Raw genomic sequence first — 56,084 nt, 5'->3', positions numbered from 1 at the left:
GATTGCGATCGAGTTCAGGCTTTGAGCTTGTGCGCCAAAGCCAAGCGCGGTGCTTCCGATCCCGGAAGCATTTGCCGAGAGGCCAAGCGCGCTGGCCCACTGGCCGGCAGTGCTGGAGAACCCGAAAACGGCCGCCCCGTTTCCAACCCCTTGGGAGTAGGTTCCGAACACCGACACCGCATCCAGACCGTTGCCACTCGTGTTGCAGCCGAGGATGTTGGACCATTGCCCGGTTCCATCAACCGGTTGAGCGTTTGTTCCGCTAACGGTCACTTGTCCGATGGTTGCCGTGGTCGTGGAGTTGCAGTTGGTCGGTGCATAGGTGGCTGCGCTGGCATCCGAGGCCGCCATCTGCAGGCCGGCAGCCAGAGTTGCGCCGACTATTGCCGACAGCCTGAAGCTGCCACGATACAAATTATTCATAACAATTGATAAAGAAAAGGAAATCTAAAAACCTGCGGCCAAAAGGCGGATTTGTGCGCGCAAAAAATTGCGATTTGATTTGCGGCATGAATTCCGGAGAGCCCGCGGCAGAGGGGCGTCTCCTGCTGCGCATGAGCGCATGCGATGTCGGCTGAATGCCGCGCCTCATGCTTCCAGGCGCAAGGCGTGCTGCCGCACTCCGCTATGACCTCTCAGGCCGCGGAATGTATCGATTGGCAATCGAATTGGACAATGACGGTTGCTGTCAATTAATGACCGCCGTCAATGGACTCAATGACTCGCGGAGGAGCGAGCTTTTATCTCGTATCGAGTAGAAATTCGCGCTTTCAAAAAGGCATTCGTCCGAAGCCTTTGCGCGCAGTTTTGTTCGTCGCCGATTAATGACAAAAATTGGCAAAGAATGTCATTCGGCGGCGCTGAAAACGTTTTCTTCTTTGAATCGAAAAGTTCACGTTTTCAGCGCAGGAGCCCCGATGTCGTGATGCTTCGGGAACTGCGGTGACTCCGAACAAGCCACCTCGGCACGCTCAAGGAATTCGTGCCGGTTTCTCGCTACCAGGGCCAGGCGATGCGTGTGCCCGTTCCCGTTTCAGCCGCGCGCGCATGCAGCAGGCGCGCAACGGTCAGGTCCTGCAGCGCGAGGCCCGTCATGTCGAAGACGGTGATGTCGTCGGCGGCTCGTTCGACAGCCGTCTTGCCGCTCAGCAGGTCGCCCAACTCGATGCATGCCGTGTCGGGCGCCCACTGCGTCTCGCCGATTTGCTGCGCCTGTGTGCGGTCGTCGACGAACAAGCGCACGCGCGGCAACAGGCCTTCGGGGAGTTCGCGCTTGCCGCGGGTGTCGGCGCCTACGCAGTTCAGGTGCGTACCGGGCTGCACGGCTTCGAGGTCGAAGAGGGCGCCGCCGCCCGGTGTGGCGGTGATCACGATGTCACTTTGGGCAACAGCGGCGTTGCGGTCGCTGGCCGGCGCGATGTCGCAGCGACCGGTGAAATGGGCCTCGAACGCCGCATTGCGCTGGCCGTTCGTACTTATATAAAGAACCTCGCGCAGCGAGGGCACGAGGCGCAGCGCGAAGTCGAGCTGGATGCGCGCCTGCACGCCGGTGCCGAAGAGGCACAGCCGCGTGCTGTTGGGCCGAGCAAGCTGCTGGAGGCCGAGCCCGCCCGCCGCGCCCGTGCGCACTGTCGTCACCGTGTTGCCGTCGATGACGCACAGTGGCCGGCCGGTCGCTGGGTCGATCAGCAGGATCGTCGCCTGGTGGGGCTCGCCGCCGCGCTGCCGGTTGGCCGGCCAGAAGCCCGCGGCCTTGAAGCCGAGCAGGCCTTGGGCCTGCACGTCGCCGGACTTGATGCCGAACACCCCGCCCGTGCGTAGCGGCTCTCGCACGACCGGGAAGACGCGGCCCTCGCGCTTGCTGTGCAGCACGAAGGCTTCGCGTACGGCCTGAAGCACGTCGTCGGGGGAGAGGAGGGCGTCGACCTGGTGCTTGTCGAGCAGCAGGAGTTGGGCGTCCGAGGGCGCGGGAGATGTTGTCATCTGGAAATATTATCTACTTCCAGACGAAAAATCAAAGGCAATGCAGGCTGGCTGCTCAGCGGCCGGTATGCACCTTGATCCGGATGGTTGCCACGTCCCATCCCCGGTTCTTGAGCCGCGTTACCAGCATCGGCGACAGCTGGCGCAGCTTGGCGGCTGCGGCGCTGCCTTTGACCAGCAGACACCAGACGTCGCCCTCGGCCGGCCCGGCCTGCACGGCGCCGCGCATGGCCGGTGGAATCAGCCCTTCCACGGCCTTGAGCCGCTCCGCGGTGTCACGCGCGCGCGCCATCAGGCTGCCCAGGGTGGGCGCGCCTTCTGCAGCTTGCTGCAGTGAAATGGCGGGGGGAAGTCGGCGATACATGGGTAATCCAGGGGTTAGAAACAAGACAGCTAAAATGCCCGGTTTGCCGGCGTTCGCGCCGGAAAAAGGCTGCTTGCTTTCATTGAAAGCGCGCCCAACTGCTTTCACCATATCTTAGGGAATCCGGTCGAAGTGCCTGCCGTATCAGGTGCCCGCCCATCTCCACCCATGGCAACCAACTTCCTGACCCAGATTTTCGGCAGTCGCAACGATCGGCTGCTCAAGCAGTATCGCAAGACGGTGGAACGCATCAATGCGCTCGAACCCGAGTTCGAGAAGCTCAGCGACGAGGCGCTGCGCGCCAAGACGCAGGAGTTCAAAGAACGCGTCACCAAGGGAGAATCGCTCGACGACCTGCTGCCGGAAGCCTTCGCCACGGTGCGCGAAGGCTCCAAGCGCATCATGAAGATGCGCCACTTCGACGTTCAGCTGCTCGGTGGCATGGCGCTGCACAACGGCAAGATCTCCGAAATGCGCACCGGCGAAGGCAAGACGCTGACCGCCACGCTGCCGGTGTACCTGAATGCGCTGTCCGGCCAGGGCGTGCACGTGGTCACAGTGAACGACTACCTGGCCAATCGCGACGCGACCTGGATGGGGCGCCTGTACAATTTCCTCGGTCTCTCGGTGGGCATCAACCTGCCGCAGATGCCGCGCGAGGAAAAGCAGGCCGCTTACCGCAGCGACATCACGTACGGCACGAACAACGAGTACGGCTTCGACTACCTGCGCGACAACATGGTCTACGAGCCCGGCGACCGGGTGCAGCGCGGCCTGAACTACGCCATCGTCGACGAAGTGGACTCGATCCTGATCGACGAGGCCCGCACCCCGCTGATCATCAGCGGCCAGGCCGAAGACCACACCGACCTCTACCTGGCCATCAACAAGGTGGTGCCGCTGCTCAAGAAGCAGGAAGGCGAAGCCGACCCGCGCACGGGCGAGGGCGTCACGGTGCCCGGCGACTTCACGGTCGACGAGAAGACGCACCAGGTGTTCCTGACCGAAGACGGCCACGAGAACGCCGAGCGCATCCTGGGCGAATTCAAGCTGCTGCCCGAGGGCGCCTCGCTTTACGACCCGGCCAACATCACGCTGATGCATCACCTGAATGCGGCGCTGCGTGCACGTCACCTGTACCACCGTGACCAGCACTACGTGGTGCAGCAGGGCGAAGTGGTGATCGTCGACGAATTCACCGGCCGCCTGATGACGGGCCGCCGCTGGAGCGATGGCCTGCACCAGGCCGTGGAAGCCAAGGAAGGCGTGGAGATCCAGGCCGAGAACCAGACGCTGGCTTCCATCACCTTCCAGAACTACTTCCGCCTGTACGGCAAGCTGGCCGGCATGACCGGCACTGCCGACACCGAGGCCTACGAATTCCAGGAAATCTACGGTCTCGAAACCACGATCATTCCGCCCAACCGCATCAGCAAGCGCGAAGACCAGCTTGACCGCGTCTACAAGACGACGCGCGAGAAGTACGAGGCGGCCATCCAGGACATCCGCGAGTGCTACGAGCGCGGCCAGCCGGTGCTGGTGGGCACCTCGTCCATCGAGAACTCCGAAATCATCGACGCGCTGCTCACCAAGGCGGACCTGCCGCACCAGGTGCTCAACGCCAAGCAGCACGCACGTGAAGCTGACATCGTGGCGCAGGCCGGCCGCACGAAGATGATCACCATCGCGACCAACATGGCCGGCCGCGGTACCGACATCGTGCTGGGCGGCAACATCGAGAAGATGATCGAGGCGGTCGAGAACGACGAAGGCCGCGACGAGGCTGCCAAGGAAGCCGACATTGCGCACATTCGCGCCGAATGGAACAAGGACCACGAGTTCGTGAAGTCGCTCGGCGGCCTGCGCATCATCGCGACCGAACGCCACGAGTCGCGCCGCATCGACAACCAGCTGCGCGGCCGTTCGGGCCGCCAGGGCGACCCGGGCTCTTCGCGCTTCTACCTGAGCCTGGACGATCCGCTGATGCGCATCTTCGCGGGCGACCGCGTGAAGGCGATCATGGACCGCCTGAAGATGCCCGACGGCGAAGCCATCGAAGCCGGCATCGTCACGCGCAGCATCGAGAGCGCGCAGCGCAAGGTCGAGGCGCGCAACTTCGACATTCGCAAGCAGCTGCTCGAATACGACGACGTGTCGAACGACCAGCGCAAGGTGATCTACCAGCAGCGCAACGACATCCTCGATGCGGGCGACCTCACGGCGCAGATCGCGGCGCTGCGCGAAGGCTGCTTCACCGACCTCGTGCGCCAGTACATCCCGAGCGAATCGGTCGAAGAGCAATGGGACCTGGACGGCCTCGAGAAGAGCCTCTTCAACGAGTGGGGCATCGACATGCCGCTCAAGAAGGAAGTCGAGGCCTCGGAAGCCATCGCCGACGAAGACATCGTCGAGAAGGTGCTCAAGAACGCCAATGAGACATTCGACGCCAAGGTCGCGCTGATCGGCCAGGAAAACTTCACCCAGTTCGAGCGCATGGTGCTGCTGCAGAGCATCGACACCCACTGGCGCGAACACCTGGCATCGCTCGACTACCTGCGCCAGGGCATTCACCTGCGCGGCTATGCGCAGAAGCAGCCCAAGCAGGAATACAAGCGCGAAGCCTTCGAGCTCTTCGGCCAGTTGCTCGACTCGGTCAAGAACGAAGTCACGCGCCAGCTGATGACGGTGCGCGTGCAGTCGGGCGAGCAGCTCGAAGAGGCCGCCGAAGCGCTCGAAAGCCGTGGCGAGAACGTCGCCAACATTACCTACAGCGCGCCGACCGAAACCGGTGAAGTCGAGGTGCGTGTCGACGAGGAAAGCCAGCGCCGCCTGGCGGCTGCCGGTCTGGGCACGCTGAGCGCCGAAGCCCTGGCCTTCGCCCGTGTCGGCCGCAACGATCCGTGCCCCTGTGGCAGTGGCAAGAAGTACAAGCAGTGCCACGGCAAGCTCAGCTGAAGTCCGCAACACATTCACCGAGAGAAACCCCATGCCCGTGAACCTGTCTGCCCCTGATCCTGCCGCCTTGTTCGCGGTGCCCGGCGTTCGCATCGGCGTGGCCGAAGCGGGCGTGCGCAAGGCCAATCGCAAGGACCTGACCGTCGTACTGATCGACGAAGGCTCGGCTGTCGGCGGGGTGTTCACCCAGAACCGTTTCTGCGCCGCGCCGGTGCAGGTCTGCCGCGACCACCTGGCCGCGAACTACGGCATCCGGGCGATGGTGATCAACACCGGCAATGCCAACGCCGGCACGGGCGAAGACGGGCTGATGCGCACGCGCTCCACCTGCATCGCGCTCGCGCGCAAGCTGGAGATCGCGCCCGAGCAAATCCTGCCGTTTTCCACTGGCGTGATCATGGAGCCGCTGCCCGTGGACCGCATCGAAGCGGGCCTGCCGGCCGCGCTGGCCGATGCCGACGCGAACCACTGGGCGCGCGCGGCCGAAGGCATCATGACCACCGACACGATTCCCAAGGCCTTCAGCCAGCAGGTTCAGATCGGTGGCGTCACTGTCACCATCACCGGCATCAGCAAGGGCGCCGGCATGATCCGCCCGAACATGGCGACCATGCTGGGCTTCATGGCCACCGACGCGAAGATCGATCCGTCGCTGATCCAGCCGCTGGCCAAGCTGCTGGCCGATGCCTCGTTCAATCGCGTGACCATCGATGGCGACACCTCGACCAACGACTCGTTCGTGGTCATTGCCACGCAGAAGGCGTCGCACGCGACCATCACCTCGCTCGATTCGGCCGACGGCCAGGCCCTTGTGGCCGCGATGCAGAACGTGGCCCGCCAGCTGGCGCAGGCCATCGTGCGCGACGGCGAAGGCGCGACCAAGTTCATCACCATCCAGGTCGAAGGCGGCCGCGATGCCGCCGAGTGCAAGCAGGTGGCGTATGCCGTGGCGCACTCGCCGCTGGTCAAGACGGCCTTCTACGCCAGCGACCCGAACCTGGGCCGCATCCTGGCGGCCGTCGGCTACGCGGGCATTGCCGACCTCGACCAGACCGGCATCGACCTGTTCCTCGACGACGTGCACGTGGCCGTCAAGGGCGGGCGCAACCCGTCGTACCGCGAGGAAGACGGTCAGCGCGTGATGAAGCAGAGCGAGATCACGGTGCGCATTGGCCTCGGCCGTGGCAATGCCAGCGAAACCGTGTGGACCTGCGACTTCAGCCACGAGTACGTGACCATCAACGCCGACTACCGGTCATGAATGAGCAGTTCCAGAAGCTGATCGAGCGCGCCGAGCAGCTCATAACCCGCATCGAATCGATTCTTCCGCAGCCGCTGGCCGCGCCCGCCGACTGGAACGCGTCCATCGCCTGGCGCTACCGCCGCCGCAACTCGGGCCACGGTGTGCTCGAGCCAGTGAAGCACGTGGCCGCGATGGCGCTCGATTCGTTGAAGGAAATCGACGTTCAGAAGGAAAAGATCGCGCGCAACACGCAGCAGTTCGTCGAAGGCAAGCCGGCCAACAACGTGCTGCTGACGGGCGCGCGTGGCACGGGCAAGTCGTCGTTGATCCGTGCTTGCCTGCAGGCCTATGCGCCGCAGGGCCTGCGCCTGATCGAAGTGGACAAGGCCGAACTCGTCGACCTGCCCGACATCGTCGAAGTTGTGTCGCAGCGGCCCGAGAAATTCATCGTGTTCAGCGACGACCTGAGCTTCGACGAGGGCGAGCCGGGCTACAAGGCGCTGAAGTCGATCCTCGACGGATCGATTGCGGCCTCGACGCCCAACGTGCTGATCTACGCGACCAGCAACCGGCGCCACTTGCTGCCCGAGTACATGAAGGAAAACCTCACGTACACGCACACCGACGATGGCGAAGTCCATCCCGGCGAGGTGATCGAGGAAAAGATCTCGCTGTCGGAGCGCTTCGGCCTCTGGGTGAGCTTCTATCCCTTCAGCCAGAACGAATATCTGACGATCGTGGCGCAGTGGCTCTCGTCGTTCGGCGTGGACGACGCCGCCATCGCGGCGGCGCGGCCCGAGGCGCTCGTGTGGGCGCTGGAGCGCGGCTCGCGCAGCGGCCGCGTGGCCTACCAGTTCGCGCGCGACTACGCAGGCCGGAGCGCAGCGTGAGCGAGCCTCGCAAGCACACGGAAGTCGCGGTCGGCGTGCTGATTCGCCTGTCCGACGACGCGCTGCTGCTCTCGAGCCGGCCCGAAGGCAAGGCCTACGCGGGCTTCTGGGAGTTTCCCGGCGGCAAGATCGAGACGGGCGAGACGGTCGAAGAGGCACTGCGGCGCGAGCTGCAGGAAGAACTCGGCATCACCATCGACGGCGCCGAGGTCTGGAAGGTCACGGAGCACGACTACCCGCATGCGTTGGTGCGCCTGCACTGGTGCAAGGTGACGGCCTGGAGCGGCGAATTCGAGATGCGCGAAGGCCAGCAGATGGCCTGGCAGCAACTGCCGCTGGACGTGACGCCGGTGCTTCCGGGCGCGTTTCCGGTGCTGCAGTGGCTGTCAGAGGAGCGCGGCCTGCCGTTCGTGCCGCCGCCGGTGATCGCGCCCGTTGTGGCGCCTGTCATTGCGCCGGCCAACTGACTGATTGATGCATCCCAAGTACCGTCCGGACATCGATGGGCTGCGCGCGATCGCGGTCGGGTCCGTGCTGGTGTATCACGCGTTCCCGACGGCGCTGATGGGCGGCTTCGTCGGGGTCGACATCTTCTTCGTGATCTCGGGCTTCCTGATCACGACCATCATTCTCCAGAGCCTCGCGGCGGGTGACTTCAGCTACCGCGACTTCTACGCGCGGCGCATCCGGCGGATTTTTCCGGCGCTGATCGTGGTGCTGCTGGCGACGCTGTGCGCCGGCTGGTACCTGCTGCTGTCCGACGAGTTCGCCGAGCTAGGCAAGCAGACCGTGGGCGGCACGGCGTTCGTCGCCAACCTGGTGTTCTGGGGCGAGTCGGGCTATTTCGACACGGCTGCTGAAACCAAGCCGCTGCTGCACCTGTGGTCGCTTGGCATCGAGGAGCAGTTCTACATTTTCTGGCCGCTGCTGCTGGGGCTCGCATGGCGCAAGGGTTGGCCGATCGTGCGCGTGGTGCTGGTGGTCGCGGTGGTTTCGTTCCTGGTGAACGTGACGACGGTGCATCCCTTGCCGGCGGCGTCGTTCTACTCGCCGGCCTCCCGTTTCTGGGAGCTGATGGTGGGCGGCATCCTGGCCTGCATGCGGCTGAAGCCGCCGGCACCGAGCGCCTGGCGCAGCCATGTGCAGTCGGTGCTGGGCGTCGGGCTGATCGTGCTCGGGCTGGTGATGATCCGCAGCAACAAGGCGTTCCCGGGCTGGTGGGCGCTGCTGCCCACGCTGGGCGCGGTGAGCTGCATTGCCGCAGGGCCGAACGGCGTGCTGAACAAGTACCTGCTGTCGAACCGGGTGATGGTGTGGCTCGGGCTCATCAGCTACCCGCTGTACCTGTGGCACTGGCCGCTGCTGGCGTTCGTGCGCATCGTGGAGGCCGACCCGCTGCATCCGTCGCCGGTCTACCGCGCCGGTGCGATGGTGGCCAGCGTGCTGCTCGCATGGGCCACGTACCGCTTCGTCGAGCGCTATGCGAGAAACCGCCCCGGCGCGGGCACGCTCAAGGCGCTGGGCGCGGGGATGGCGCTGCTGGCTGCCCTGGGCGCGGCGATCTTCTTCGGTGTGCCCGAACCCCGCAACAGCAGCGAGAGGCTGCAGGTCGTCGCCAACGCCACGCTGGACGCCGACTACTACGCGGGCTTCAAGCTCGACCAGATCGGTGAGCAGTTGGTCTACAAGGTCGGCGGCGGGCCGAAGCGCGTGCTGTTCGTGGGCGACAGCCACGTGCAGCAGTACGCGCCGCGCGTGATGGAGCTGGCCCGCACGCTGGCAATGCCGGACAAGTCGGCCTGGTTCGTGACCCAGGGCGCGTGCCCGGCGGTGCCGGGCGTCTATGCGGACAAGAACATCGGATGCGCCGAGCGCCGTGACGCCATGCTGGCCTATGCGATGGGGCCCGAGGTCGATTCGGTGGTCATCGGTGGCTGCTGGAACTGCTATTTTGTCGGTCGCGGCGCGCTGGAGTACTACTACCGCGGTGCGGACAACGTGGTCCACCCGTTCCAGGGCGGCGACGGCATCGACCGCTCGCTGGCCTCGCTGGAAGCCACGCTGCGCGAGCTGGCGCGCCACAAGAAGGTCTTTCTGCTGCTCGACAACCCCGGCGGTCCGGAGTTCACGCCGAAGCGCCTGATCGAAGGCAGCCGCCTGACGCACATGGAGGTTTCGGTCTCGACGCCGACGACGCCGTTGCCAGCCGACCAGAAGCAGCTCAATGACCGGCTGCGCGCGATTGCGGCTGCAAGCGGAGCCGAAGCCATCGACGCGATGGCGGTGCTGTGCAAGGACGACCAGTGCCTCCGCACGATGCCCGACGGTTCGCCCGCCTACAAGGACGCCGACCACCTGCGCCCGCGCTACACCCGGGAAGAGGCGAGCTACTTCGACCGTACGGTGCGCGCCATGCAGCAGCCGTCGCGCTGAGCGAGGCTTCGCGAACGATGCATCCCAAATACCGCCCGGACATCGACGGCCTGCGCGCCATTGCGGTGGGCTCGGTGCTGGCGTACCACGCCTTTCCGAGCCTGCTGCCGGGCGGCTTCATCGGGGTCGATATCTTCTTCGTGATCTCGGGCTTCCTGATCACGACGATTCTTCTGCAGAGCCTGGCCGCAGGCGATTTCAGCTATCGCGATTTCTACGCGCGGCGCATCCGGCGCATCTTTCCGGCGCTGGTGCTCGTGCTGCTCGCGACGCTGGCCTTCGGCTGGTATGTGCTGCTGCCGGGCGAGTTCTCGCAACTCGGCAAGCAGACCACGGGCGGGGCCGCCTTCTTCGCCAACCTCGTCTTCCTGGGCGAGGCCGGGTACTTCGACGCTACGGCCGAGACCAAGCCACTGCTGCACCTGTGGTCGCTGGGGATCGAGGAGCAGTTCTACATCTTCTGGCCATTGATGCTTGGGCTGGCCTGGCGCAAGCGCTGGCCCATCTTGCGCGTGACGCTGGCGGTGGCCGCGATCTCGTTCCTGGTCAATGTGCTGACGGTGCAGCCGCACCGCGCGGCGGCGTTCTATTCGCCGCTGTCGCGCGCCTGGGAGCTGATGGCGGGCGGATTGCTGGCGGCGATGCGGCTGCAGCAAGTTGCCAGCGGTTCGGCGCAGCCGCGTGCGTGGACAAAGCATTTGCAGTCCGTCGTGGGCGTGGGCCTGCTCGTGCTCGGCCTCTTCATGACGCGCAGCACGAAGGCGTTTCCGGGCTGGTGGGCGCTGCTGCCGGTGCTGGGTGCGGTGAGCTGCATCGCGGCCGGGCCGAACGGCGTGCTCAACCGGTATCTGCTGTCGAACCGTGTCATGGTGTGGATCGGGTTGATCAGCTACCCGCTCTACCTCTGGCACTGGCCGCTGCTTTCGTACGCGCGCATCGTGGTGGGCGGGGAGCCGTCGTTGCAGGTGCGCATCGCGCTGGTGGTGGCATCGGTCGTGCTGGCGTGGGCCACGTATCGTTTCCTGGAGCGCTTCGTCAAGCTCCATCTCTCGCAGGCGATGCTGCGCGGGCTGGCGGGCAGCGGCGCTGCGCTGGCGTTGGCCGGCGTGCTGGTTTTCCTGGGCACGCCGCTTCCGCGCAACGACAGCCAGGCCCTGCAGGCCGTGGCGGATGCAACGCGCGAAGACAACTACTACGACGGCTTCGAAGAGGCCGCGCTGGGCGGGCAGTTTGTCTACCGCACCGGCAGCGGCAAGCACAACGTGCTGCTGATCGGCGACAGCCACGTCGAGCAATACGCGCCGCGCGCGCTCGAACTGGTGCGCACGCAGCCCGGCAAGGCCCGCACGGTGTACTTCGCGACCAAGGGCTCGTGCCCGCCCGTGCCGGGCCTGTTCAGCGGCGCCGACACGGCGTGCGAAGAGCGGCGTACGGCAGTGCTCGACCTGGCGCTCAAGCCGGAGATCGATTCGGTCGTGCTTGGGGCGTGCTGGAGCTGCTACTTCACCGGCGCCGGGCCCACGGTGAACTACTTCGTCGACGACAAGAAGGTCGCGCACCCGTTTCTCGGTGGAGACGGTGTTGACCTGTCGCTGAAGTCGCTGGGCGAGACGCTGAAGCGCCTGTCGGCGCACAAGACGGTCTACCTGGTGCTCGGCAATCCGGTCGGCATGGATTTCGATCCGCTCAAGCAGATCCAGGGCAGCCGTCTGGGCGGCATGACGGCGGCCACCGGGCAGCTCAAGGCGCCGATACCGCAGGACCAGTCGCAGTTCAATGCGCGGCTGAAGCAGGTGGCCGAGGCCAATGGCGCAAAGGTCATCGAGCCGTTTGCCAGCCTGTGCGCCGATGGCCAGTGCATCCGCAGCATGCCGGACGACGGTTCGCCGGCCTACAAGGACATCGGGCACTTGCGGCCCCGGTATGCGCGCAGCTTCGCAACCTACATCGACCCGGCGCTGCTCGACGAGGACGCGGGCGGCAAGTAGCCAGCCTCGCGGCTGCTTTCTTACTGGATCTTGGGGTCGCCGAAAGGCTCGTCGTCAGGCGGCGCTTCGGCCGGCATGCGGAATTCTTCGCTGGCCCAGGCACCCAGGTCGACGCCCTTGCAGCGCGCGCTGCAGAAGGGCCTGTAGGCGTTGCTCGGCGCGTAGATGCTGTCGCCGCCGCACGTGGGGCAGCGGACGATCCGTTCGCCCTTGCTGTTCAACCGCGTCGTCATGCGCAGAGGGTCAGCTCGAAAGGCGCGTCGTCCGAGCTTTGGTGGAGGCGGTCGTCCGCGTCGTGGCGCATCAGGCGCACCGAGACCATGAGGCGGTTGCCGCTGATTTCAGGGATCAGGCCGAGCTTGGGGTCGATGCGCAGGCGCAGCAGCTGGAAGCTGCGGCCCTGCGGCAGGTTCTGCTGGAACTGGCCGTTGGTGGCGATCACCTTGTAGGGCACGTCGGCGTCGCGCAGCAGCTTGAGCAGCAGGTAGATCGACGAGGCCAGCGGCGAGAGGGTGTTCGACCAGCGTTCGAGATCGGCGCGGCGGCTGGCGGCGGGGCGGTGCTGCCAAGCGTAGTAGGCGGGCAGGTCGAACTCGCAGGTGCCGCCCGGAATGCCGGCGCGGCTGCGGATGCTCATGAGCCACTCGTTTTCCGTCAGCGCCTGGCCGGCCTTGCCGGCCACGCTGTTGAGGGTGGCGAAGTTGCCTTCGAGCTGGCCGACGACCTGGTCGAGCACGGCCTCGGCAATGGCCGGATTGCCCCGGTAGCTGTTGAAGACGTTCTTGTGCTTGTCCAGGTCGCGCAGCACGTCGGCCTTGAGGTCTGCGCGCGCGGCGACGTCCATGATCTCGAAGATCGTGACAAGGGCGTAGTGGTGGGACAGAGGCGATTCGGCGGGCACCAGTTCGCCGAGGCGACGAAACAGGTGCTCCAGCCGCAGGTACGTGCGGATGCGCTCGTTGAAGGGGTACTCGTAGAGGATCACGCGTATCGTTTTTTCACGTCGGGTTCGAGCTCATTGTGATTTGGCAACCGGGGTGGGCATCACCTGGCGCACAGCCTCCAGCATACGCTGCCCGAAAAGAATGTAACCCCGGGTCGAGACGTGGGTCTCGTTGGCGGGGAAAAGATCCTTCATCTTGAAGCGGTTCTCTTCTGCCAGTGCGAACAGGTCTGGCCCGATATTTTGCGGGTTGAATTCGGCCCGGAACGCATCGGCATGGTTTTGTTGCAAATACACGGTGCTCTTGTTGGGGACCACCATCCACACCACCTTGTAAGGCGCAGCGGTGCTTTCGAAGCGCTTCATGAACTGCGCGGACTCGGCCGTCAGCGCTGCGTTGACGCGGTCTTCGGCGGTCATGAGCAGCTTGTCGCAGGCGCGGTGGCTGAACTGCTTGCAGCCGTCGGGCACCACGCGCGCGTCGATCAGCGGGCCCCAGCGATCGGGCGTGTTGGTCCAGCTGTCGGAGGCCATGATGGCCTTGGTGTTTTGGTATGTGAACCAGCCACTGAGCAACTGGGCATCCCAGTTGAGCTGGAAGCCGGGGGCGGGCTTGGCCGGGTTCTCGAAGGGCGGCGGCGTGGGCTTGAAGGCGTGCTTCATCGTCTTGCAGCTCTCGGACTTCTCGATGCGGTCCTGCAGCAGGCGCTCGATGCTCTCGACGATGACCACCTTGCCCTTGAAGCCGGATTTTTCGAGCCAACCCGAGAAGTCGTCGCACAGGGTGCCGCCGAGGTTGTCCCAGTGCGTCGTGGTGACCTTGTAGCCGGCGCCCACGAGCGCCGATTGCCAGGCGTAGCGCACGGAGAAACTGTCGCCGATCACCAGGATGTCGGATTCCTGGATCGGCCATGTCTTGATGTCCGCGTCGGGAATAGGTGGTGGCGGCACGTGCCAGCCGAACTCGCGTTCCGAGATGCGCCCGATGCGGGTCAGGTCGCCGTAGGGAATGGGGGTGAAGAGGCTGGCGACCAGCAGCGCGCAGCACACCAGATAGCCCGCGACAAAGATGCGTAGCCAGGTCCTGGCCGATTTCGTGTCTTCCATGTCAGAACTGGAAATAGAGGAACGGGCTGTAGTTGCCGAACTTCGACACGCACAGGCCAAAAAGATAGATGCAGCCCAGGCCCGTGACCCAGGTGGCCAGTCGCTGGAGGCGGGGGCGGCCGGCCAGCCCCGCGACGTTCGGGATCCAGCGATCGAGCGTGATGGTGGGCGGCAGCGCCAGACAGATCACCAGGCCGACGAGGATGGTCTGGAAGAACTCGGGCTTGCGGAACGGCACGCGGAACTCGCTGAAGGCCGACACGGGCGCGCCGTGCAGGCCCAGCATGCCCTTGTAGATCTCGACGGCGGCCGTCATGCTGTCGGCCCGGAACACCACCCAGGCGATCATCACGCACAGGAAGGTGATGAACCAGCCGGCCGCGCGGCCGTACCACGTGGTCTTGGTGTTGCCGCGGCGCACCTTGGCGTTCCAGAAGTGGTTGACCATCAGGTAGGCGCCATGCAGCGCGCCCCAGATGACGAAGGTCCAGGCGGCGCCGTGCCACAGGCCGCCCAGCAGCATCGTCAGGAAAAGGTTGATGTAGCGCCGGGCCGGCCCCTTGCGGTTGCCGCCGAGCGGCACGTAGAGGTAGTCGCGCAGGAAGGTCGACAGCGAGATGTGCCAGCGGCGCCAGAACTCGATCATGTTGGTCGACTTGTAAGGCGACCTGAAATTGAGCGGCAACTGCACGCCCACGCACAGCGACAGGCCGACCGCCATGTCCGAGTAGCCCGAGAAGTCGAAGTAGATCTGCAGCGTGTAGGCCAGCACCCCGAACCAGGCCGTGTACAGCGAGGGCAGCACGCCTTCGTGCACGCCCTTGAACATCATGTCGGCGTATTGCCCTAGCGGGTCGGCGATCAGCATCTTCTTGGCCAGGCCGAATACGAAGATGCCCAGTCCGAGCGCCATGTTGTTGGCGTTGAACCGGTAGGTGGCCGGGTTGTTGAATTGCGGCATCATCTGCGCGTGATGCAGCACCGGGCCCGCGATCAGGTGCGGGAAGTAGGTGACGAACAGCGCGTAGTGCACGAAGCTGCGCTCCCGCACCTTGCCCTGCCAGCAGTCGACCAGGAAGGCGATCTGCGTGAAGGTGTAGAACGAGATGCCGATCGGCAGCACGATGTGCACCAGATCGATCTGCGCGAAGCCCGCGGCGGCCAGGCCGGCATCGATGTTTTCCAGGAAGAAGTTGGCGTACTTGAATACGGCCAGCACCCCGAGGTTGACCACCAGCGCGATGATCAGCAGGGCCTTGCGGTGCTTGTCTTCCCGGCCGGGCGAGGGCGTAAGCCGAAGTCCGAACCAGTAGTTGATGCAGATCGACCCCAGCAGCAAGGGCAGTGCCTTGACGCTCCACCATCCGTAGAAGAAGAGCGAAGCCAGTGCCAGGAAACCCGCCGCCGACCGGGGGCTGCGCGCACCGATCAGGAAGAAGCCGATCAGGACCAGCGGGAAGAAAACGAAGATGAAAGGGTACGAATTGAAAAGCATCGTGAGGGGCGCTGAGGCGTGCGCCGTTTGACGTGATCGTCGTGTAGCCGTCGCGGCGTCAACCCTAAATTATCGCGTGCCCGGCCGAACCCACCGTTCCCAGAGACCCCGTACCTGCTGAGCGAGTTCCTCCAGCGTCAAAGACTCGTTGAAAACGACCGCGTCGGCGGCGGCCCGGCGCGCCCGGCGCGTGGCCTGCTGGGCGATCACTGCCTTGACCGCTTCCGGCGTCCAGCCCGAGCGTGCGACGACGCGCTTGAGCTGCGTCTCCTCGGTGGCGTCGACCACCAGCACCCGGTCGACAGTGGCGCGCCAGCGGCCGGATTCGACGAGCAGGGGAACATCGAACACGACGACCGCATCCTCGCCCGCTGCTGCGGCCTGGCGCTGGGTTTCGGCGCCGATCAAGGGGTGGAGGATGGATTCGAGGCGAGCCTTGGCACCCGCATCCGCGAACACGATCTGTCGCATGGCGGCCCTGTCCAGGCCGCCATCCGGGGCGATGACCCCGGGGCCGAAGGCTGCCTCGAGGGCCGGCACGGCGATGCCGCCAGGGAGCGCGATGGCGCGCGCGATGGCGTCGGTGTCCACCAGTACCGCCCCTTGGGCCATCAGCAGCCCGGCGACGGTGCTCTTGCCGCTGCCGATGCCGCCCGTCAGGCCGATGCGCCGCACCATGCGGTGTGTCAATGGATCAGTGCGCCAAGGGGGAAGGCGAACGGAATCCATTGCCTCACGACTTCCGGGCCCGCCACCAGGCAGACGAGGCCCGCCCCGGCCAGGAAGGGACCGAAAGCGATGGGAATGTCCTTGTGCGCCAGTTTGCCGGCGACGCGCAGCGTCACGCCGATCACCGCGCCCACCAGCGAAGAGACGAGGATGATCGCGATGAGATAGTCGGCGCCGAGCCAGGCGCCCAGCGCGGCAAGCAGTTTGAAGTCTCCATAGCCCATGCCTTCCTTGCCCGTAACCAGGCGAAAGCCATGGTACACAAGCCAGAGGCTCAGGTAGCCGAACACCGCGCCCCAGACCGCCGAGCTCAGCGGCACGCCGGTCCAGCCCATGGCCGCGCCGATCAGGCCGAGCCAAAGCAGGGGGTAGTTGAGCGAGTCGGGCAGGAACTGGGTGTCGAAATCGATCAGGAACTGGCAGATCAGCAAGGCGCCGAATGCGGCCCAGAGCACCCCGGCCGGCGTGATGCCAAAACGCCAGGCGCAGAGGGCGAACAGGGCGCCCGTGACCAGCTCGACCAAGGGGTAGCGCAGGCTGATCGAGGTCTTGCACGACGAACAGCGCCCGCGCAGGGCGGCGTAGCTCAGCACGGGGATGTTCTCGTACCAGCGGATCTTGTGCCCGCACGTTCCGCAGCGCGACGCGGGACGGGTCAGGTCGAAAGGAGGCTGCGCTTCGATGACTGCAGCCGCCTTGTCAGCAGCTGCTTCCAGCCCCGCGGGGGGCGCGACCTTCGGGCCGAAGGCCAGCGACCACAGCGAGGGTGCATCCTTCGAGGACATGAGATTGGCGACGGCGTCGGCGAGCCAGTCGCGGTACATCATCACCGGTGTGCGGTAGATGACGACATTCATGAAGCTGCCGATCAATAGCCCCAGCACACCGGCGAAAACGGTGTCGAACTCCCGCGAAACGAGCATCAAACGACCTGGCCGAGCTTGAAGATAGGCAGGTACATCGACACCACGATGCCGCCGATGATGGTGCCGAGGAACACGATGATGATGGGTTCCATCAGGCTGGCGAGGCCTGCGACCATGTCGTCCACTTCGGATTCGTAGAAGTCGGCGGCCTTGCCCAGCATGTGGTCGATGGAGCCGGATTCTTCGCCAATGGCGGTCATCTGGATCACCATGGAAGGGAACAGGTTGGCGTTGGTCATGGCCGTGGTGAGGCTGGTGCCTGTGGAGACCTCCTGCTGGATCTTCGTCGTGGCGTCGCCGTAGACGGTGTTGCCCGAGGCGCCACCCACCGAATCGAGGGCTTCGACCAGTGGCACGCCGGCGGCGAACATGGTTGCAAGGGTGCGGGTCCAGCGGGCTACGCAGGATTTTTCGATCAGGACGCCGAAAATTGGTACCTTCAGCAGTGCCCGGTCCATGACCCTTTGAAAGCGCTCGTTGCGCCTCCAGGCCTGCATGAAGAAGTAGAGTCCGCCGCCAATGCCGCCGAAGATCAGCCACCAGTAGGACACAAAGAATTCGCTGATGCTGATCACGATCAGCGTCGGCGCGGGCAGGTCAGCGCCGAACGACGTGAACACTTCCTTGAACGCCGGAATGACGAAGATCATGATGATGGCGATGACCACGAAGGCCACCACGATCACCGAGATCGGGTACATCAATGCCGACTTGATCTTGGACTTGATCGCCTCGGTCTTTTCCATGTAGGTGGCCAGCCGGTCCAGCAGTTCTTCGAGAATACCGGCCGCTTCGCCGGCCTCCACCAGGTTGCAGTACAGGTTGTCGAAGTACTTCGGGAACTTGCGGAAGGCAGCCGACAGCGAGGTGCCGGTTTCCACGTCGCTGCGGATGTCGTTGAGCAGCTTGGCCACGCTTGCGTTCGCGTTGCCGCGCCCGACGATGTCGAAGGACTGCATCAAGGGCACGCCGGCCTTCATCATGGTCGCCAGCTGGCGCGTGAAGATGGCGATGTCCTTGGGCTTGATCGCCTTGCCGGAGCGCATGCGGCGCTTCTTGATCTTGGACGCGAGCACGCCCTGGCGACGCAGTGCGGCCTGCACCTGGTTTTCGCCGGCGGCACGAAGCTCACCGCGCACCATCTTGCCGTTGCGATCTTTGCCTTCCCATTCGAAGACAAACTCCTTGAGCCCATCACGTGAGCGGGTGGATGCCACTGTTGCCATTCGATCTCCGGTTTTCAGTGTGTTCGTTATTCGTTGGTGCAGGCCACGACTTCTTCCAGAGAAGTGAGACCTTGCATCACTTTGCGCAGACCCGACTGACGCAGCGAGCGTACGCCCTCCGCCTCGGACTGCTGTGCGATGTCGAGCGCGCTGCCGTCCCGCAGGATGATTTCCTGGATGGCCTCGGTGATCGGCATCACCTGGTAGATGCCCACGCGGCCCTTGTAGCCGCCGCTGCAAGCGGAGCAGCCGACGGGGCGGTAGGGCTTCCATGTGCCGTCCAGATCTTCCGCCCTGAACCCTGCGTCGAGTAGCGCTTCGCGCGGGACGTCGGCCGGCACGCGGCAGACGGTACACAGCCGCCGCGCGAGGCGCTGTGCCGTGATCAGGATCACGCTGGATGCGATGTTGAACGGCGCGATACCCATGTTGCGCATCCGCGTGAGCGTGGTCGGCGCGTCGTTGGTGTGCAGCGTGGAGAGCACCAGGTGGCCCGTTTGCGCGGCCTTGATCGAGATATCGGCGGTTTCGAGGTCGCGGATTTCGCCGACCATGATGATGTCGGGATCCTGGCGCAGGAAGGCGCGCAGCGCGGTCGCGAAGGTCAGGCCGGCCCGTTCGTTGACGTTGACCTGGTTGACGCCGGGCAGGTTGATTTCCGACGGATCTTCCGCCGTGGCGATGTTGACGCCCGGCTGGTTCAGCAGGTTCAGGCAGGTGTAGAGCGACACTGTCTTGCCGGAGCCAGTCGGGCCGGTGACGAGCACCATCCCGTACGGGCGGCCGATGGCATGCAGGAGCCGCGCTTTTTCATCCGCGTCGTAGCCCAGGGCATCGATACCCAGGCGCGCGCTGCTCGGGTCGAGAATACGAACGACGATCTTCTCGCCGAACAGCGTGGGCAGTGTGCTCACGCGAAAGTCGATCACGCGGTCGGGCCCGATCTTGAGCTTCATTCGGCCGTCCTGCGGCACGCGTTTCTCGGAGATGTCGAGCCGGGAAATGACCTTGATGCGCGAGGCCAGCTTGTCCTTGATGACGGTGGGCGGGCTGGCGATCTCGCGCAGTTCGCCGTCGACCCGGAAACGCACGCGGTAGTGATGCTCGTAGGGCTCGAAGTGAATGTCCGAGGCCCGCATGCCGACGGCGTCGAGCAGCATCTTGTGAAGGAAGCGCACGACCGGTGCGTCTTCGACTTCCGCGATCGCCTGCTCGTTGCTGTCGCCCGAGGTGTCGGCCGAGACATCGTCGAACTCGAACTCGCTGCCGACGATGTTGTTGATGCTCTCCGCCGCGGTCACTGCGGCGGCTTCGATCATTCGCGACAGCTTGTCGTATTCCGCGATGACCCAGTCGACACCCATCTGGGAGGCGAACTTGATCTTCTCTGCCGCCTGTTGGTCCGAGGGATCGGCTGTTGCAACAATCAGACGGTTGTTGCGTTTGCTCAGGACAACGATGCGGTACGCGTGGCACAGCTTCGCGTCGAGCAGATCCTTCGGCAGGCGCTGGGGATCGATGGCGTCGAGATCGAGCAGCGGCGCGCCGAAGGCGGTGGAAAGGGTGTGGGCGAGATCGGCGGCCGAGACGGCGCCAGAGCCGGTCAGCTCCGCGATGAAGCTGGTGCGGCCACTCAGGGACTTCTGGTAGATGTCTTCGGCGGCCCTGGCAGGAAGCTTGCCGGCCGACACCAGGGCGCGCGCGAGCCCGGGGAGGGCAATCTGCGAGGGTTCTTTAACTGGAAGTTCGGCAGCGGCCATTCAACGAATGAAAAAGATGTGAAAAAGTGCTTCACGATCATCGCTGAACAGCCCAGTGCTGTAAATCGCTACACAGCAACAGGCATGGCCATTTATTTATGCCAGCCAAAGGCTGGTCGGGGTGAGAGGATTCGAACCTCCGGCCTCTACGTCCCGAACGTAGCGCTCTACCAGGCTAAGCTACACCCCGATGGTTGCAAGAAAAAAGAAATCGTCCTAGATGCCAACTCAGGAGAGGTGTTCAGGCACGTCGCTCAAGCAACTGAGCCGCCAATTGTAGCAAACCTGAAGCGTGCGAATTGGATGGGAAGCCGCTCAGCGCATGAATTGCGCGCTGTGCTTCGGCGGCAGCCGCCGCGCGGGAGGCGTCCAGGGCTCCAGTTTCGCGAACGATCTCGACGACCTTGCCCAACTGGGCGGTGTCGCCCGCCTCGATGGCGGCGCGCACCAGGTCGCTCTGAGCCGAGGTGCCTCGCTGCATTGCGAAGATGAGCGGGAGCGTGGTTTTGCCTTCGCGTAGGTCGTCGCCGACGTTCTTTCCTGTCTCGTTGGCGTCGCCCGCGTAGTCCAGCACGTCGTCGATCACCTGGAAGGCGGTGCCGAGTGCCTGTCCGTAGGTGGCGCAGGCCTCTTCCACATCAGGTGTGGCGCCTGCCAGCACGGCCGCGAGGCGGGTGCTGGCCTCGAAGAGCTTCGCGGTCTTCGAGCGGATCACGCGCAGATATGCCGCCTCGTCCAGCGATGCGTCGTGCATGTTCATCAGCTGGAGTACCTCGCCTTCGGCGATCACGTTGGTGGCTTCGGCCAGGATCTGCATGACGCGCATGTTGCTGGCATCCAACATCATCTGGAATGCGCGCGAGTAGAGAAAGTCGCCGACCAGCACGCTGGCCGGGTTGCCGAACGATTCGTTGGCGGTCGCTCGCCCGCGCCGCAGGGTCGATTCGTCGACCACGTCGTCATGCAGCAGGGTGGCCGTATGAATGAATTCCACAACGGCGGCCAGATTGAAGCGCTGTTCGCCGGTGTAACCCAGCGCGCCCGACATCAGCAGCAGGAGCGCCGGCCGCAGGCGTTTGCCGCCAGCGGAAATGATGTACCTGGAAACCTGGCTGACCAGCGGCACGCCCGTGTCGAGGCGGCGGGCGATCACACGGTCGACTTCGACCATGTCGCCGGCAATCAGGTCCAGCACGGTGGCGGTGGGGGAGGTGTCGGCGGCGGGAACTGGCAAAGCGGAGGCGCGGAGCGCTGCTGAGGATGATGGCGACCCAAGCTGGGGAAGGGCCGGAAGGCGCAAATTATAGGGAGCCGCGGCGGTTTGCCGGGATTGCGCTGGGCTGAAAGTGGTTAGCAGGCACAAACCGCGCTATAATCTTGGGCTCTGCGGAATTCGCTGCGGAGACTCATTTCTAAGAGGTTTACATGTACGCGGTCATAAAAACCGGTGGCAAGCAGTATCGCGTTGCTTCCGGCGAGAAAATTAAAGTAGAACAGATTGCTGCGGACGTAGGCCAGGAAATCGTGATCGACCAGGTTCTGGCTGTCGGAAACGGCGCTGAAATCAAGGTTGGCACGCCCCTGGTGTCCGGCGCAACGGTGACAGTCACGGTACTGTCGCACGGCAAGCACGACAAGGTCCACATCTTCAAGATGCGCCGTCGCAAGCACTATCAGAAACGTCAAGGCCATCGCCAGCAGTTCACCGAACTGCAAATCGGCGCGATCGCCGGCTAAGGAGCAGATTCCATGGCACAGAAAAAAGGCGGCGGCTCAACGCGAAACGGGCGCGACTCCAAGCCCAAGATGCTCGGCGTGAAGGCTTTCGGCGGCGAACTGATCAGCGCAGGCTCGATCATCGTGCGCCAGCGCGGCACCCAGTTCCACCCCGGCGTGAACGTCGGCGTGGGCAAGGACCACACGCTGTTTGCCCTGGTCGACGGCCACGTGTCGTTCGGTACCAAGGGTGCACTCAACAAGCACACGGTCAACGTGACCCCCGCGGCGTAAGCCTCGAGTCACTTCGACCTGCCCGAGGCCCCGCATTGCCGGGGCTTCTTCATTTGTAAACTGGACATCCCATGAAGTTCGTCGACGAAGCCTTCATCGACATCGCCGCCGGCGATGGCGGCAACGGCTGCGTGTCGTTCCGTCATGAGAAGTACAAGGAATTCGGCGGCCCCAACGGCGGCGACGGCGGCCGCGGCGGCCACGTGTTCGCAGTGGCCGATTCGAACCTCAACACGCTGGTCGATTTCCGCTACTCGCGCCGCCACGAAGCCAAGCGCGGCGAGCACGGCATGGGCTCCGACATGTTCGGTGCCGCGGGCGACGACATCACGCTCAAGATGCCGGTCGGCACGATCATCTCCGATGTCGAAACCGGCGAGGTGCTGTTCGAGCTGTTGAAAGAGGGCGAAGTCATCACCATCGCCAAGGGCGGCGACGGTGGCTTCGGCAACATGCGCTTCAAGAGCGCCATCAACCGCGCGCCGCGTCAGAAGACGCCCGGCTGGCCTGGAGAAAAGCGCAGCGTCAAGCTGGAGCTGAAGGTGCTGGCAGACGTCGGCCTGCTCGGCATGCCGAATGCCGGCAAGTCGACGCTGATCAGTGCCATTTCCAATGCCCGCCCACGCATTGCCGACTACCCCTTCACCACGCTGCACCCGAACCTCGGTGTTGTGCGCGTCGGCCCGGAGCAGAGCTTCGTGGTGGCCGACCTTCCCGGCCTGATCGAAGGCGCATCCGAAGGTGCGGGCCTCGGCCATCTCTTCCTGCGCCACCTGCAACGCACGCGCCTGCTGCTGCATGTGATCGACATGGCGCCGTTCGACGACAACATCGACCCTGTCGCCCAGGCCAAGGCCATCGTCGGCGAGCTCAAGAAGTACGACGCTGCGCTCTACGAAAAGCCGCGCTGGCTCGTGCTCAACAAGCTCGACATGGTGCCGACCGAAGAACGCGCGGCGCGCGTCAAGGACGTCGTGAAGCGCCTGCGCTTCAAGGGGCCTGTGTTCGAAATCTCGGCGCTCACCCGCGAAGGCTGCGAACACCTGGTGCAGGCCATTTATCAGCAGGTCAAGGCACAGCAGGTGGCCGAGCACGCGCCGGTCGTCGTCGATCCGCGCTTCACGCCGTTGCCTTCCGAGGGCGCCTGAGCGGCGTTGCCGCATCGCCCCGCGGCCCTGCCAACAGATAGATAGATAGACAGCAATCCACGCAGCATTCAAGACCGTTACAACCCGAAAATGACCTCGAACTCCGGATCCACTGCCTTGCGGGATGCCCGCCGTATCGTCGTCAAGGTGGGTTCCAGCCTCGTGACCAACGAGGGGCGCGGTCTCGACGAGGCTGCCATCGGCGAGTGGTGCCGGCAACTGGCTGCACTGGTGCGCGAAGGGCGCGAGGTCGTGATGGTGTCGAGCGGGGCCATTGCCGAAGGCATGAAGCGCCTCGGCTGGCGCACCCGGCCGCACGAAATCAACGAGCTTCAGGCCGCTGCGGCCGTCGGACAGATGGGCCTGGCCCAGATGTACGAAACCAAGCTGCGCGAAAACGAAATCGGCAGCGCGCAGGTGCTGCTGACCCATGCCGACCTGGCCGATCGCGAGCGCTACCTCAATGCCCGTTCGACCCTGGTCACGCTGCTCAAGCTGGGTGTGGTGCCGGTCATCAACGAGAACGACACGGTCGTCAACGACGAGATCAAGTTCGGCGACAACGACACGCTCGGCGCACTCGTGGCCAACCTGGTAGAGGCCGATGCGCTGGTCATCCTCACAGATCAGAAGGGCCTGTACACGGCCGATCCGCGCAAGGACCCGGAAGCCAAGTTCGTGCACGAAGCCGCCGCGGGCGATCCGGCGCTCGAAGCGATGGCGGGTGGCGCAGGCTCCAGCATCGGCCGTGGCGGGATGATCACCAAAATCCTCGCGGCCAAGCGCGCCGCCGGCTCTGGCGCTTCCACGGTCATCGCCTGGGGCCGAGAGGCCGATGCCCTGCTGCGCCTGGCGCGGGGCGAGTCCATCGGCACGCTGCTGGTGGCGCAGACCGCCAAGCACCAGGCCCGCAAGCGCTGGATGGCCGACCACCTGCAACTGCGCGGCGCCGTCGTCGTCGATGCGGGTGCGGCAGCCAAGGTACGGGCCGAGGGCAAGAGCCTGCTGCCGATCGGCATGACCAGCGTTTCAGGCGAGTTTTCGCGCGGCGACGTGATCGCGGTGCGCGATGTCGACGGTGTCGAGCTGGCCCGGGGCCTTGCCAACTATTCGAGCGTGGAGGCGCGCCTGCTGTGCCGCAAGCCCTCGAGCGAGTTCGAGCGCCTGTTGGGCTATGTTGCGGAGCCCGAGATGGTCCACCGCGACAACATGGTGCTGATGCCCAGCTGATGATCCAAACAACAACGGGGCGCAAGGCCCCGTTGTTGTCTGGATTGACTACTGCACTTCCCGCACCGGGTTGCGTATGTTCTGCACCATTTCCCCGATCGAGGCGCGCGGCGCATTGCCGCGGCACAGGGCCTGGGTCGACAGCGCCCGGGTGTAGCTGGAGTTCAGGTCGTTCAGGCGTTTCCACTCCGGCTTTGCGACGTCTTGCCAGGCGCCGTTGTTGTAGCGCGCATAGCTCTTCATTTCCGCAGTGGAGCAGCGCACGCCCTCGTAGAAGGCGTTGACGGCGCTGCCAGTGCGGTTGCGCGCCACCACCACGTAGCGCACGATCCCGTCGCCAGTGATCGTGATCGTGTTCGGGTCGACGCCGAACTTCAGGCTCATGTAGGGCGGCATCTCGATCGGCAGCAGACGGCTTTCGCTGAAGGCCGGCGGCGGCGGCGTTGCCGTTTCTTCCCATTCCCTGTCCGTTTCGGACCGCTTCGGCGGCGGCGGGCTGCCGGCCTGCGCCCAATCGGGGTTGTCGGTGTCGTGCTGGCCCGAGGCGCAGCCCGCGAGGACGCCGAAGCAGATCAGAAGAAGGGCGCGTTCAGCGTTGCGTCGGAAGGAACGGCGCTTTGTTGTTGTGGACAGGAGGTTCATCGCTCGCAGAAGGAATGTCGGGATGCGGATCGAAACTGCCGCCGGGCGGCAGGTCCAGTCCGGGAGGCGCCCCGGCGTCTGGCGAATGGCGCTCGAATTCTCGGGCGCGCACGTTGCTGCGCAGGAAGCGGTTGCGGAAATCCTGCCTTGGCAGGTAGCGAGCAAGCTCGGTGAGCGCCATCTCGTAGACGCCGCGCTTGAACTCGACGACCACGTCGAGCGGCACCCAGTAGTCGTGCCAGCGCCAAGCATCGAACTCGGGATGGTCGGTGGCACGCAGGTTGAGATCCCAGTCGTGGCCGACGAGTTGCAGCAAATACCAGATTTGTTTCTGGCCCTTGTAGTGGCCCCGTGCGTCACGGCGGATGAACCGATCCGGCACCTCGTAGCGCAACCAGTCGCGGGTACGGGCCACGATGCGCACGTGCTCCGGATGGAGCCCCACTTCCTCGTGCAGTTCCCGGAACATGGCTTGCTCGGGACTTTCGCCGCGGTCGATGCCGCCTTGCGGAAACTGCCAGGAATGCGTGCGTATGCGTTTGCCCCAGAAAACCTGGTTTCTCTGGTTGAGCAGGATGATGCCGACGTTGGGCCTGAAGCCGTCCCGGTCGAGCATAATCAAACCCCAATTTTTGAACTGAGTCGATTATGCATGCCGGGTTGCCCTCGGCAAGCTGCCGATGCCAGGCTCTCAGGGTCTCTCCGGGGGAGCAGTCCCCCACTTCCCATTTTCGAATCCAGCGAATCCATCACACCGATCCCGATGAAAGCTTCCCGATTTTTTGTCTCCACCCTCAAGGAAGCGCCCGCTGACGCAGAGGTCGCGAGCCACCGGCTCATGATGCGGGCCGGCATGATCAAGAAGCTCGGCACGGGCATCTACACCTACATGCCCATGGGGCTGCGCGTGATCCGCAAGGTCGAAGCCATCGTGCGCGAAGAGATGAACCGCGCCGGCGCCGTCGAGATGACGATGCCCGTGGTGCAGCCGGCCGAGTTCTGGCAGGAGACCGGCCGCTTCGAGAAGATGGGCCCCGAGTTGCTGCGCATCAAGGACCGGCACGACCGCGACTACGTGATCCAGCCGACCAGCGAAGAGGTCGTGACCGACATCGCGCGCCAGGAAATCCGTAGCTACAAGCAGCTGCCGAAGAATTTCTACCAGATCCAGACCAAGTTCCGCGACGAGCGCCGTCCGCGCTTCGGCCTGATGCGTGGGCGCGAATTCATCATGAAGGACGCCTACAGCTTCGACCGCGACCTCGACGCGGCCAAGGCCAGCTACCAGACCATGGCGCAGGCCTACCGCAACATCTTCGACCGATTCGGCCTGCGCTACCGCGCCGTGGCGGCCGACAGCGGCGCCATCGGCGGCGACCTGAGCGAAGAATTCCAGGTGATCGCCGCGACCGGCGAAGACGCCATCGTCTACTGCCCCGACAGCGAATACGCCGCCAACATGGAAAAGGCCGAGGCGCTGGCCCCGGCCGGCCCGCGCCCCGCGGCAGCCAAGCCGCTCCAGAAAACGCCGACCCCCGGCAAGAGCACCTGCGCCGACGTGGCCGAACTGCTCGGCGTGCCGCTCTCGACCACCATCAAGTCGCTGGTGCTTGCCACCGATATCGTCGATGAGGCCGGCAATCCGAAGGGCTCGCAGGTCTGGCTGCTGCTGCTGCGCGGCGACCACGACATGAACGAGATCAAGGTCAGCAAGCTGCCCGGCCTGAACCAGGGCTTCCGCTTCGCAACCCTCGCTGAGATCGAGGACCACTTCGGCTGCAAGCCCGGCTACCTGGGCCCGCTGAACCTCAAGAAGCCCGTCAAGCTCGTGGCTGACCGCGAAGCTGCCGTCATGGCCGACTGGATCACCGGCGCCAACGAAGTCGACTTCCACATGACCGGCGTCAACTGGGGTCGCGACCTGCCCGAGCCCGACCTGATCGCCGACATCCGCAACGTGGTCGCGGGCGACGCTTCGCCCGACGGCAAGGGCGTGCTGGCCATCGAGCGCGGCATCGAAGTCGGCCACGTGTTCGTGCTGGGCACCAAGTACAGCAAGGACATGAACGCCACCTACCTCGACGAAGGCGGCAAGCCGCAATTCCTCGAAATGGGTTGCTACGGCATCGGCATCACCCGCCTGCCGGCCGCCGCCATCGAACAGAACCACGACGAGCGCGGCATCATCTGGCCCGACGCGCTGGCCCCGTTCACGGTGGTGGTCTGCCCGATCGGCATGGACCGCAGCCCCGAGGTCAAGGTGGCGGCCGAAGCGCTCTACGAAGAGCTGCTTGCCAAGGGCGTCGACGTGCTGCTCGACGACCGCGGCGAGCGCCCCGGCGCGATGTTCGCCGACTGGGAGCTGATCGGCGTGCCGCACCGCGTGGTCATCTCGGATCGCGGTCTCAAGGAAGGTCAGCTCGAATACCAGGGCCGGCGCGACACCGCGGCCACCAAGGTGCCTGCAGCCGGCATCGCCGACTTCATCACCGGCAAGCTCGCGAAATGAGCCTCGAGGGCGGCCTCTCGCGACGCCAGTGCCTGGGCGGCGCCGTGACGGCGGGGGCCCTCGCAATGCTGTCGCTGCCGCAGACCGCCCTGGCCGGTGCGCAGATCGAAGAGCCGCTGATCGACTCGGTGCGCACCGCACTGAGCTCCGCCATCCACAACAAGGCGCCGCCGGTGCCCCAGTTTGCGAACACCGAAGCCCGCCTGGCCTACCTGCGCTGGCTCGGCGAGATGAGCGAACGCCTCAAGAAGAAGATCGCCGACGCGCCCTCGCGCATCGAGTTTTTGCAGACCGCCTGGTACGAAGCCAAGCGCTCGGGGCTCGAGGTGAGCCTGGTGCTCGGGCTGGTGCAGGTCGAGAGCAATTTCCGCAAGTTCGCGGTGTCGAGTGCCGGCGCGCGCGGCTACATGCAGGTCATGCCGTTCTGGACGCGCGTGATCGGCGACAGCGATTCGGCCAAGCTCTTCCACATGCAGACCAACCTGCGCTTCGGCTGCGTGATCTTGCGCCACTACCTCGACCGCGAGAACGGCGACCTGTACATGACGCTGGGTCGCTACAACGGCAGCCGCGGCAAGTCGCCTTACCCGAACGCGGTGTTCGCCAACCAGCGGCTCTGGGTGTTCAACGACAAGGAGCGCGAGAAGGAAAAGGACAAGGACAAGGACCGGTCGGCGGCCTGAGCCCGCCAGCCAGTCCGCTCCAGTCCGGTCAGCTCGCCGGCGCCTTGGCGGTGCCCGAACCCTTCGTGACCATCACCTGGTCGATGCGGTAGCTGTCCACGTCCATCACCTCGAAGGTGTAGCCGCCCCAGGTCACGTTGTCGGTGCGCTTGGGCACCCGGCGCAGCATCACCATCAGGAAGCCCGCGAGCGTTTCGTACTCCTCGGCATGCGGCAGTTCGTCGATGTGCAGCGCGCGTTGCACGTCTTGAATGGGCGTGATGCCGTCGATGAGCCACGAGTTTTCGTCGCGCTGCACGATCTGCTCTTCGTCGGGCATCGACACCAGGTCGCCCATCACCGTGCTCATCACGTCGTTGAGCGTGATCACCCCCACCACCAGGCTGTATTCGTTGACGATGATCGCGAAGTCTTCATGCGCCTGCTGGAATTGCTCGAGCACTTCAGTGAGCGAGAGCCGGTCGGGAATGACCAGCGCCTTGTGCAGCGGCAGGCCCTGGTCGAAGGCCAGTGGCTGGCCGCTGAGCACGCGCTGGAACATGTCCTTGGCGTCCACATAGCCCAGCACGTGGTCGATGTCGCCGTCGCACACCGGGTACGCCGAGAAGGGCTCGGCCACGATGCGCGCGCGCAGCACCGACTCGGGGTCGTCGTGCAGGAACCAGGCGATGCTGTCGCGCGCGGTCATCACGCTGCTCACCAGGCGTGTTTCCAGCTCGAACACGTTGGCGATCACCTGCTGCTCGCGCACCGCGAGCACGCCGGCCCGCGCGCCGGCCTCGGTCATCGCGAGGATGTCGGCCGAGGTGATCTTGTCGTCGCGCACCATCGGCATGCCGAGCAGCTTGAACAGCAGGTCGGTGCAGCGCGTGAAGAACCACACCAGCGGCTTGAAGGTGGTGATCAGCAACTGCATGGGCCCGACCATGCGCACCGCCAGTTGCTCGGGGTTGCTCATGCCCAGCCGTTTGGGAAACAGGTCGGCGAACACCAGGAACACCGCGATGATGATGATGAACGAGCAGAGGAAGGCCGCGCTGGCCGAAGCCTCGACGCTCAGCCACTTCTCGAAGAAGACCGCGAAATACGGGCTGAGCGAGCCCTCGCCCACGACGCCGCCAAGAATCGCCACTGCGTTGAGCCCAATCTGCACCACGGTGAAGTAGTGGCCGGGCTGCTCCTGCACGCGCAGCACTTTCTCTGCCCGAGGGTCGCCTTCGTCGGCCATCTGGCGCAAACGCAGGCGGCGCGAGGCAGCCAAGGTGATTTCGGCAAGGGAGAAGAAGGCGCTCAGCGCAATCAGCAGCGCGATGATGAGCAGGCTTTGGGTCAGGGTCATGGTGGCACGTCGAAGACGGCCACCATGGTGCCATGACTCGGCACCGGAAAAACGCTCAGACCCCGCCGTGGGGGTGAGTCGGGTCGACCCAGAGCACCGATTCAGGTTTTTCCACGGGCTCGATGTCGAGGTTCACCGCCACTGCCTCGCCGTCGCTGCGGCACAGCACGCATTCGAGCGTTTCGGTCGCGCTGGCGTTGATCTCCTGGTGCGGCACGAAGGGCGGCACATAGATGAAGTCGCCCGGCCCGGCCTCGGCCGTGAACTCCAGCTTCTCGCCCCAGCGCATGCGGGCCCGGCCGCGCACGACGTAGATCACCGATTCGAGGTGCCCGTGGTGATGGGCGCCGGTCTTGGCATCGGCGTGGATGGTCACGGTGCCGGCCCAGAGCTTCTGTGCGCCCACGCGGGCGAAGTTGATGGCGGCCGCCCGGTTCATGCCGGGCGTCTGCGCGGTGTTGACGTCGAGCTGGTTGGCCCCGATCACCCGCACGCCGTCGTGCTTCCAGGCCGGGGCGCCTTCGCCTTCATCGCCGTCATGCGAATGGCCGTGATCCGCGTCGTGATCGTGGCTCATGACCGGCTTCGTTGGTTCAGGCGGCAGCGCCGTTCACCACTTGCTGCAGTTCGCCCGATTCGTACATCTCCATCATGATGTCCGAGCCGCCGATGAACTCGCCCTTCACGTAGAGCTGAGGGATCGTGGGCCAGTTGCTGTATTCCTTGATGCCCTGGCGGATGCCGTCGTCTTCGAGCACGTTGACGGTCTTGAGCGTCTTGGTGTCGACGCCGACCGCCTTCAGGATCTGGATCGCGCGGCCAGAGAAGCCGCACATCGGAAAGCTTGCATTGCCCTTCATGAAGAGCACGAGGTCGTTGGTCTTGACGAGGTCGTCGATGCGTTGCTGGGCGTCGGACATGGGGACTCCTGAAAAAATAGGCTGGGGGGATTATTTCACCGTGCGCCAGATTCCGCCGGAACAGCGCTGGATGCCGGCGAGGTCGTCGCGGCTTTGCACTTCGGCGAAACCGCGCGCGGCGAGCAGTTGGCGCACTGCGGCGGCCTGGTCATGGCCGTGTTCGAGCAGAAGCCAGCCGCCCTCCGCGAGGTGGGCGGGGGCGTTCTGCACGATCTGGCGGATGTCGTCGAGACCGTCGGCGCCTGCAACCAGCGCGGAAGAAGGCTCGTGGCGCAGCGCGGGCAGATGCGGGTCGCTGGCGGCGATGTACGGCGGATTGCTGGCGATGACCGTGTAGCCGTTGCCGGCACCGTCGAGCCAGTTTGCCTGGGCGAAGCGTACGGGCAGGTCGAGGCGTCGGGCGTTGGCCTGGGCGACCGTAAGTGCATCGGCGCTGGCGTCGACCGCGTCGACCTGTGCATCGGGGCGGGCGTGCTGCAGGGCCAGCGCAATTGCGCCGCTGCCCGTGCCGAGGTCGAGCGCGCGCGGAGCGGCATGGCCTTCGAGGCACTGCAGCGCCCATTCGACCAGCGTTTCCGTGTCGGGCCGCGGCACGAGCACGCGGGCATCGACCTGCAGGTTGAGGCCATGGAATTCCTTCTCGCCCAGCAGATAGGCGACCGGCTCGCCGGTGCGGCGCCGCGACAGCTGCGCGGCCAGCGCGGACCACGCCGAATTAGGCATCGCGTCGGTGTCGTGCGCCAGCAGCCAGGCCCGATCGTGCGGCGCGCGGCCCAGCGCGTGCAGCAGCAGCAGCTGGGCGTCGAACCGGTCGATGCCCAGGGCGACAGCCGCGGTCAGTGCTTGCGCCACGGTCGACGGCAACGGGTTCTCGGTGGTGGTCATCACGCCGGCAGGCTCGATTCGAGCTCGGCCAGCTGCTCGGCCTCGCGTGCGGCGCGCAATGCGTCGAGCACGTCGCCGAGGTCGCCTTCCATGATGGCGAGCAGCTTGTAGAGCGTGAGGTTGATGCGGTGGTCGGTCAGGCGCCCCTGTGGAAAGTTGTAGGTGCGGATGCGGTCCGAGCGGTCGCCGCTGCCGATCAGCCCCTTGCGCATTGCCGCGTCCTTGGCGGCGCGTTCGCTGCGCTCCTTTTCCTGGATGCGCGCCGACAGCACCTGCAGCGCCTTGGCCTTGTTGCGATGCTGGCTGCGGTCGTCCTGGCACTCGGCCACGATGCCGGTCGGGATGTGCGTGATGCGCACGGCCGAGTCGGTCTTGTTGATGTGCTGCCCGCCGGCGCCGCTAGCGCGGTAGGTGTCGATGCGCAGGTCGGCCGGGTTGATCTGCACGGCCACGGTCTCGTCGGGCTCGGCCAGCACGGCAACCGTGCAGGCGCTGGTGTGGATGCGGCCCTGTGTCTCGGTGGCGGGCACCCGCTGCACGCGATGGCCGCCCGATTCGAAGCGCAGGTGACCGAACACGTCGTCGCCCACGATGCGGATCACCACTTCCTTGTAGCCGCCGAGCTCGCTCTCGCTTTCGCTCACCACCTCGCAGCGCCAGCCGGCACGCTCGCAATAGCGTGTGTACATGCGCAGCAGATCGCCCGCGAACAGAGCGGATTCGTCGCCGCCCGTGCCCGCGCGGATTTCGAGGAAGGCATTGCGCGCGTCATCGGGGTCCTTGGGCAGCAGCAGGCGCTGCAGTTCTTCTTCGAGCTGCACCAGCTCGGCTTCGGCGCCTGCGATTTCTTCCTTCGCCATCTCGGCCATGTCGGGGTCGTCGAGCATCTCCCTGGCGCCTGCGATGTCGGCCTCGCGCTGGCGGTAGCGCTCGTAGCGGCCGGCGATCTGCGTGACCTCGGCATGCTCGCGAGAGATGGTGCGGTACTGCGCCATGTCGCTCATGATGTCTTCGCGCGAGAGCAGGAAGTCGAGCTCGCCCAGGCGCTGGGCGTAGCGTTCGAGTTGATGGCGCAGAAAGGATTTCACGGGGGAAAGAGGCTCGAAAAAAGGGAGGGTGCTGCCGTGCGAGGGCAGGGCGCATTAAGAAGATCGCGGCCGGTCGGGCCAGGCGATGACGAGCGTCGCTAACGCTCTTTGCGCAGGAACAGACGCGAGATCGTCTGCGCCGTCTGCTCGCGCGAGGCGGCATCGCCCGCGTGTAGCTCGGCCATGGCACCGTGCATCATCTTCTGCGTGAGCCCGCGCGACATGGCTTCGAGCACCGCATCGACCGATTCGCCCTTGGCCAGCAGCTTGCGCGCACGGGCCATTTCGGCGGCGCGCCACTCGTCGGCCTGTGCGTTGAGCTGCTGGATCAGCGGCACGGTGCCGCGTTGGCCGAGCCAGTGCATGAAGCTCTGCACGCCGGCATCGATGATCACTTCGGCCTGTGCCACCGCTGCCTGGCGGTTGGCCTGGCCCTGTTGCACGACCTGGGCGAGGTCGTCGACGGTGTAGAGATAAATATCTTCGAGCGCCTTCACTTCGGGCTCGATGTCGCGCGGCACGGCCAGGTCGACCATGAACATCGGGCGGTGCTTGCGCGCCTTGAGCGCCCGCTCGACGGCGCCCAGGCCGATGATCGGCAGCGTGCTCGCGGTGCAGCTCACCACGATGTCGAACTCGGCGAGCCGCGAGGGAAGGTCGGCCAGCCGCATTGCCTCGCCGCCGAAGCGCGAGGCCAGCTTCTCGCCGCGTTCGAGCGTGCGGTTGGCAATGGCGATCGACTTGGGCTCCTTGGCCGCGAAGTGCGTGGCCGCAAGGTCGATCATTTCGCCAGCGCCGACGAACAGCACGCGCGTTTGATGCAAATCTTCGAAGAGTTGCCCGGCCAGCCGGACCGCCGCGGCGGCCATGCTGATGGAGTGCGCGCCGATCTCGGTGGCGGTGCGGACCTCCTTGGCGACGGCAAAGGAGCGCTGGAACAGCTGGTTCAGCGTGCTGCCGAGCGCGCCGGCCGTCTCGGCTGCGCGCACGGCGTCTTTCATCTGGCCGAGGATCTGCGCTTCTCCCAGCACCATCGAATCGAGCCCGCTGGCCACGCGGAAGGCATGGCGCGCGGCTTCGTCGTCATGCAGGGTGTAGGCATGCGAGCGCAGCAGGGCGGGGGCCACGCCGCCGCTGGCCGCCAGCCAGCCGAAGGTGTGGTCGAGCGCGGCGTGTTCCGAGGCGCAATAGATCTCGGTGCGGTTGCAGGTGGAGATGATCGCGGCCTCGACCTGAGGGTGGCGGCCGGAGGCAAAGGAACTGCGCAGGCTCTGCAGCGTGGGGGCTATCTGGTCGAGCGCGAACGCGAAACGACCGCGCAGATCGAGCGGCGCGGTCGTGTGGTTCAAGCCGAGAGCCCAGACTGACATGGCCGTGATTATAAAATCAGCAGCCGCACGAGGCTTGCGGAAGGACAAATGGCTTTCCCTATGACAGCCATAACCTTCCGCGCATGTTCCGGCACGTGCGTAACCCCTCCCGATGGACCTGCTGGCCCTCCTGAACCACCTGCTTAATTTTGTAGCACCCGCGGCTTTCCTGGCCCTGGTGCTGGCCTTTGTCGGGCGGTTCCTGGGCGGAAGCTGCGCCGGCGTTCCGCGCTGGTGGGTGCAGTGGGCGCTGACCTTTGCGGCCGGCGTGGGGGTGTTGGTGGTGGGCCTTGCCGTGTTCGGGCGCGACGGAGCGATGGTGACCTATGCCGCGCTCGTGGTGGTTTGCGGCACTGTCCAGTGGCTGGCGATGCGCGGCTGGCGCCGCTGACAACCAGTCAGCCGAGCCGGCGGATCATGTAGACCGACTCGCCGGGATAGGTGGCGAGACGGGCCTGCTGCCCGGTGCCGGCGGGCTGCGTGGCCGCATAGCCTTGGCGCAGCCAGAAACCCACCGAGGATTGCACCGACACCAGCGTCGAATGTCGCCAGCCGGCCTGTGCCGCGTGGGTCCAGGCATGGCGTACCAGCAGGGGGCCCAGCCCCAGGCCCGAGGCGTCCGGATGCACCGCCAGGTCGTGCAGGTACAGCGAATCGGGCTGTTCTGCTACTTCGAACTCCCCGTGCAGCGGAGTGAGCTTGCCGGCCACTGACGGATACCCCGCCAGATAGGCCCGCACACCGCCTTTATGCTCGGCCACCCAGCCCGTACGCGGCGCGGCCGCGAGCCGCCGGGCGATCAGCGCGCCGTCCTCCACGAACCCCGCGCCATAGCAGGCGAGCTGGATCGCGAGCACAGCGTCGAGATCGGCGGCGCGCATGCCGCGCGCGAATGGGGCATCCGACACCATCAGGCCAGCAGCAGCTTGTCGTCGTCCAGCTTCTCGCCGCGTGTCTGCTCGAACATGCGCAGCAGGTCGGGCACGTCGAGTCCCGAGCGCTCCGATCCGGCCACGTCGAGGATCACCTGGCCCTCGTGCAGCATCACCGTGCGCGAACCGTAGTCCAGCGCCTGGCGCATGCTGTGCGTCACCATCATCGCGGTGAGCTGGCTGCCTTCGACGATCCTGGCGGTCAGCTCCAGCACGAAGGCGGCAGTCTTCGGGTCGAGCGCGGCCGTGTGCTCGTCCAGCAGCAGGATGCGCGAGGGCTTCAGCGATGCCATCAGCAGGCTCACCGCCTGCCGCTGCCCGCCCGAGAGCAGGCCGATGCGGTCGGCCAGCCGGTTCTCCAGCCCCAGCTTCAGGATCGACAGCTTCTCGCGGAACAGCTCGCGCAGGTTGCGGTTCAGCGCAAAGCCGAAGGCCCGGCGCTCGCCGCGCTTCCAGGCGAGCGCCATGTTCTCCTCGATGGTCAGCGCCTCGCAGGTGCCGGCCATCGGGTCCTGGAACACGCGGGCCACCATGCCCGAGCGCTGCCAGGCGTTCAGGCGGGTCACGTCCTTGCCGTCGATCTCGATGCTGCCCTTGTCGACGATCAAGTCGCCGCTCACCGCATTCAGAAAGGTCGACTTGCCCGCGCCGTTCGAGCCGATCACGGTGACGAACTGGCCGGTCGGAATCTCCAGGTTGAGCCCGCGCAGCACGCGGTTCTCGATCGGCGTGCCCGGGTTGAAGGTCATTTCGAGTTGTTGGGCGCGCAGCATCAGTTCTTCCCCTTGAAAAGCCCGCCCAGCTTGCGCTTGTAGGCTGGCACCAGCAGCGCGAACGCCACCAGCACGGCAGTCACCAGGTTCAGGTCTTGCGCCTGCAAGCCCATGAAGTCGGTGTTCAGCGCCATCGCGATGAAAAAGCGATACAGCAGCGCACCGAGCACGCAGGCCAGCGTGGTGATGACCATGCTTCGCGCGGGCAGCAGCGTCTCGCCGATGATCACCGCGGCCAGGCCGATCACGATCGTGCCCACGCCCATCGAGATGTCGGCCGTGCCCTGGCTCTGCGCGAAGAGCGCGCCGGCCAGCGCCACCAGCGCGTTCGACAGCGCCAGGCCCGCCATGGTGTGGAAGTCGGTGGAAATGCCCTGGGCCCGCGCCATGCGCGCATTGCCGCCGGTGGCGCGCATCGCGAGCCCCGCTTCCGAGGCGAAGAACATGTCGACCAGGACCTTCGCGACGATCACGATCAGCAGCAGCAACAGCGGCTTGGCCCACTGCTCGGGCATGCCGCCGAAGTCGACCATGCTGAACACGGTCGGCTCGGTGATGAGCGCCACGTTGGGCTTGCCCATCACGCGCAGGTTGATGGAGTACAGCGCGATCATCACCAGGATGCTCGCGAGCAACTGCATGATCTTCAGCTTCACGTTGAGCCAGGCTGTGACCCAGCCCGAGGCGGCGCCGGCCACGCAGGCCACCGCGGTGGCGGCCACCGGGTTCCAGCCCGCGACGATCAGCGTCGCGGCCACGGCGGCGCCGAGCGGAAAGCTGCCGTCCACCGTGAGGTCGGGAAAGTTGATGATGCGAAACGACATGAAGACGCCCAGCGCGACCAGTCCGAATATCAGACCGATCTCGATGGCGCCCAGCGAAGCGATGAGCGACATGAGAGAAAAAGGCTCGCGTGCTTACTTCGTGCTCACGACCTTGGCGGTCTTCAGCAGCGATTCGGACAGCGTCACACCCTGCAGCTTGGCCGCGCCGGGGTTCACCACCAGCTCGAAGTTGGTGCTGGTCTGCGAGGCGATGGTGCCGGGCTTTTCACCCTTGAGGATGCGCACCACGATCTTGCCGGTCTGGCGGCCGATGTCGCTGTAGTTCAGGCCCAGTGCCGCAACGGCGCCGCGCTCCACGGTGGCCGTGTCGGCCGCCACCACCGGCAGCTTGGCCTGCTGCGCCACCTTCACGATGCCTTCGAAGGCCGAGACCACGTTGTTGTCGGTGGGCGTGTAGATCACGTCGGCCTTGCCGACCAGGCTCTGGGCGGCGGTCGGCACGTCCACCGTGCGGGCGGCGGCGGCTTCGACCACGGTCATGCCGGCGTCGGCTGCGGCCTTCTTCAGCGAGGCGACGATGGCCACCGAGTTGGCTTCGCCGGGGCTGTAGATCACGCCGATGCGCTTGGCGTTCGGCACCACCTGCTTGATGAGGCCGACGTGCTTTTCGAGCGGCGACAGGTCCGACACGCCCGTCACGTTGGTGCCCGAGGGCTCCCAGTTCTTCACCAGCTTGGCGGCCACCGGGTCGGTGATTGCCGAATACACCACCGGAATCGTCTTGGTGGCGGCCACCACGGCCTGCGCCGATGGCGTGGCAATGGCGACGATCGCGTCGGGCGCATCGCCCACGTACTTGCGGGCGATCTGGGCGGCGGTGCCTACGTTGCCCTGCGCGCTCTGGTAGCTGAACTTGAGGTTCTTGCCTTCTTCGTAGCCGGCCGCCTTTAGCTCGGCCTTCACGCCGTCGCGCACGGCGTCCAGCGCCGGGTGCTCGACGATGGCGGTCACGGCCACCGACTTGGTGTCGGCCGCGAACGAAGGCGCGGCGGCCAGCATGCCGAGGGCCAGGGCCACTGCGCTGAAGGGTGTGCGAAGCAAAGCGTTTTTCACGGGAAGGGTCTCCGGGTGGGGGATGTGGATGCGTCTGAAGCCGCCGGCGGGCGCCGGTGGCGGGGATTTCAGCGGCCCTGGATCGCGGCATGCGTCCCGGGCGCCTCGGAGTCTAGATCGTACTTTGCACAATTAAGGTGCATGAACGGCTCGGGCTTACCCCGCTTTGCGCCATAAAATTGCATGAATTTGGTGCATTGGGAGAAGAAATTGCATGACATCGCACTGGACCGGATCGACCGGAAGATTCTTGAGCACCTGCAGGTGCATGGCCGTGCATCCAATCTCGAACTGGCCGAGGTGGCCAATCTCTCGCCGGCGCAATGCCTGCGGCGCCACCGGCGGCTGGAAGAACTGGGGCTCATCAACGGCTACGCGGCGCGCCTGAACGCGCGCCACATCGGGCTGGGCGTGATCGCCTTCATCCACGTGACCATGGCGCGCGGCCATGTCGACGAACTGCCCAAGTTCCAGGACCTGATCGCCGACCTGAAGCAGATCCTGGAGTGCTATTCGGTGACAGGCGACTTCGACTACGTGCTCAAAGTCGTCGCGCAAGACCTGGAGGCGCTCTCGCAGTTCCTGATGCACACGCTGATGCACATGCCCGGCGTGTCGGCGGTGCGTTCGAGCGTGTGCCTCAACGAGATCAAGTTCACCACGGCGCTGCCGCTGGAGTGACTGCTGAAGAGCCTCAGCTCGGCATGCCCGGAATCGGCGAGGCGGGCGACGAAGGTACGGAGGGCGTCGCGAGCGCCTCCGGCGCGGTAGCCGTCATCACCATCGTCGGCACGGCCAGTGGTAGTGAAGCCTTCTTCAGCTCGTCGAGGATCACGAACAGCAGGTCGCTGCGCACGCCGCCCGCGAGCCGGGGGCTCGCCACATAGGCGATCGCCTGGAAAATCAGCAGCCCGTTCTCGATGCCCTCGAGCGTGAGCGACGGCGCCGGGGTTTCCAGCACGCCTTCGTGCGCCTTGCAGGCCGCGAGGATCAGATCGCGCACGCGCTGCGCGTCGGTGGTCAGCGGCATCGGCAGGCGGATCAGCACGCGGCCCTCGGCGTTGGCCAGCGTCATGTTGCGCACGGTCTTGGTGATGAACTCCGAGTTCGGCACGATCAGCGTCGAGCGGTCGCCCAGCTGGATTTCGGTGGCGCGCACGTTGATGCGCCGCACGTCGCCCTCCGCCGTGCCCAGCACCACCCAGTCGCCCACCTTCACCGGCTGCTCGGCCAGCAGGATCAGCCCCGAGATGAAGTTCTGCACGATCGCCTGCAGGCCGAAGCCGATACCCACCGACAGCGCGCTCGCCACCCACGCGATGCGCTCGATGCCGATGCCCAGTGCGGAAAGCGCGAACGCCACCACCAGGATGCCGCCCACGTAGCCCAGCAGCGTGGTGATGGAGCTCTGCATGCCCGGCTCGAACTTCGTGTTCGGCAGGTAGGCTCGTTCGAGCCAGCGCTTGAAGATCCGCAGCACGACGAAGCCCACCACCGCCACCGCGATCGCGCTCAGGATCGCGCCCGGCACCAGCTGGAACTCGCCCACCTTCACGCCGGTGCCGAACTTGCCGCTGCGCTGGAACACCTCGCCCGGCCCCGTGCCCAGTGGCGCGGCCAGCGCTATCAACATGTAGAAGAACAGCGCCACCCGGCTCAGTGCCGACAGCACCGTGGCGACCTGGTCCAGCGTCTGCGGCGCGAGGTTGAAGCTCTTTTGCAGTCGCTGGCCGAAGGCGGCACGCGACGACACCGTGGCCATGAACACGTCGTCCGCGAACTTGAACAGCACGTAGAAGGCGGCAGCCACGATGCCGCTCCAGGTGAGCTGCGAGGCCAGGAAGCTCGCCAGCGCCACGTAGCCGACGGCCACCAGCACCCAGATCGCGATCATCAGCGCGCCGATCAGCGCTACCAGCAGGCCGACCCACATCGGCCGTTCGGGCAGGCCGGCCTCGGCTGCATCGGCGCGCAGCGGCTTCACGACATAGAGCACCGTGGCGACCAGCGCCGTCAGCACCAGCGCCGTGAGCACGTGCGTGGCCACCACGGCGGCGAAGCTCGCGTCGATCAGCGCGTTGACCTCCGCCGGAGTCCATGCCAGCGCGGCCACCAGCGCCACCAGCCAGGGCAGGGCGGCGAGCCGCGTGGCCATGGCGTCGGGAATCGGTGGCAGGCGCCACGAGGGCCGGCGCGTGGCCAGCAGCCCGCGGCCCAGCCCGATCACGAAGGCCATGAACACCAGCGCCTGCGCCGTCGAATTGAGCACCTTGCGCGCCTGCGGCTCCCAGGTGGCGAATTGTTTCAGCACCTCGACGAAGCCGTGCGCGGCCACGGCCACGAGCAGCACATGGCTCGCGACGATGCCGATCACCAGCACCGAGCGCCGCAGCCGCCCCGCCGGCAGGACGCGCGCAGCCAGCCGGGTGAGCAGGACTTCGGCCGCCCAGTTGCCGAACACCGCGAGCAGCAGCGCCCCGACCAGGGCCGCGATCACCTGCAGGCGCGTTTCGGGTTGCGTCGCGGCCACCAGGCCATCGTTCACCGAGGACACCATCGCCTTCAGCCGTGCCTTGTCGTCGGGCCAGGCCTCGCGCAGGTCGTTCCAGAACTCGGCGGTCAGCGGCGAGGCCGCGCGCTCGGTGAGCTGCGCCTCGAACAGCGCCCGGCGCTGCGTGACCAGTTCGGTGCCGCGCTGCCGTACGTCGACCGACAGCAGGCGCGCAAGGCGGATGTCGGCGTCGAGTGCGTTGCGCTCCTTGGTCAGGCGCGCGCGCTGGCGGGTGATGTCGGGGTCTTCGGTGGCGCCCGCGGCGGGCGGGTTGCCGAGCTCGCCGAGCCGGGCGTTCAGGTCGGCAAGCTCGCCGGTGCGCGCGGTGACGAACTTGTCGGCCTGGGTGCCGATGTCGTTGATCTGCGCGAGCAGCTTGCGCGCGTCCTCGTCGGTCTCGGCGGCGGTGCTGAGCTTGGTGAACTGCTCGCGCAGTTCGGCCACTGTGGGGGCGGGGGCTGCTGCAGCCGCGGCAGCACTGTTGGCGTTGCCGCCGAGGTCTGGCTGCGCCGAGGCGACGCCGCACATGCACAGGGCTGCGAAGCAGAAGCTCGCGAAGCGTAGGGTCCAACTCATGGCCGCATCATAGAAGCCGCCATTTCGTAAGGGCCGGTAAGAAGTAAGTGCGTAGGTGCGGCCTCAGCCGCGCAGCTTCAGCCGACGGGACTGAACAGGTCCACCCTGTCGGTGATGATGCCGTCGGTGCCCAGGTCGATCAGCCGCTGCGCAGCCCACTCGTCGTTCACCGTGTAGCTCAGTGCGCGCAGGCCTGCGCCGTGCACTTGCGCCACCACCGCCGCGTCCCACAGCGCGTGGTTGCAGACGATGGCCACGCAGCCCAGCTGCTGCGCGGCTTCGAGCCAGCCGTTCCACAGCGTATCGAGCAGCAGGCCGCGCGGCAACTCGGGCTGCACCGCCTGCGCGCCTTTCAGCGATTCGACCTGGAAGGACGTGAGCAGCGGCGGCACGGCCGCGCCCTGCCACAGGCGGGCTGCTTCGCGCGCGACCACTTCACCGGTTTCGCGCTCGACGCCGGGCGTCGGCTTGATCTCTATGTTGAGCAGGTGCCCGTTGGCCAGGCAGAAGCGCGCGATGTTCTCCAGCGTGGGCAGCGGCTCGCCCGCGTAGGCGCGCGAATGCCAGCCGCCCGCGTCGAGCTGCGCCAGCTCTCTCCAGGGCTGCGCGCCGCCGATGCCGTGGCCGCTGGTGGTGCGGCCGAGCGTGGCGTCGTGCATGAGGAAGACCACGCCGTCGGCGCTGAGCTTGGCGTCGCACTCGAACATGCGGTAGCCATGGGCAGCGCCGAGCTTGAAGGCCGCAAGCGTGTTTTCGGGTGCCAGCTTGCCGGCGCCGCGATGCGCGACCCAGCGGGGATACGGCCAGGGTGTCGACAAGGCCATCGTTCAGTCTGCGCGCTTGCCCGAACCGGCGTCGAACCAGTGCAGCTTGTCTTCGCGCGCCGCAATCTTCACCGTGTCGCCCGCGACCGGCGGATGGTCGCCTGCGTCGGTGCGCATGATGATCTGCTCTTCACCGATGTGGCCGTACACGAGACGCTCGGCGCCCAGCAGTTCGACCTGCTCGACCTGCACCGTCCAGCCGCTTTCGTCGAGCTTCATGTGCTCGGGGCGAATGCCCAGGATCTGGCCCGGGCGCACGCCCGGCGCGTGCCGCAGCAGGTTCATCGGCGGCGAGCCGATGAAGCTGGCCACGAAGGTGGTGGCGGGGCGGTTGTACACCTCTTCGGGCGTGGCGAACTGGTCCATCACGCCGCCGTTCATCACGATGATGCGTTGCGCCAGCGTCATCGCCTCGACCTGATCGTGCGTGACGAACAGCGAGGTGATGCCGAGCTCGCGGTGCAGCTTCTGGATTTCGAGGCGCGTCTGCGCGCGCAGCTTGGCGTCGAGGTTCGACAGCGGCTCGTCGAACAGGAACACCTGCGGCTGGCGCACGATGGCGCGGCCCATGGCCACGCGCTGGCGCTGGCCGCCGGAGAGCTCGCGCGGCTTGCGCTCCAGCAGGTGGCCGAGTTCGAGGATCTTCGCGGCCTTGTCGACGCGCACCTTGATCTCGTCGACCGGCACCTTGGCGATCTTCAGGCCATAGGCCATGTTCGCGAACACGCTCATGTGCGGGTACAGCGCGTAGTTCTGGAACACCATGGCGATGTCGCGCTCGGAGGGTTCGAGCTCGTTCACCACCCTGCTGCCGATGGCGATCTCTCCGGCCGAGACTTCCTCCAGGCCGGCCACCATGCGCAGCAGCGTGGACTTGCCGCAGCCCGAGGGCCCGACGATGACGATGAATTCGCGGTCGGCGATTTCGGCGCTCACGCCGTGGATGACCTGGTTGGCTTTCGGCCCGTGGCCGTAGCGCTTGATGACGTTGCGAAGGGAAAGTGCAGCCATGTTCTTCTCGATTGCGGCCTCTATCGCGAGGCACTGTTATTTCCAGAACCACCGCGGAACCGGTTTTGCCGGGCCGCTGGTGGTGCCCCCGGTAGGGGGTTGGCGAAGCGACACGAAGTGCGCGCAGCCTGGGGGCGAGCCTATTTCTCTGTATCAACAAGGCCCTTGACGAACCACTTTTGCATCAGCACCACCACCAGTGCGGGCGGCAGCATGGCGAGGATGGCGGTGGCCATCACGACATTCCATTCGTTCTGGCCGTCGCCGCCGGCAATCAGCCGCTTGATGCCCACGACGATGGGGTACATGTCCTCATTGGTGACCGCCAGCAGCGGCCAGAGGTACTGGTTCCAGCCGTAGATGAACTGGATCACGAACAGCGCGGCAATCGAGGTCTTCGACAGCGGCAGCAGCACGTCGAAGAAGAAGCGCATCGGACCGGCGCCATCCATGCGCGAGGCCTCGGTGAGCTCCTCGGGCACGGTCAGGAAGAACTGGCGGAACAGGAAAGTGGCCGTGGCCGACGCGATCAGCGGCACCGTGAGGCCGGCGTACGAATTCAGCAGGCTCAGGTCCGACAGCACCTTGTAGGTGGGCAGGATGCGCACTTCCACGGGCAGCATCAGCGTCACGAAGATGGCCCAGAAGCAGATCTTCTTGAACGGAAAGCGGAAGTAGACGATGGCGAAGGCCGACAGCAGCGAGATCGAGATCTTGCCGATGGCAATGACCATGGCCGTCACCAGGCTCACCCACATCATGTGCGCGACCGGCGCGTTCGATCCGGCACTGGTGGCGCGGCCGAAGAGCGCGGCCTTGTAGCTGTCCAGCATGTGGCTGCCTGGAAGCAGCGGCATGGGCCTCTGCACGATTTCTTGCGCGGTGTGGGTGGACGCCACGAACGCAAGGTAGATGGGGAAGGCGACGATGATGACCCCGAGGATCATCACCACGTGGGCCAGGATGCCCTGGGTGCTTCGTTTTTCAACCATGTCAGTACTGCACCTTCTTTTCGACGTAGCGGAACTGCACGATGGTGAGCGCGATGACGATCACCATCAGCACCACCGACTGCGCGGCGGAGCCGCCAAGGTCCAGTGCCTTGAAGCCGTCGTGATAGACCTTGTAGACGAGGATTTCGGTGTCCTTGCCGGGGCCGCCCTCGGTGGCGGCGTGGACGATGGCGAAGGTGTCGAAGAAGGCGTAGACCACGTTCATCACCAGCAGGAAGAACGTGGTGGGCGACAGCAGCGGGAACTGCACGGTCCAGAACCGGCGCCACGGGCGAGCGCCGTCGATGGCGGCGGCCTCGATCAGCGATTTCGGAATGGACTGCAGGCCGGCCAGGAAGAACAGGAAGTTGTAGGAGATCTGCTTCCACACCGCCGCCATCACGATCAGCGTCATTGCGTGCCGCGAATTGAGCAGGTGGTTCCAGTCGATGCCGATCTTGCCGAGCGCGTAGGCCACCACGCCCAGCGACGGCGAGAACATGAAGACCCACAGCACCGCTGCCACGGCGGGGGCCACCGCGTACGGCAGGATCAGCATGGTCTTGTAGAACATGCCGCCGCGCACGATGCGGTCGGCGAACACGGCGAGCGCCAGCGACAGGCTGATGCCGATGCCGGCCACCAGCACCGAGAAAACGGCGGTGGTCTTGAACGACTCGGCGTAGGCCGGGTCGTGGAACAGCTCCTTGAAGTTCTGCAGCCCGACGAACTCGACCGATGTGCCGAACGCATCCTGCTGCTGCAGCGATTGCAGGATGGCCTGCCCCGCCGGCCAGAAGAAAAACACGAGGATCACCGCCATCTGGGGTGCCAGCAGCAGCCAGGGCAGCCAGCCCGAGCGAAAGAAGACGCGTTTTTCCATGAACCCTCTACATAAAAAATCCCGCCGCGCCCACTCTTGTAGAAGAGTGAGCGGGGGCGGGCGATATTAGCCGGACACGAGGGGTCCGGTCGTCAATCGTCAGCTCTTGTTTGCCTTCTGGAAGCGTTCCAGCTGCTCGTTGCCCCGCGTCACGATGGCGTCGAGGGCTTCCTTGGCCGTCTTCTTGCCGTTCCAGACCTGTTCGAGCTCTTCGTCTTCGATGGCACGGATCTGCACGTAGTTGCCCAGGCGGATGCCGCGGCTCTTGTCGGTGACCTTGCGGATCATCTGCGTCACGGCCACGTCGGTGCCAGGGTTCTGCTTGTAGAAGCCCGACTCTTCGGTGAGCTTGTACGAAGCGGTGGTCACGGGCAGGTAGCCCGTGCGCTTGTGGCTGGCGGACTGCACTTCAGGCGTCGAGATGAAGCTGAAGAACTTGGCCACGCCCTTGTATTCGGCCGGCTTTTTGCCCGACATGACCCACAGGCTGGCGCCGCCGATCACGGTGTTCTGTGGTGCGCCCGGCACGTCCGGGTAGTAGGGCAGGGGCGCCAGGCCGTAGGCGAACTTGGCGTTCTTTGCCACGTTGCCGTAGAAGCCCGAAGAGGTGTTGATCATGGCGCACTCGCCCGACACGAACGAGGCCTCGGGCACGTTGCCGCGGCCCTTGTAGATGAACAGGCCCTGCTTGGCCATGCTGGCCAGGTTCTCGATGTGGCGCTGGTGCAGCGGCGAGTTCACCTTCAGGCGCGCGTCCAGGCCCTGCAGGCCGTTGGCCTTGCTGGCGAACTCCACGTTGTGCCAGGCCGAGAAGCTCTCCACCTGCGTCCAGTTCTGCCAGGCCGTGGTGAACGGGCACTTGTGGCCGCTGGCCTTGAGCTTGGCGGCCGCCGCAACCACTTCAGGCCAGGTCGACGGTGCCTTGTCGGTGGGCAGGCCGGCAGCCTTGAAGGCATCCTTGTTGAAATAGAAGATGGTGGTCGAGCTGTTGAACGGGAAGCTCAGCATCTGGCCATTGGGGGCGGTGTAGTAGCCGGCCACGGCGGGAATGTAGGCGGCTGGGTCGAACTTCTCGCCCGCGTCCTTCATGACCTGGCCGACCGGCACGATGGCGCCCTTGCTGGCCATCATGGTGGCGGTGCCCACTTCGAACACCTGCAGGATGTGCGGCGCATTGCCGGCGCGGAAGGCCGCGATGGAAGCCGTCATCGATTCGTCGTACGTGCCCTTGAAGGTCGGGACGATCTTGTATTCCTTCTGGCTCTCGTTGAACTGCTTGGCCAGATCGTTGACCCACTCGTTGTTGACGGCGGTCATGGAATGCCACCACTGGATCTCGGTCTGGGCCTGTGCCACGTTGAACAGCGTGGCAGCCAACGCCGATGCCAGCGCAAGCGTCTTGAATCGCATGAAGACTCCTGAAGGGAAAAATGGAAAGCGCGGATGCTAGGGCATGTGCATGACACGGCCGCGTCACATTGGCGCATGGAGCGCGGGTTTCTTCCAATCGGGGAAACCCCTTTGGCCCTGTTTGCGTCAGGCCCGGCGCGGGCTGCGGCCCTGCATGCTGCGCCGCACCATGCTAGCATCGCCCTCCCTTTTTTGGCCTAGCCTGTCGCCACGGCCGGGGCTTCCAAGAGACCGCCATGAGCAGCAAAACCTCCCTCGATAAAAGCAGGATCAAGTTCCTCTTGCTCGAAGGCATTCACCCCTCGGCCGTGGAGGTGCTGCGCGCCGCCGGCTACACCAATATCGAGTCGCTGCCCGGCGCGCTGCCCGACGCCGAACTCAAGGCGAAGATCGCCGACGTGCACTTCCTGGGAATCCGCTCGCGCACCCAACTGACGGCCGAGGTGTTCGCCGCCGCCCACAAGCTGGTGGCCGCAGGGTGCTTCTGCATCGGCACGAACCAGGTCGACCTGGAAGCTGCCCGCGAGCACGGCGTGGCGGTGTTCAATGCCCCGTATTCCAACACCCGCTCGGTGGCCGAACTGGTGCTGGCCGAAGCCATCCTGCTGCTGCGCGGTGTGCCCGAGAAGAGTGCGGTGGCGCATCGCGGCGGCTGGCTCAAGTCGGCCGACAACGCGTTTGAAATCCGCGGCAAGACGCTGGGCATCGTGGGCTACGGCTCCATCGGCGCGCAACTGTCGGTGCTGGCCGAGGCGCTGGGCATGCACGTGGCCTTCTTCGACGTGGTCACCAAGCTGCCGCTGGGCAATGCGCGCCAGGTGCGCGAGCTGCCCCAGCTGCTGGCCCAGAGCGACATCGTGACGCTGCACGTGCCCGAGACGCAGGCCACGCAATGGATGATCGGTGCGGCCGAGATCGCAGCCATGAAGCCCGGTGCCATCCTGATCAACGCCTCGCGCGGCACGGTGGTCGAGATCGACTCGCTGGCCGAGGCCCTGAAGGCAAAGAAGCTGCTGGGCGCCGCCATCGACGTGTTCCCGGTGGAGCCGCGCAGCAACAAGGACGAGTTCCAGTCGCCGCTGCGGGGCCTCGACAACGTGATCCTGACGCCGCACATCGGCGGCTCGACCATGGAGGCGCAGGCCAACATCGGGCTGGAAGTGGCTGAAAAGCTGGTCAAGTACAGCGACAACGGCACTTCGACGTCTTCCGTCAACTTTCCCGAGGTGGCGCTGCCTGCGCACCCGGGCAAGCACCGGCTGCTGCACATCCACCGGAACGTGCCTGGGGTGCTGTCCGAGATCAACAAGATCTTTTCGGACAACCAGATCAACATCTCCTCGCAGTTCCTGCAGACGAACGAGAAGATCGGCTACGTGGTGATGGATATCGACGCGGCTTCCTCGGACCTGGCGCTGGAGAAGCTGGCGAAGGTGGGCGGGACGATTCGCAGCCGCGTGTTGTTCTGAGTTTCCTTGGGAAGGGGCGGGCAGCCCTCCGGGAGCCATGCTTAGCACAAGGCCGTAGCAACCGTCACGAGGCAAGTCCCCAGGCGCTGCCCTAAAATCCCCAGCCCGGCTATGGGCGCGCAGCGCCCGGCCGAGGCGCCCCACCCGATGAATGCTCCGACTGCGTTGAACACGCTGTTGGCACAGGCCGCAGAGCCTGTCCGACTGCGCGAGATCCCGTACAACTACACCAGCTTCTCCGATCGCGAGATCGTGATTCGCCTGCTGGGCGAACGCGGCTGGGAACTGCTCCAGACCTTGCGCGCCGAGCGCCGCACCGGCCGATCGGCCCGCATGCTCTATGAAGTGCTCGGCGACATCTGGGTGGTGCAGCGCAATCCGTACCTCGTCGACGACCTGCTCGACAATCCGCGCCGCCGTGGCCAGCTGGTCGATGCCCTCAGGCACCGCCTGACCGAGGTGCAAAAGCGCCGCACACCCGACAGCGACCTGCCGCGCGACCAGCTCGTGGGCGAACTCACCGGCCTCGTGGGCGACGCGGTAGCCGCCTTCGACACCAAGTTCCGCGACGTCGCCGCCCTGCGCCGCAAGGCCACGCGCGTGCTGGGCCGGCTCACGGCCAAGGACAACATCAAGTTCGACGGCCTTTCGCGCGTGTCGCACGTCACCGACGCCACCGACTGGCGCGTGGAGTACCCCTTCGTCGTGCTATGCCCCGACACCGAGGCCGAGATGGCGCTGCTGGTGAAGGGCTGCATCGAGCTGGGCCTGACCATCATCCCGCGCGGAGGCGGCACCGGCTACACCGGCGGCGCGATCCCGCTGACCTGGAACAGCGTCGTCATCAACACCGAGAAGCTCGAGGCGATGACCGAGGTCGAGCACATCTCGCTGCCCGGCCTGGCCGATCCGGTGCCCACCATCTGGACTGAAGCCGGCGTGGTTACGCAGCGCGTGGCCGATACGGCCGAGCGCGCGGGCTTCGTCTTCGCGGTCGACCCGACCTCCGCCGAGGCTTCGTGCGTCGGCGGCAACGTCGCCATGAACGCAGGCGGCAAGAAGGCCGTGCTGTGGGGCACGGCGCTTGACAACCTCGCCTCGTGGCGCATGGTCACGCCGCAAGCCGAGTGGCTCGAAGTCACGCGCATCGGCCACAACCTCGGCAAGATCCACGACGCCGAAAACGCCGTGTTCGAGTTGCAGTACTACGCAGCCGACGGCAAGACCAAGCTGCGCACCGAACGTCTCGACATTCCGGGCCGCACCTTCCGCAAGGAAGGCCTGGGCAAGGACGTGACCGACAAGTTCCTCTCGGGCCTGCCGGGCATCCAGAAGGAAGGCTGCGACGGCCTCATCACCAGTTGCCGCTGGGTCGTGCACCGCATGCCGGCGCACACGCGCACCGTGTGCCTCGAATTCTTCGGCAACGCCAAGGATGCGGTGCCCAGCATCGTCGAGATCAAGGACTTCATGTTCGCCGAGCAGAAGCGCTCGGGCGTGCTGCTGGCCGGTCTCGAACACCTGGACGACCGCTACCTCAAGGCGGTGGGCTACGCCACCAAGTCGAAGAAGCACGGCGGCCTGCCGAAGATGGTGCTGTTCGGCGACATCGCCGGTGACGACGCCGACGCGGTGGCCCGCGTTACCTCTGAAGTGGTGCGCATCGCCAACTCGCGCAGCGGCGAAGGCTTCATCGCCATCAGCCCCGAGGCGCGCAAGAAATTCTGGCTCGACCGCAAGCGCACGGCCGCCATCAGCAAGCACACCAACGCCTTCAAGATCAACGAAGACGTGGTGATCCCGCTGCCGCGCATGGCCGAGTACAGCGACGGCATCGAGCGCATCAACATCGAGCTCTCGCTGCAGAACAAGCTCGCGCTCACCGACGAGCTCGAAGCCTTTCTCATGCGCGGCAACCTGCCGCTGGGCAAGACCGACGATGCGCACGAGATTCCGGCGGCCGAGCTGCTGGAAGACCGCGTGGCGCAGGCCGTGGCGCTGGTGCAGGAAGTGCGCACGCTCTGGGCCGGCTGGCTGCAGAACGTCGACGCGCTGTTCCCGCAACTGCAGGACCACAGCCTTCGCGCGAGCTGGAAGACGCAGCTGCGCCAGCCGCTGCAGGAGATTTTCTCGGGCGCCGAGTTCGCGCCGATCCTGGCGGAGTGCACGGCCATCCACAAACGCGTGCTCAAGGGCCGAGTGTGGGTCGCGCTGCACATGCACGCGGGCGACGGCAATGTGCACACCAACATCCCCGTCAACAGCGACAACTACGACATGCTGCAGACCGCGCATGCCGCGGTGGTGCGCATCATGGCGCTGGCGCGCAGCCTCGACGGCGTGATCTCGGGCGAGCACGGCATCGGCATCACCAAGCTCGAATTCCTCAGCGACGAAGAGCTGCGCCCCTTCACCGAATACAAGGCCAGGGTCGACCCCGAAGGCCGCTTCAACAAGGGCAAGCTGCTGCGTGCGCCTGCCGGCGAGGCGCAGATGCTGCACGCCGACCTGACCAACGCCTATACGCCGAGCTTCGGCCTGATGGGGCACGAGTCGCTGATCATGCAGCAGAGCGACATCGGCGCCATTGCCGACAGCGTGAAGGATTGCCTGCGCTGCGGCAAGTGCAAGCCGGTATGCGCCACGCACGTGCCGCGCGCCAACCTGCTCTACAGCCCGCGCAACAAGATCCTCGCGACTTCGCTGCTGGTGGAGGCCTTCCTCTACGAAGAGCAGACGCGGCGCGGCATCAGCATCAAGCACTGGGAAGAGTTCGAGGACGTGGCTGACCACTGCACCGTGTGCCACAAGTGCCTCACGCCGTGCCCGGTGAAGATCGACTTCGGTGACGTGTCGATGAACATGCGCAACCTGCTGCGCAAGATGGGCCAGAAGAGCTTCCGCCCGGGCAACGCTGCTGCGATGTTCTTCCTCAACGCGACCAATCCGCAGACCATCAAGGCGGTGCGTGCGGGCATGGTGGGCATCGGCTTCAAGGCGCAGCGCATGGCCAACGACCTGCTGCGCGGCCTCGCGAAGAAGCAGACGGCGGCGCCTCCTGCCACGCTGGGCCCCGCGCCGATCAAGGAGCAGGTGATCCACTTCATCAACAAGAAGATGCCGGGCAACCTGCCGAAGAAGACGGCGCGTGCGCTGCTCGACATCGAGGATGCGGACTACGTGCCGATCATCCGCAACCCGAAGGCGACCACCTCCGAAACCGAGGCGGTCTTCTACTTTCCGGGGTGCGGTTCGGAGCGGCTGTTCTCGCAGGTCGGCCTCGCCACGCAGGCGATGCTCTGGCATGCGGGCGTGCAGACGGTGCTGCCGCCGGGCTACCTGTGCTGCGGCTATCCGCAACGCGGCAGCGGCCAGTTCGACAAGGCCGAGAAGATGATCACGGACAACCGCGTGCTCTTCCACCGCGTGGCCAACACGCTCAACTATCTCGACATCAAGACGGTGGTGGTGAGCTGCGGCACCTGCTACGACCAGCTGCAGGGCTATCAGTTCGACAAGATCTTCCCGGGCTGCCGGATCATCGACATCCACGAGTACCTGCTCGAAAAGGGCATCACGCTCGCCGATGCAGGCGGTGGCGGCTACCTGTACCACGACCCCTGCCATTCGCCGATGAAGCTGCAGGACCCGATGAAGACCGTGAAGGCACTGGTCGGTGACAACGTGCTCAAGAACGACCGCTGCTGCGGCGAATCGGGCACGCTGGGCGTGTCGCGGCCGGACATCTCGACGCAGATCCGCTTCCGCAAGGAAGAAGAGCTGAAGAAGGGCGAAGCCGCGCTGCGCGACTCCGGCAAGGTCGGCGCACAGGACAACGTGAAGATCCTCACCAGCTGCCCAAGCTGCCTGCAGGGCCTCTCGCGCTACGGCAACGACCTGAACAACGGCCTGCTCGAAGCAGACTACATCGTGGTCGAGATGGCCAACAAGATCCTCGGCGCCGACTGGATGCCGACCTATGTGGCCGCAGCCAATCAGGGCGGGATCGAGCGGGTGCTGGTGTGACGAAGGTACAGGGCTGCGTGCTGTGCGAAGGGCCGGGTGGCCGCCTCGTGTTCGAGGGCGCGAAGCTGCGCGTCATCCATGCGGAAGAGGCGGGTTTTCCGGCCTTCTATCGCGTGGTGTGGCGTGACCATGCGGCGGAGTTTTCCGACCTCGATGCCGCGGACCGCACGCTGTGCATGGAAGCAGTAGTGGTCGTCGAGCAATGCCTGCGCGAGCACCTGAAGCCGGCCAAGATCAACCTCGCCGCGCTCGGCAACATGGTGGCGCATCTGCACTGGCACGTGATCGCGCGTTTCGCCGACGACAGTCATTTCCCGGGCTCGGTGTGGGCACCGGTGCAGCGCGAGCGCAATGCGGCGCAGGAAGCGGAGATCGCCGCGCGCCTGCCCGCCATCGAGGCTGCGATGATCGAGCGCTTGGGCAACAGGAGTTTCTGATGGCAGGCTTGAAACCGGGCGCACCGACGCCGCAATCGATCACCGTGCACGGCCAGTCGCGCGTGCTCGAAGTGGGCTTCTCCGATGGAGCGACCTTTCGAATCCCTTTCGAGCTGATGCGCATCTACTCGCCGTCGGCCGAAGTGCAAGGCCACGGCCCGGGCCAGGAAATCCTGCAGACGGGCAAGCGCGACGTCGAGCTCGTCGACCTCGAAGCGGTCGGCAACTACGCTGTGCAGCCGACCTTCAGCGACGGCCACAACACGGGCATCTACTCGTGGGACCTGCTCTATGAACTGGGCGAGAAGCAGGCCGAGCTGTGGGCCACCTACGAACGCCGTCTGCTCGAGGCGGGCGTCGACCGCGACACGCCGATGATCGACAAGAGCGGTCACGCCTGCGGCAGCCATTGAGCTCGCGAAATCGCCTGAAAATCCGCGCCGCGCTATTGAAAAGATAGCCCTACGCCCAGGAAGGGCGGGACGAAAAAAGCAACAAATGCCCGCCGTGCGCGCGGGGTCGTCGGCTTGATGTGAAGGCTTCCGGCCTAACATCGGTTGCATGAGTACCACACACTTCGGCTTCGAAACAGTCGACGAAAGCGAGAAGGCCCGCCGCGTTCGCGGTGTCTTCGATTCGGTTGCCTCGCGCTACGACGTCATGAACGACCTGATGTCGGCCGGCCTGCACCGCGCCTGGAAGGCGTACACCGTGATGGTTGCGAACGTGGGCGAAGGCTCGCGCGTGCTCGACATCGCGGGCGGCACCGGCGATCTCGCACTGGCCTTCGCCAAGAAGGTCGGCGCCAGCGGGCAAGTGGTTCACACCGACATCAACGAGGCCATGCTGCGCACAGGCCGCGACCGCCTGCTCGATGCCGGCGTGGTGCTGCCCACCATGGTCTGTGACGCCGAGAAGCTGCCTTTTCCGGACAACCACTTCGACGTGGTCACGGTGGCCTTCGGCCTGCGCAACATGACGCACAAGGACATCGCGCTCAAGGAAATGAACCGCGTGATCAAGCCGCGCGGCAAGCTGCTGGTGCTCGAGTTCTCGAAGGTCGCGAAGCCGCTCGCAAAGGCCTACGACTGGTACTCCTTCAACGTGCTGCCCCGCCTGGGCAAGCTCGTGGCCGGCGACGACGCGAGCTATCGCTACCTCGCTGAATCGATCCGGATGCACCCCTCGCAAGAGGAACTCAAGACCCTCATGAAAGAGGGCGGTTTCGGACATGTGGACTATCACAACATGACGGGTGGCATCGCTGCCCTGCATGTTGGAATCAAGTGTTGAAAGTGTTGATCAAGCGAATCTTTCGCTCAAGAGGAGACGACATGAAAAGTTTGGGTTCTTTGTTTTTGGCAGCTGCATTGGTACTGGTCAGTGTCCAGGCCGAGGCTGCCCGCATGGGTGGCGGCAAGTCGGTCGGACGCCAGTCGTCCAACGTGACGCAGCGCGAGTCGGCATCGCCCAGCGCGCCTTCGCAGCAGAGTGCGACCAACGCGGCAGCGGCGAAGCCGGCAACGCCCGCACCCGCGGCTGCTGCACCGAAGCGTCCGTGGGGCGCGATGCTCGGCGGTCTGGCCGCAGGCCTTGGCCTTGCTTGGCTCGCAAGCTCGCTCGGTCTTGGTGCCGGCTTCGGCAACATCCTGCTGATCGGCCTGCTCGTGCTGGCCGGCGTGGTGGTGTGGCGCATGATCAAGTCGCGCTCGCAACCTGCCGGCAATCGCCAGGGCGGCTTCGCGTTCCAGGGCGCTGGCGGCAGCCCCGCAAATGCCAGCGCACCGGTGCAGTACAGCCCGGCCAACGTGGGCAACGACGCCTCGGCTCGTCCGTGGGAGCGCAATGCCGCGGCCTTCGACGCCACGCCTTCGAACGACGCACCGCATGGCAGCAGCCTCTCGGCAGCGGGCGCTGCGGCCGGTGGCAGCATGATCGGCTCGGCACTCGCCGGTTCGCAGTCCTGGGGCATTCCCGCGGGCTTCGACATCGATGGCTTCCTCGGCGCAGCCAAGCGCAACTTCGTGACGCTGCAGGACGCATGGGACCGCGCTGACGTGTCGATGCTGCGTTCGATGATGACCGACGGCATGGTCGACGAGATCCGCGCGCAATTGGCCGACCGGGCCAGCCACACCGGCGGTGCCTCGAACAAGACCGAAGTCGTGATGCTCGACGCCAAGCTGCTTGGCATCGAAGAACTGCCCGACGCCTACATGGCCAGCGTGGAGTTCTCCGGCATGATCCGTGAAGACGCCTCGGCCGGCCCGGGCCCGTTCCGCGAAGTTTGGAACATGACCAAGCCGACCAGCGGCAACAGCGGCTGGCTGGTGGCTGGCGTGCAAGCACTGCAGTAAGAAAAACCTGAAACGCGGCCGTCACAGGGCCGCGACACAGACGGGATAATGGGGACATGGCCACACCATCGTCCCCATTTTCTTTTCTCGGCGACCTCTTCAACCGCATCGGCGAGCGCCTGCAGCCGCCGGACTGGGCCGTTCACGAGATCCAGCATCGCGCGGTCCTGTTCCTGAACCATGTGCTGCAGCAGGAGCCCGAGGCCCAGCAGCGGCTGCTGCGCCAGCAGGGGCGGGTGGTGCGCTTCCAGTGGCGCTTCGTGACCATGGAACTGGTGGCCACGCCGGCCGGCCTGCTCGATCTGGCCCCCGCTGGTTCGGTGCCCGAGCTCACGCTCACCGTCACCGACGATTCCCCCTTCGACATTGCCCGTGCCACGCTGCGCGGCGACAAGCCCGCCGTTCAGATCATCGGCGACGTGCAACTGGCGGCCGAGGTCAACTGGCTGGTCGACCACGTGCGCTGGGACGTCGAGGACGACCTCGCCCGCGTGATCGGCGACGTGCCTGCGCACACTCTGGGCAACGGCGTGCGGCGTGTCGTGGGCGCGCTGCGCCAGTTCGTCGGCGACCGCACGGCCAAGGCTGGCGGCTCGACGGCCGGCTCGGCGAGCACGGCCGAATGAGGCGCTTCTACCGCGGACTGTTCATCGTCTGGGTCGCGCTGCGCTACGGCCTCGACGAGCTCGTGCTCACTAGCTTCCGGAAGCCCTGGCTGCTCGTCGTGGCGCGTGTCGTTTCCATCGGGCGCAACCTCGATGCACCGCGCGGCCAGCGGCTGCGCGAGGCGCTCGAACGCCTCGGCCCCATCTTCGTGAAGTTCGGCCAGGTGCTGTCGACCCGGCGCGACCTGCTGCCGCCCGACATCGCCGACGAGTTGGCCTTTTTGCAGGACCGCGTGCCGCCGTTTCCGTCGGCGGTGGCCATTGCCACCATCGAACGCGCATTCCGCCGCCCGGTGGGCGACGTGTTCGTGCAGTTCGACGAAACGCCCATCGCCAGCGCGTCGATCGCGCAGGTGCACTTCGCGACCATTCGCACCAACCAGGGCGATGTACGCGAAGTGGCAGTCAAGGTGCTGCGCCCCAACATGCGCGGCGTGATCGAGAAAGACCTGGCGCTGATGGCCATGATGGCCGGCTGGCTCGAGAACCTCTCGGCCGACGGCAAGCGCCTGAAGCCGCGCGAGGTGGTCGGCGAGTTCGACAAGTACCTGCACGACGAGCTCGACCTGGTGCGCGAGGCCGCCAACGCCGCCCAGCTGCGCCGCAACATGGCCGAGCTCGACCTGGTGCTGATCCCCGAGATGTTCTGGGACTTCTGCCACCCCGAGGTCATCGTGATGGAGCGCATGAAGGGCGTGCCCATCGCGCAGATGGACCGCCTGCGCGCGGCCGGCGTCGACATTCCCAAGCTGGCGCGCGACGGCGTCACGATCTTCTTCACGCAGGTGTTCCGCGACGGCTTCTTCCATGCCGACATGCACCCCGGCAACATCCAGGTGAGCCTGGAGCCCGAGACCTTCGGGCGCTACATCTCGCTGGACTTCGGGATCATCGGCACGCTGACCGAGTCGGACAAGGAATACCTCGCGCAGAACTTCGTGGCCTTTTTCCGGCGCGACTACAAGCGCGTGGCCGAACTGCATCTCGAAAGCGGCTGGGTGCCGGTGGGCACCCGCATCGACGAGCTGGAGGGCGCCATCCGCACTGTGTGCGAGCCGTACTTCGACCGGCCGCTGAAAGAGATTTCGCTGGGCATGGTGCTGATGCGCCTGTTCCAGACGTCGCGCCGCTTTCACGTCGAGATCCAGCCGCAGCTGGTGCTGCTGCAGAAGACGCTGCTCAACATCGAGGGCCTGGGCCGCAACATCGACCCCGAACTCGACCTCTGGGCCACGGCCAAGCCCTTCCTCGAGAAGTGGATGGTCGACCAGATCGGCCCCAAGAAGCTGCTGCAGCAGCTCAAGGCCGAGGCACCGCGATACGCCAAGCTGCTGCCCCAGCTTCCTCGATTGCTGCACGATTTCCTGGAAAATCGCCCCTCCGACAACCGCCGCGAGCTGCTCGAACTGCTGGC

Annotated in this window: 51 protein-coding genes, 1 tRNA gene and 1 pseudogene (2 of these 53 cut by a window edge); 22 read left to right on the top strand and 31 right to left on the bottom strand. The window is 65.5% G+C overall.

Annotated features, from left to right (window positions below):
• From ACSFCA_RS07765 to ACSFCA_RS07755, 3 genes and pseudogenes are all read right to left on the bottom strand, one after another.
• Window positions 1-351 (bottom strand): annotated as a pseudogene (locus ACSFCA_RS07765) (cell surface protein) (its annotated part extends 420 nt beyond the left edge of the window); the annotation flags it as partial.
• 645 nt (window positions 352-996) lie between these two features.
• Complete coding sequence (locus ACSFCA_RS07760) at window positions 997-1,983, bottom strand: ornithine cyclodeaminase family protein (protein WP_435459337.1); 987 nt, start codon at window positions 1,981-1,983, stop codon at window positions 997-999.
• 55 nt (window positions 1,984-2,038) lie between these two features.
• On the bottom strand, window positions 2,039-2,347 hold the full coding sequence (locus ACSFCA_RS07755; protein ID WP_093077492.1) for a hypothetical protein: 309 nt from the start codon (window positions 2,345-2,347) through the stop codon (window positions 2,039-2,041).
• Window positions 2,348-2,515: 168 nt separating this feature from the next.
• On the opposite strand from ACSFCA_RS07755, the gene secA reads away from it, so the two are divergent.
• From secA to ACSFCA_RS07725, 6 genes are read left to right on the top strand one after another with little or no spacing between them, the layout of a single operon-like run.
• On the top strand, window positions 2,516-5,302 hold the full coding sequence (secA, locus tag ACSFCA_RS07750; RefSeq protein ID WP_435459338.1) for a preprotein translocase subunit SecA: 2,787 nt from the start codon (window positions 2,516-2,518) through the stop codon (window positions 5,300-5,302).
• A 31-nt stretch (window positions 5,303-5,333) separates the two neighbouring features.
• Window positions 5,334-6,563 (top strand): bifunctional glutamate N-acetyltransferase/amino-acid acetyltransferase ArgJ, encoded by a 1,230-nt coding sequence (gene argJ, locus ACSFCA_RS07745; protein WP_435459339.1) that lies wholly within the window; start codon window positions 5,334-5,336, stop codon window positions 6,561-6,563.
• Window positions 6,560-7,435: an ATP-binding protein gene (locus tag ACSFCA_RS07740; RefSeq protein WP_435459340.1), complete on the top strand. Its 876-nt coding sequence runs from the start codon at window positions 6,560-6,562 to the stop codon at window positions 7,433-7,435. Before argJ ends, ACSFCA_RS07740 begins: the two co-directional genes overlap by 4 nt.
• Window positions 7,432-7,902 carry an NUDIX domain-containing protein gene (locus ACSFCA_RS07735; RefSeq protein WP_435459341.1) on the top strand — a complete coding sequence of 157 codons (471 nt, stop codon included), beginning with the start codon at window positions 7,432-7,434 and terminating at the stop codon, window positions 7,900-7,902. The genes ACSFCA_RS07740 and ACSFCA_RS07735 overlap by 4 nt, the downstream gene beginning before the upstream one ends.
• 7 nt (window positions 7,903-7,909) lie before the next feature.
• On the top strand, window positions 7,910-9,868 hold the full coding sequence (locus ACSFCA_RS07730) for an acyltransferase family protein (protein ID WP_435459342.1): 1,959 nt from the start codon (window positions 7,910-7,912) through the stop codon (window positions 9,866-9,868).
• A 17-nt stretch (window positions 9,869-9,885) separates the two neighbouring features.
• Window positions 9,886-11,856 (top strand): acyltransferase family protein, encoded by a 1,971-nt coding sequence (locus ACSFCA_RS07725; protein WP_435459343.1) that lies wholly within the window; start codon window positions 9,886-9,888, stop codon window positions 11,854-11,856.
• A 20-nt stretch (window positions 11,857-11,876) separates the two neighbouring features.
• Here ACSFCA_RS07725 and ACSFCA_RS07720 read toward each other — a convergent pair whose 3' ends face one another.
• The 10 genes from ACSFCA_RS07720 to ACSFCA_RS07675 all read right to left on the bottom strand — a co-directional run bounded on the left by ACSFCA_RS07720 (window position 11,877) and on the right by ACSFCA_RS07675 (window position 21,276).
• Entirely contained in the window at window positions 11,877-12,089 is a 213-nt protein-coding gene (locus tag ACSFCA_RS07720) for a DNA gyrase inhibitor YacG (protein WP_007833230.1), read from the bottom strand.
• Window positions 12,086-12,841: a cell division protein ZapD gene (gene zapD, locus ACSFCA_RS07715; protein ID WP_093057441.1), complete on the bottom strand. Its 756-nt coding sequence runs from the start codon at window positions 12,839-12,841 to the stop codon at window positions 12,086-12,088. Before zapD ends, ACSFCA_RS07720 begins: the two co-directional genes overlap by 4 nt.
• A 30-nt stretch (window positions 12,842-12,871) precedes the next feature.
• Entirely contained in the window at window positions 12,872-13,906 is a 1,035-nt protein-coding gene (locus tag ACSFCA_RS07710; protein ID WP_435459344.1) for an alginate O-acetyltransferase AlgX-related protein, read from the bottom strand.
• A gap of 1 nt (window position 13,907) precedes the next feature.
• Window positions 13,908-15,401: an MBOAT family O-acyltransferase gene (locus tag ACSFCA_RS07705; RefSeq protein ID WP_258353222.1), complete on the bottom strand. Its 1,494-nt coding sequence runs from the start codon at window positions 15,399-15,401 to the stop codon at window positions 13,908-13,910.
• A gap of 69 nt (window positions 15,402-15,470) precedes the next feature.
• The gene (coaE, locus tag ACSFCA_RS07700) at window positions 15,471-16,079 is read right to left on the bottom strand and encodes a dephospho-CoA kinase (protein WP_435459345.1); all 609 of its coding nucleotides are present in this window, start codon (window positions 16,077-16,079) and stop codon (window positions 15,471-15,473) included.
• An 8-nt stretch (window positions 16,080-16,087) separates the two neighbouring features.
• Window positions 16,088-17,053, bottom strand: a complete 966-nt coding sequence (locus ACSFCA_RS07695; RefSeq protein WP_435459346.1) for a prepilin peptidase — start codon at window positions 17,051-17,053, stop codon at window positions 16,088-16,090.
• Window positions 17,053-18,282 carry a type II secretion system F family protein gene (locus tag ACSFCA_RS07690; RefSeq protein ID WP_093077476.1) on the bottom strand — a complete coding sequence of 410 codons (1,230 nt, stop codon included), beginning with the start codon at window positions 18,280-18,282 and terminating at the stop codon, window positions 17,053-17,055. Before ACSFCA_RS07690 ends, ACSFCA_RS07695 begins: the two co-directional genes overlap by 1 nt.
• A 26-nt stretch (window positions 18,283-18,308) precedes the next feature.
• Window positions 18,309-20,042 (bottom strand): type IV-A pilus assembly ATPase PilB, encoded by a 1,734-nt coding sequence (pilB, locus tag ACSFCA_RS07685; protein WP_435459347.1) that lies wholly within the window; start codon window positions 20,040-20,042, stop codon window positions 18,309-18,311.
• 113 nt (window positions 20,043-20,155) lie between these two features.
• Window positions 20,156-20,232 (bottom strand) — tRNA-Pro (locus ACSFCA_RS07680).
• 51 nt (window positions 20,233-20,283) lie between these two features.
• On the bottom strand, window positions 20,284-21,276 hold the full coding sequence (locus tag ACSFCA_RS07675) for a polyprenyl synthetase family protein (protein ID WP_258353226.1): 993 nt from the start codon (window positions 21,274-21,276) through the stop codon (window positions 20,284-20,286).
• Between the two features lie 191 nt (window positions 21,277-21,467).
• Here ACSFCA_RS07675 and rplU point away from each other — a divergent pair, with 191 nt between their 5' ends.
• The 4 genes from rplU to proB all read left to right on the top strand — a co-directional run bounded on the left by rplU (window position 21,468) and on the right by proB (window position 24,430).
• Window positions 21,468-21,779, top strand: a complete 312-nt coding sequence (gene rplU, locus ACSFCA_RS07670) for a 50S ribosomal protein L21 (RefSeq protein ID WP_007833243.1) — start codon at window positions 21,468-21,470, stop codon at window positions 21,777-21,779.
• A gap of 12 nt (window positions 21,780-21,791) precedes the next feature.
• Window positions 21,792-22,052 (top strand): 50S ribosomal protein L27, encoded by a 261-nt coding sequence (gene rpmA / locus ACSFCA_RS07665; protein WP_093057448.1) that lies wholly within the window; start codon window positions 21,792-21,794, stop codon window positions 22,050-22,052.
• 71 nt (window positions 22,053-22,123) lie between these two features.
• Window positions 22,124-23,200: an Obg family GTPase CgtA gene (gene cgtA, locus ACSFCA_RS07660; protein WP_435459348.1), complete on the top strand. Its 1,077-nt coding sequence runs from the start codon at window positions 22,124-22,126 to the stop codon at window positions 23,198-23,200.
• A 90-nt stretch (window positions 23,201-23,290) separates the two neighbouring features.
• Entirely contained in the window at window positions 23,291-24,430 is a 1,140-nt protein-coding gene (gene proB / locus ACSFCA_RS07655) for a glutamate 5-kinase (protein WP_258353228.1), read from the top strand.
• 48 nt (window positions 24,431-24,478) lie between these two features.
• Here the strand turns inward: proB and ACSFCA_RS07650 are convergent, their stop codons facing one another.
• A complete protein-coding gene (locus tag ACSFCA_RS07650) occupies window positions 24,479-25,072 on the bottom strand; it encodes a CNP1-like family protein (protein ID WP_258353229.1) in 594 nt (197 codons plus the stop codon).
• Window positions 25,020-25,688, bottom strand: a complete 669-nt coding sequence (locus ACSFCA_RS07645) for an RNA pyrophosphohydrolase (protein WP_093057451.1) — start codon at window positions 25,686-25,688, stop codon at window positions 25,020-25,022. Before ACSFCA_RS07645 ends, ACSFCA_RS07650 begins: the two co-directional genes overlap by 53 nt.
• A 147-nt stretch (window positions 25,689-25,835) precedes the next feature.
• Here ACSFCA_RS07645 and ACSFCA_RS07640 point away from each other — a divergent pair, with 147 nt between their 5' ends.
• Both ACSFCA_RS07640 and ACSFCA_RS07635 read left to right on the top strand, forming a co-directional pair.
• Entirely contained in the window at window positions 25,836-27,581 is a 1,746-nt protein-coding gene (locus ACSFCA_RS07640) for a proline--tRNA ligase (protein ID WP_258353230.1), read from the top strand.
• Window positions 27,578-28,264 carry a lytic transglycosylase domain-containing protein gene (locus ACSFCA_RS07635; protein ID WP_258353231.1) on the top strand — a complete coding sequence of 229 codons (687 nt, stop codon included), beginning with the start codon at window positions 27,578-27,580 and terminating at the stop codon, window positions 28,262-28,264. The genes ACSFCA_RS07640 and ACSFCA_RS07635 overlap by 4 nt, the downstream gene beginning before the upstream one ends.
• Before the next feature lie 28 nt (window positions 28,265-28,292).
• Here ACSFCA_RS07635 and paeA read toward each other — a convergent pair whose 3' ends face one another.
• The 6 genes from paeA to hemA form a co-directional block, all read right to left on the bottom strand.
• Window positions 28,293-29,603: a polyamine export protein PaeA gene (paeA, locus tag ACSFCA_RS07630; RefSeq protein WP_258353232.1), complete on the bottom strand. Its 1,311-nt coding sequence runs from the start codon at window positions 29,601-29,603 to the stop codon at window positions 28,293-28,295.
• A gap of 55 nt (window positions 29,604-29,658) precedes the next feature.
• Window positions 29,659-30,180: a cupin domain-containing protein gene (locus ACSFCA_RS07625; RefSeq protein WP_435459349.1), complete on the bottom strand. Its 522-nt coding sequence runs from the start codon at window positions 30,178-30,180 to the stop codon at window positions 29,659-29,661.
• Between the two features lie 16 nt (window positions 30,181-30,196).
• Window positions 30,197-30,523 (bottom strand): Grx4 family monothiol glutaredoxin, encoded by a 327-nt coding sequence (gene grxD, locus ACSFCA_RS07620; RefSeq protein ID WP_093057456.1) that lies wholly within the window; start codon window positions 30,521-30,523, stop codon window positions 30,197-30,199.
• Between the two features lie 30 nt (window positions 30,524-30,553).
• Window positions 30,554-31,408 (bottom strand): peptide chain release factor N(5)-glutamine methyltransferase, encoded by an 855-nt coding sequence (prmC, locus tag ACSFCA_RS07615; RefSeq protein ID WP_435459350.1) that lies wholly within the window; start codon window positions 31,406-31,408, stop codon window positions 30,554-30,556.
• Window positions 31,408-32,496 carry a peptide chain release factor 1 gene (gene prfA / locus ACSFCA_RS07610; protein ID WP_258353234.1) on the bottom strand — a complete coding sequence of 363 codons (1,089 nt, stop codon included), beginning with the start codon at window positions 32,494-32,496 and terminating at the stop codon, window positions 31,408-31,410. Before prfA ends, prmC begins: the two co-directional genes overlap by 1 nt.
• A 98-nt stretch (window positions 32,497-32,594) precedes the next feature.
• A complete protein-coding gene (hemA, locus tag ACSFCA_RS07605) occupies window positions 32,595-33,866 on the bottom strand; it encodes a glutamyl-tRNA reductase (protein WP_307616273.1) in 1,272 nt (423 codons plus the stop codon).
• A gap of 112 nt (window positions 33,867-33,978) precedes the next feature.
• On the opposite strand from hemA, the gene ACSFCA_RS07600 reads away from it, so the two are divergent.
• A complete protein-coding gene (locus ACSFCA_RS07600) occupies window positions 33,979-34,257 on the top strand; it encodes a hypothetical protein (RefSeq protein ID WP_435459351.1) in 279 nt (92 codons plus the stop codon).
• A 7-nt stretch (window positions 34,258-34,264) separates the two neighbouring features.
• Here ACSFCA_RS07600 and ACSFCA_RS07595 read toward each other — a convergent pair whose 3' ends face one another.
• The 4 genes from ACSFCA_RS07595 to ACSFCA_RS07580 are packed head-to-tail and all read right to left on the bottom strand — an operon-like array spanning window position 34,265 to window position 37,415.
• Entirely contained in the window at window positions 34,265-34,777 is a 513-nt protein-coding gene (locus tag ACSFCA_RS07595; protein WP_435459352.1) for a GNAT family N-acetyltransferase, read from the bottom strand.
• Complete coding sequence (locus ACSFCA_RS07590) at window positions 34,777-35,571, bottom strand: ABC transporter ATP-binding protein (protein ID WP_435459353.1); 795 nt, start codon at window positions 35,569-35,571, stop codon at window positions 34,777-34,779. The genes ACSFCA_RS07595 and ACSFCA_RS07590 overlap by 1 nt, the downstream gene beginning before the upstream one ends.
• The gene (locus tag ACSFCA_RS07585; RefSeq protein WP_435459354.1) at window positions 35,571-36,467 is read right to left on the bottom strand and encodes an ABC transporter permease; all 897 of its coding nucleotides are present in this window, start codon (window positions 36,465-36,467) and stop codon (window positions 35,571-35,573) included. The genes ACSFCA_RS07590 and ACSFCA_RS07585 overlap by 1 nt, the downstream gene beginning before the upstream one ends.
• 21 nt (window positions 36,468-36,488) lie before the next feature.
• Window positions 36,489-37,415 (bottom strand): ABC transporter substrate-binding protein, encoded by a 927-nt coding sequence (locus tag ACSFCA_RS07580; RefSeq protein WP_258355241.1) that lies wholly within the window; start codon window positions 37,413-37,415, stop codon window positions 36,489-36,491.
• A 237-nt stretch (window positions 37,416-37,652) separates the two neighbouring features.
• On the opposite strand from ACSFCA_RS07580, the gene ACSFCA_RS07575 reads away from it, so the two are divergent.
• Window positions 37,653-38,150: an Lrp/AsnC family transcriptional regulator gene (locus tag ACSFCA_RS07575; protein WP_258353240.1), complete on the top strand. Its 498-nt coding sequence runs from the start codon at window positions 37,653-37,655 to the stop codon at window positions 38,148-38,150.
• A gap of 13 nt (window positions 38,151-38,163) precedes the next feature.
• Here ACSFCA_RS07575 and ACSFCA_RS07570 read toward each other — a convergent pair whose 3' ends face one another.
• The 6 genes from ACSFCA_RS07570 to ugpB all read right to left on the bottom strand — a co-directional run bounded on the left by ACSFCA_RS07570 (window position 38,164) and on the right by ugpB (window position 45,716).
• Window positions 38,164-40,596, bottom strand: coding sequence for a DUF3772 domain-containing protein (locus ACSFCA_RS07570; protein WP_435459355.1), 2,433 nt, complete (start codon window positions 40,594-40,596; stop codon window positions 38,164-38,166).
• A 77-nt stretch (window positions 40,597-40,673) separates the two neighbouring features.
• Complete coding sequence (gene ugpQ / locus ACSFCA_RS07565) at window positions 40,674-41,420, bottom strand: glycerophosphodiester phosphodiesterase (RefSeq protein WP_435459356.1); 747 nt, start codon at window positions 41,418-41,420, stop codon at window positions 40,674-40,676.
• Window positions 41,421-41,423: 3 nt separating this feature from the next.
• Window positions 41,424-42,431: a sn-glycerol-3-phosphate ABC transporter ATP-binding protein UgpC gene (gene ugpC / locus ACSFCA_RS07560; protein WP_435459357.1), complete on the bottom strand. Its 1,008-nt coding sequence runs from the start codon at window positions 42,429-42,431 to the stop codon at window positions 41,424-41,426.
• A gap of 140 nt (window positions 42,432-42,571) precedes the next feature.
• Window positions 42,572-43,423, bottom strand: a complete 852-nt coding sequence (ugpE, locus tag ACSFCA_RS07555) for a sn-glycerol-3-phosphate ABC transporter permease UgpE (RefSeq protein ID WP_093057467.1) — start codon at window positions 43,421-43,423, stop codon at window positions 42,572-42,574.
• A gap of 1 nt (window position 43,424) precedes the next feature.
• On the bottom strand, window positions 43,425-44,306 hold the full coding sequence (gene ugpA / locus ACSFCA_RS07550) for a sn-glycerol-3-phosphate ABC transporter permease UgpA (RefSeq protein WP_093057468.1): 882 nt from the start codon (window positions 44,304-44,306) through the stop codon (window positions 43,425-43,427).
• 99 nt (window positions 44,307-44,405) lie between these two features.
• Entirely contained in the window at window positions 44,406-45,716 is a 1,311-nt protein-coding gene (gene ugpB / locus ACSFCA_RS07545; protein ID WP_258353244.1) for a sn-glycerol-3-phosphate ABC transporter substrate-binding protein UgpB, read from the bottom strand.
• A 236-nt stretch (window positions 45,717-45,952) separates the two neighbouring features.
• On the opposite strand from ugpB, the gene serA reads away from it, so the two are divergent.
• The 8 genes from serA to ubiB all read left to right on the top strand — a co-directional run.
• Entirely contained in the window at window positions 45,953-47,185 is a 1,233-nt protein-coding gene (serA, locus tag ACSFCA_RS07540) for a phosphoglycerate dehydrogenase (protein ID WP_435459358.1), read from the top strand.
• A 147-nt stretch (window positions 47,186-47,332) separates the two neighbouring features.
• Window positions 47,333-51,211, top strand: a complete 3,879-nt coding sequence (locus ACSFCA_RS07535) for a DUF3683 domain-containing protein (protein WP_435459359.1) — start codon at window positions 47,333-47,335, stop codon at window positions 51,209-51,211.
• Window positions 51,208-51,648, top strand: coding sequence for an HIT family protein (locus ACSFCA_RS07530; protein ID WP_435459360.1), 441 nt, complete (start codon window positions 51,208-51,210; stop codon window positions 51,646-51,648). Before ACSFCA_RS07535 ends, ACSFCA_RS07530 begins: the two co-directional genes overlap by 4 nt.
• Window positions 51,648-52,061: a gamma-butyrobetaine hydroxylase family protein gene (locus tag ACSFCA_RS07525; RefSeq protein ID WP_258353248.1), complete on the top strand. Its 414-nt coding sequence runs from the start codon at window positions 51,648-51,650 to the stop codon at window positions 52,059-52,061. The genes ACSFCA_RS07530 and ACSFCA_RS07525 overlap by 1 nt, the downstream gene beginning before the upstream one ends.
• A gap of 148 nt (window positions 52,062-52,209) precedes the next feature.
• Window positions 52,210-52,941: a bifunctional demethylmenaquinone methyltransferase/2-methoxy-6-polyprenyl-1,4-benzoquinol methylase UbiE gene (gene ubiE, locus ACSFCA_RS07520; RefSeq protein WP_093057473.1), complete on the top strand. Its 732-nt coding sequence runs from the start codon at window positions 52,210-52,212 to the stop codon at window positions 52,939-52,941.
• Between the two features lie 41 nt (window positions 52,942-52,982).
• On the top strand, window positions 52,983-54,005 hold the full coding sequence (locus ACSFCA_RS07515) for a Tim44 domain-containing protein (protein WP_258353249.1): 1,023 nt from the start codon (window positions 52,983-52,985) through the stop codon (window positions 54,003-54,005).
• Between the two features lie 56 nt (window positions 54,006-54,061).
• Window positions 54,062-54,631: a ubiquinone biosynthesis accessory factor UbiJ gene (locus ACSFCA_RS07510; RefSeq protein ID WP_093057475.1), complete on the top strand. Its 570-nt coding sequence runs from the start codon at window positions 54,062-54,064 to the stop codon at window positions 54,629-54,631.
• On the top strand, window positions 54,628-56,084 hold the 5' portion of the coding sequence (gene ubiB / locus ACSFCA_RS07505; protein WP_258353250.1) for a ubiquinone biosynthesis regulatory protein kinase UbiB. The gene runs 109 nt beyond the window's last position; only the first 1,457 of its 1,566 coding nucleotides appear in the window; the start codon lies at window positions 54,628-54,630; its stop codon lies off the right edge, out of view. Before ACSFCA_RS07510 ends, ubiB begins: the two co-directional genes overlap by 4 nt.

The sequence above is a fragment of the Variovorax multivorans genome (assembly GCF_051216835.1).
Classification (GTDB): Bacteria; Pseudomonadota; Gammaproteobacteria; order Burkholderiales; family Burkholderiaceae_C; genus Variovorax.
Note: the sequence above shows the minus strand (reverse complement) of the source record. Positions and strands in the feature narration are given on the sequence as shown.

Coding starts and splice junctions, on each gene's coding strand:
- ACSFCA_RS07760 (WP_435459337.1), bottom strand. CDS start 1,983: ATGACAACATCTCCCGCGCCCTCGGACGCCCAACTCCTGCTGCTCGAC.
- ACSFCA_RS07755 (WP_093077492.1), bottom strand. CDS start 2,347: ATGTATCGCCGACTTCCCCCCGCCATTTCACTGCAGCAAGCTGCAGAA.
- secA (WP_435459338.1), top strand. CDS start 2,516: ATGGCAACCAACTTCCTGACCCAGATTTTCGGCAGTCGCAACGATCGG.
- argJ (WP_435459339.1), top strand. CDS start 5,334: ATGCCCGTGAACCTGTCTGCCCCTGATCCTGCCGCCTTGTTCGCGGTG.
- ACSFCA_RS07740 (WP_435459340.1), top strand. CDS start 6,560: ATGAATGAGCAGTTCCAGAAGCTGATCGAGCGCGCCGAGCAGCTCATA.
- ACSFCA_RS07730 (WP_435459342.1), top strand. CDS start 7,910: ATGCATCCCAAGTACCGTCCGGACATCGATGGGCTGCGCGCGATCGCG.
- ACSFCA_RS07725 (WP_435459343.1), top strand. CDS start 9,886: ATGCATCCCAAATACCGCCCGGACATCGACGGCCTGCGCGCCATTGCG.
- ACSFCA_RS07720 (WP_007833230.1), bottom strand. CDS start 12,089: ATGACGACGCGGTTGAACAGCAAGGGCGAACGGATCGTCCGCTGCCCC.
- ACSFCA_RS07710 (WP_435459344.1), bottom strand. CDS start 13,906: ATGGAAGACACGAAATCGGCCAGGACCTGGCTACGCATCTTTGTCGCG.
- ACSFCA_RS07705 (WP_258353222.1), bottom strand. CDS start 15,401: ATGCTTTTCAATTCGTACCCTTTCATCTTCGTTTTCTTCCCGCTGGTC.
- coaE (WP_435459345.1), bottom strand. CDS start 16,079: ATGGTGCGGCGCATCGGCCTGACGGGCGGCATCGGCAGCGGCAAGAGC.
- ACSFCA_RS07695 (WP_435459346.1), bottom strand. CDS start 17,053: ATGCTCGTTTCGCGGGAGTTCGACACCGTTTTCGCCGGTGTGCTGGGG.
- ACSFCA_RS07690 (WP_093077476.1), bottom strand. CDS start 18,282: ATGGCAACAGTGGCATCCACCCGCTCACGTGATGGGCTCAAGGAGTTT.
- pilB (WP_435459347.1), bottom strand. CDS start 20,042: ATGGCCGCTGCCGAACTTCCAGTTAAAGAACCCTCGCAGATTGCCCTC.
- rplU (WP_007833243.1), top strand. CDS start 21,468: ATGTACGCGGTCATAAAAACCGGTGGCAAGCAGTATCGCGTTGCTTCC.
- rpmA (WP_093057448.1), top strand. CDS start 21,792: ATGGCACAGAAAAAAGGCGGCGGCTCAACGCGAAACGGGCGCGACTCC.
- cgtA (WP_435459348.1), top strand. CDS start 22,124: ATGAAGTTCGTCGACGAAGCCTTCATCGACATCGCCGCCGGCGATGGC.
- proB (WP_258353228.1), top strand. CDS start 23,291: ATGACCTCGAACTCCGGATCCACTGCCTTGCGGGATGCCCGCCGTATC.
- ACSFCA_RS07650 (WP_258353229.1), bottom strand. CDS start 25,072: ATGAACCTCCTGTCCACAACAACAAAGCGCCGTTCCTTCCGACGCAAC.
- ACSFCA_RS07645 (WP_093057451.1), bottom strand. CDS start 25,688: ATGCTCGACCGGGACGGCTTCAGGCCCAACGTCGGCATCATCCTGCTC.
- ACSFCA_RS07640 (WP_258353230.1), top strand. CDS start 25,836: ATGAAAGCTTCCCGATTTTTTGTCTCCACCCTCAAGGAAGCGCCCGCT.
- ACSFCA_RS07635 (WP_258353231.1), top strand. CDS start 27,578: ATGAGCCTCGAGGGCGGCCTCTCGCGACGCCAGTGCCTGGGCGGCGCC.
- paeA (WP_258353232.1), bottom strand. CDS start 29,603: ATGACCCTGACCCAAAGCCTGCTCATCATCGCGCTGCTGATTGCGCTG.
- ACSFCA_RS07625 (WP_435459349.1), bottom strand. CDS start 30,180: ATGAGCCACGATCACGACGCGGATCACGGCCATTCGCATGACGGCGAT.
- grxD (WP_093057456.1), bottom strand. CDS start 30,523: ATGTCCGACGCCCAGCAACGCATCGACGACCTCGTCAAGACCAACGAC.
- prmC (WP_435459350.1), bottom strand. CDS start 31,408: ATGACCACCACCGAGAACCCGTTGCCGTCGACCGTGGCGCAAGCACTG.
- hemA (WP_307616273.1), bottom strand. CDS start 33,866: ATGTCAGTCTGGGCTCTCGGCTTGAACCACACGACCGCGCCGCTCGAT.
- ACSFCA_RS07600 (WP_435459351.1), top strand. CDS start 33,979: ATGGACCTGCTGGCCCTCCTGAACCACCTGCTTAATTTTGTAGCACCC.
- ACSFCA_RS07595 (WP_435459352.1), bottom strand. CDS start 34,777: ATGGTGTCGGATGCCCCATTCGCGCGCGGCATGCGCGCCGCCGATCTC.
- ACSFCA_RS07590 (WP_435459353.1), bottom strand. CDS start 35,571: ATGCTGCGCGCCCAACAACTCGAAATGACCTTCAACCCGGGCACGCCG.
- ACSFCA_RS07585 (WP_435459354.1), bottom strand. CDS start 36,467: ATGTCGCTCATCGCTTCGCTGGGCGCCATCGAGATCGGTCTGATATTC.
- ACSFCA_RS07580 (WP_258355241.1), bottom strand. CDS start 37,415: ATGCTGGCCGCCGCGCCTTCGTTCGCGGCCGACACCAAGTCGGTGGCC.
- ACSFCA_RS07575 (WP_258353240.1), top strand. CDS start 37,653: ATGAATTTGGTGCATTGGGAGAAGAAATTGCATGACATCGCACTGGAC.
- ACSFCA_RS07570 (WP_435459355.1), bottom strand. CDS start 40,596: ATGAGTTGGACCCTACGCTTCGCGAGCTTCTGCTTCGCAGCCCTGTGC.
- ugpQ (WP_435459356.1), bottom strand. CDS start 41,420: ATGGCCTTGTCGACACCCTGGCCGTATCCCCGCTGGGTCGCGCATCGC.
- ugpC (WP_435459357.1), bottom strand. CDS start 42,431: ATGGCTGCACTTTCCCTTCGCAACGTCATCAAGCGCTACGGCCACGGG.
- ugpE (WP_093057467.1), bottom strand. CDS start 43,423: ATGGTTGAAAAACGAAGCACCCAGGGCATCCTGGCCCACGTGGTGATG.
- ugpA (WP_093057468.1), bottom strand. CDS start 44,306: ATGGAAAAACGCGTCTTCTTTCGCTCGGGCTGGCTGCCCTGGCTGCTG.
- ugpB (WP_258353244.1), bottom strand. CDS start 45,716: ATGCGATTCAAGACGCTTGCGCTGGCATCGGCGTTGGCTGCCACGCTG.
- serA (WP_435459358.1), top strand. CDS start 45,953: ATGAGCAGCAAAACCTCCCTCGATAAAAGCAGGATCAAGTTCCTCTTG.
- ACSFCA_RS07535 (WP_435459359.1), top strand. CDS start 47,333: ATGAATGCTCCGACTGCGTTGAACACGCTGTTGGCACAGGCCGCAGAG.
- ACSFCA_RS07525 (WP_258353248.1), top strand. CDS start 51,648: ATGGCAGGCTTGAAACCGGGCGCACCGACGCCGCAATCGATCACCGTG.
- ubiE (WP_093057473.1), top strand. CDS start 52,210: ATGAGTACCACACACTTCGGCTTCGAAACAGTCGACGAAAGCGAGAAG.
- ACSFCA_RS07515 (WP_258353249.1), top strand. CDS start 52,983: ATGAAAAGTTTGGGTTCTTTGTTTTTGGCAGCTGCATTGGTACTGGTC.
- ACSFCA_RS07510 (WP_093057475.1), top strand. CDS start 54,062: ATGGCCACACCATCGTCCCCATTTTCTTTTCTCGGCGACCTCTTCAAC.